This is a genomic window from Nocardia sp. bgisy134, assembly GCF_057708325.1.
Genome location: NZ_JBYIRW010000011.1, coordinates 228,576 through 286,246 on the forward strand (window position 1 = coordinate 228,576; position 57,671 = coordinate 286,246).

Sequence of the window (57,671 nt, forward strand, 5' to 3'; positions counted from 1 at the left end):
CGAGCCGGATCCGGACGGGCACGGTATTGACGAACAGCCCGATCATCGATTCGATGCCGGAGATCTGCGCCGGACGCCCGGAGACGGTGGTGCCGAAGACCACGTCCTCGCGGGCGGTCGAGGTAGCGAGCACGATCGCCCAGGCGGCTTCGATGAGGGTGTTGAGGGTGGCCTCGTGTCGATGGGCCACCGCGACGAGGGCCGCGGTGCGCTGCTGGCTCAGCTGCACCTGGACTTCGCGCGCGGCGATGGTGGGGCGGCGGCCGCGGTCCGCGGGCGCCAGCAGAGTCGGCTCGGTCGTGCCCTCGAATGTCCGCGCCCACGCGGCTTCCGCCGCGTCCCGGTCCTGGGTGTTCAGCCACCTCAGGTAGTCGCGGTAGGGACGCACCGGGGGCAACACCGTGGGGTCGCTGTCGCCGGCGTAGAGGGTCAGCAGTTCCCGGATCAGCAGTGGCGTGGACCAGCCGTCTATCAGGATGTGATGCATGCTCAACAGCAGCCGATACTGCCGGGGCCCGGTGTTGATCAGGGTGAGTCGCAGCAGCGGCGCCGCGGTCACGTCGAAGCATGCGCGGCGGTCGGTGTCCATGAGCTGTTCGAGCGCAGCTTCCGTGTCGTCGCGCCCGGCCAGGTCGATCTCGGTGAACGGCACGTCGATGTGCTGGTGTACCACCTGGACCGCTTCGCGTGCGCCGTCGCGCACGAACGCGGTCCGCAGGTTCGGGTGCCGTCCGATGAGAGCCTGCGCGGCGCGGCGCAGCCGGTCCGTGTCGACGCGCCCGCCGAGTTCCAGACAGAGTTGCACCATGTAGGCGTCGAGGGTGCCGTCGGCGAGCTGGGCGTGGAACATCAACCCTGACTGCAGCGGCGTGAGTGGCCAGATGTCGTCCAGTGTCGGACGTCCGGTCTCGAGCCGGTCGATCGCGCCTTGGTCGAGGTCGACGAGGTCGACGTCGGAGGGGGTGAGCCCGCCTGCGCCGGGGCGGGACGCGTGTGCGGCCAGAGCGGTCACCGCGTCGCGCCACAGTCCCGCGAGGTCGGTGACCTCGGAGGAGGTGAGCAGGCCGGTCGGATACTCCCAGGCGGCGGTCAGGGTAGGCCCGTCCGATGTATCGATGGTGACCGCGTTGATGCCCAGCAGGGCTGCGACTGGTGCGTCGGGATTCTGGACGCTGCCGCCCTCGGGGCCGTCGCCGACGGGCATCCACCCGATGTCGCGCACCACTGCGGGAGTGGTGTCGAGCCGACCGAGATAGTTGAAACTCACCTGGGGGGTGGGCAGTTCACGCAGGATGCGGGTGGTATCGGTGTTGAGGTGGCGCAGCAGCCCATAGCCGATCCCGTGGTTGGGGACCTGCCGGAGCTGTTCCTTGACCGACTTGACGACCGCTGCGGCGGCACCCCCGGCGGCGAAGGCGTCGTCGATGTCGATGTCCGACAGGTCGAGCCGGACGGGGTAGGTGGTGGTGAACCATCCGATGGTGCGGGTGAGGTCGGCGCCGGGGAGCACCGTGTCGTGGCGGCCGTGGCTTTCGAGGGTGAGCAGCGTCTCGGTGACGGTGTCGCCGTGGCGGCGCCGCCATCGAGTCAGCGCCAGCGCGAGCCCGGCCACCAGGGCGTCGTCCACGTTGCCGTGGAACGCCCGGGGCAGGGTGGTGAGTACGGCGCGGGTCACCGCGGTAGGGAGCGCCACCTCGACGGTGGCGACGGTAGCTTGCACGTCCACGACCGGGTCGATCGGGCGGGCGATCGGCGGATCGTCGGCGGCGAGAGTGGACCGCCACCAGTCGAGTTCGTCGAGGCTCCCGGCCGCGGTGTGCAGAGCATGCGCCCAGCGTCGCATCGAGGTGCCGACGGGCGCGAGCCGTGGCCGTTGCCCGGCACTCAGCTGGGCCCACGCCGCGGCGAAATCGGGGATGAGGATCCGCCACGACACGCCGTCGATCACCAGGTGGTGCGCGACGACGAGCAGCCGTCCCGGCTGTCCGGCCCAGTCGAACCAGACCAGCTGCAGCACGACTCCGGCTGCGGGGTCGAGGCGTTCGGCCGCCGCGTTCGCCTCGGCGTCGGCGAGCGCCGCGAAGGCGCTGCTGTCCGGTGCCACATCCACCGGCACGCGCCGGACCAGCCCGGCGGCGGGCATCGCGGTCGGTTGCACCCGTAGCGTCCACCCCGAGGTGTGCGCGGGTTCCGGCTGTAGTCGAGCTCGCAGCATGTCGTGGTGATCGATCACCGCCTGGACGGTGGCACCGATTCCGGTGGCGTCGATACCGGTTGGCAGAGTGAGCATCACCCACTGGCAGAAGCGGTCGAAGCCGCCGCGCTCGATCATCCACCACATGATCGGCGTCACCGGTACCGGTCCCACACCCCCGCCGGGCAGTTCCGCCGGAAGGGAAGTCGCCGCGGCGCTGTCGTCGAGAACGGCGATCTCGGCCAGCCCGGCAACCGTCTTACGCTCGAACACCTCGCGCGCGGAGAACACCACACCCGCCGACCTGGCTCGCGTCACCAACTGGATCGACATGATGCTGTCGCCGCCAAGGGCGAAGAACGAATCGTCGGCGCCGACCGTGTCGATACCCAATACCTCGGCGAACAGTTCCGCCAGCGTCGTCTCCACTTCGGTGGCCGGTGCCCGGAATTCGGCTCGGCCCGTGGTGAAGTCCGGCTCGGGCAGAGCGTCGCGGTCGAGCTTGCCGTTCGCCGTCGCAGGCAGCGCGTCGAGCACCATCACGGTCGCGGGCACCATGTGCGAGGCCAACCGCTCCGCGGCGAACGCGAGGACCGCGGGCGCGTCGAGATCGGAGCCGTGCTCGGGCACCACATACCCGATCAACCGGGCGCCAGTAGCGGGGTCCCGGTGCACGGTCGCCACTGCACGGGCCACACCCGGGCAGGCCACCAGAGCCGATTCGACCTCGCCGAGCTCGATGCGGAAACCACGAACCTTGACCTGGAAATCCGACCGGCCCACGTAGTCGAGCGCCAGAGTCCCGTCCGGCAGCCGCAGCCACCGCATCAGGTCACCGGTCCGATACATGCGCTGCCCCGGACCTGCGAACGGATCGGCGACGAACCGCGACGCCGTCAGACCCAACCCGTTGCGGTAACCGCGAGCCAGACCCGGGCCCGCCAGATACAACTCTCCCACGACCCCGACCGGCACCGGCCGCAACCATGCGTCGAGCACGACCTGACCGACCCCGCGGGTCGGGCCGCCGATCGTCACCGCCTCACCTGCCACCATCGGCGCACCCGCATCGGTCATGATCGTGGCCTCCGCTGGACCGTAGGCGTTGAAGAATCTCCGGCCCGGTGCCCACCGCGACACCAGTTTGGGTGAGGGCGCCTCGCCACCGACCACGACGGTCCCGAGGTCCTCGAGCCCGTCGGGATCGACCGTCCCCAAGGCCGTGGGCGTCAGCGCGGCATGGGTCACCTTCGTGCGCAACAGGATCTGCGCCAGCTCGCCCCCGCCGTAGACGGTCGGGGGCACAATCACCAGCCGCCCACCCGTCGCGAGCGCCCACATGTGTTCGAAGACCGCCGCATCGAAACTGGGAGACGCGAAATGCAGCACCCGCGCGCTCGGCCCGATGTTCAACCGCGAACATTGTTCGGCCACCAGATTCGCCAGCCCTCGATGCGACACCACCACACCCTTCGGCACACCTGTCGAGCCGGACGTGTAGATCACGTACGCCGCACTGTCGACCCGGACCGGCGATGTTCGCTCCGCATCGGTCACCGGCACCGCCGGCAACCCGGCGGCCTCCGCTTCGACAGCCGACTCGTCCAGGATCAACCACGGCACCGGCCCAGGCAGCCGGTCTCGCCACTCCGACCGTGTGATTCCTACCGCCACACCCGAATCGGTGAGCATGTGCTCGATCCGACTGGCTGGGTACTGCGGGTCCACCGGCACGAACGCTGCCCCCGACTTGGCCACCGCCCACACCGCCAGCACCGAATCGATCGACCGCGGCAATCCCACCGCGACACTCGCTTCCGGCCCCACACCCCGACCGATCAACAATCGGGCCAACCGATTCGACTCCGCATCCAGCTCGCCGTACGTCCACCACCGATCCCCGCATACCACCGCGACCGCCCCCGGATCCCTCTCCACCGCCGCCGCCAACAACTCTGGCAACACCTGCTCCGGCACCGCCGGGTCGCCCGAAACCGGCGTCAACTCCCGGTGTTCCGCCGGGGAGAGCAGATCCAGTCGCGCCAGCGGCAGATCCGGGTCGGCGGCAATGACGCCGATGACGCGCAGGACCCTCCGCAGGGTCGCATCCATCGTGTCCTGGTCGAAGAGTTCGGGCAGATACTTGATTTCGACGTGCAGTTGCGTGTCGACCCGCGCGACCACTCCCAGTGGATAGTGCGCGCCGTCGGTGCCGGTCACGTCGAGCAGCCGCATGCCGGCGATATCGGTGTCCGCGGTCAGCCCGCCGCGATCGATCGGGAAGGACTCGAACACCGTGATCGTGTCGAATACCGCCGCGGGCCCGGCCACCCGCTCGATGTCGGTCAGACCCACGTAGTGGTGATCGAGCAGCCCGGCCTGCTCCGCCTGGATTCGGTCGAGCAGCTGCCCCAAGCTCTCGGCGGGATCGAGACGGACGCGCACCGGCAGTGTGTTGATGAACAGCCCGATCATCGACTCGATGCCCGCGATCTGTGGAGGCCGTCCGGACACCGTGGCGCCGAACGTCACATCCTCCCGGGATGTGAACGCGCCCAACACGATCGCCCATGCCATCTGGATCACAGTGTTGAGGGTGACGCCACGGGCCCGCGCCATGCCTGCCAGCGACGCGGTCTGTTCCTCGGTCAGTTCGCCGTGTACCTCACGTGATTCGGTGTAGGGGCGGCCGGGATCGGCCGGAGCCACCAGGGTCGGCCCGTCGGCGCCGTCGAACGCGCGGGCCCAGGCGTCGAGCGACGCGGCCGGGTCCCGCTTGACGATCTCCGCCAGGAAGTCCCGGTAGGGACGTATGCGGGGCAGGATCGCGGCGTCGCCGTCGGTGGCATAGAGGATCAGGAACTCCTTCAGGAGCAGTGGCGTCGACCAGCCGTCGAGCAGCAGGTGATGATTGGTCAGCACCAGCCGGTAGTGCTCGGGCCCCGTGGTGACCAGCATCCAGCGGAGCAGCGGGGCGCGAGCCGGGTCGAACCGGGCCGCCCGGTCCGCGGCCATCAGTCGATCCCACTCGCGATTCCGTGCACCGTCCTCCAGCCCGGACAGGTCGAGCTCCGACCAGGGGACCTCGACGTTTTCGTTGACCACCTGCACCGGTCCGGCGGCGGTGTCGGTGACGAATGCGGTGCGCAGATTCGCATGCCGGTCGAGCAGCACCTGCCCGGCTCGGCGCAGCCGCTCCGGGTCGACCCGCCCACGCAGCTCGAGGACCAACTGCACCAGGTAGGCGTCCATCGACTCCTCGGACACCAGCGCATGGAACAGCAACCCCTCCTGCAACGGAGTCAATGGCCAGACGTCGCTCAACGCCGGATAGCTGTCTTCGAGTCGCTCGATCTCGGGCTGCCCGAGCCTGACCAGATCCAGATCCGATGGCGTCCGTCCCCCGGCACCGGCGCGATGGACATGTCTCGCCAACGTGGTCAAGACCCGGCGCCACGACTCCGCCACCTCGCGCACCTCGTCGACGGTGAGTACCCCGGCGGGATACGACCAGATCGCCCGCAACCGCGGCCTGCCCGCATCGTCGAGGGTGAAGGCCGTGATGTCGAGCACCGCCGACACCGGCATATCCGGATTCTGCACACCGGCGAGTTCGGCACCCGCGAGGTCGTCGCCCACCCGCATCCATCCGGCCGACTGCGTTCCTTCGGGAATCTTCGTGGAGACGTAGTCGAACGCGATCTGCGGCGTCGGCAGCGTCCCGAGTATCGGTCCGGTGTCCTCGTTGAGATACCGCAACAAGCCGTAGCCGATTCCGTGGTCCGGGACAGCGCGCAGCTGTTCCTTGACGGACTTGACCGCTGCCTCCACAGCCGGCCCACCGGTGCACGCGTCGTCGAGATCGATGCCCGACAGATCCAGGCGCATCGGAAAACTCGTGGAGAACCAGCCGACCGTCCGGGTGAGATCCGAGCCCGGGACGGTACCTTCCGCACGGCCGTGCCCTTCGAGACCGATCACCACGTCCGCGAGCGGGCCGCCGAAGGCTTCCGTTCGACGCTCGCGCCGCCACTTCGTCACCGCTACCGCCAGCGCGGCCAGCAGCCCGTCGCCCACATTGCCGTGGAATGCCGCGGGCACGTCTGTCAACAGCGCCTCGGTCACCTCGGGGGGCACGTCGACCTCGACCGTGCGGGCCGTGGCAGCAACATCGATCGCGGGGTCGAGGGGCCGGGACCCGATCACCGGATCGTCCCCGGTTGCCATCGCCTGCCACAAGTCGAGCTCGGCGGCCCGCTCCGGGCGCTGGGCTGCCTCGACCAACCCGTGCGCCCACCTGCGCATCGATGTCCCGACCGGGGCCGGATCGGGTGGCTCGCCGGACTCGATCCGCGCCCATGCGCCCGCGAAGTCCACAACCAGCACCCGCCAGGACGCGCTGTCGATCGCCGAATGATGCACCAGCACAAGCACTCTGCCCGGTTCTGCCGCGTCGACCGGATCGAACCAGACCACCTGCATCACGATCCCGGCGCCCGGATCGAGCCGGTCTGCGGCGGCATCCAATTCCGCCGCCGCCGACGCACGGAACTCGACGCTGCCCGGCTTCCCCTCCATCGCGACCCGGTGGACGACGTCGTCGGCGCGAATCTTCCCGACCGGCAGCACCTCCCACGTCCAGCTCCCCTCGGCGCCCCGGCGCAGCCGCGCGCGCAGCATGTCGTGCCGATCGAGTACCGCCTGCACCGTGGCCGCCAGCCTCTGCTGGTCGATCCCCGCAGGCGGAGCCAGCACCACTGCCTGCGAGAAGCGGCCGAACCCCGACTCCGCGCGTTCGATCAGCCGTCGCATGATCGGCGTCAGCGGTATCGGCCCGACACCCCCGCCGGGCAGTTCTTTCGGAAGGGAGGTCGCCGCGGTGCTGTCGCGGACGGCGATCTGGGCCAGCCCGGCAACCGTTTTGCGCTCGAACACGTCGCGCGCGGAGAACACCACACCCGCCGCCCTGGCCCGGGTGACCAGCTGGATCGACATGATGCTGTCGCCGCCGAGGGCGAAGAACGAATCATCGAGGCCGACCGTGTCGATACCCAGTACACCGGAGAACGATTCGGCGATCGTGCGTTCGAGCGGTGTCTCGGGTGCTCGGAACGCCTTGTTGCCGGTGAATACCGGATCCGGCAGCGCCTTGCGATCCAGCTTGCCCGCGGGTGTCAAGGGAATCCGCTCCAGCACCATGATCGAGGACGGGACCATATAGGACGGCAACCGGCCGGTGAGGTACTCGGTCATGATCGTGGTATCGATCGAGTTACCAGGCGCGGCAACAACATACGAAACCAGCGACTGGGTCCCGGAATCGCTGCGGTGACCGATCGTTGCGGCGAAATCGACGGTTTCATGGGCGGCGAGCGACGCATCGATCTCCCCGAGCTCGATGCGCAGACCACGAATCTTGACCTGGAAATCCGACCGGCCGAGATGTTCGATCGCTCCGTGGGCCGTCCATCGGACCAAGTCTCCGGTGCGGTACATGCGTTCGCCGGGCGCCCATGGGCATGCTATGAAACGCGCGGCGGTCAGCCCCGCCCGGCGGTGGTATCCGCGGGCCAGCAAGGCGCCCGCGATATACAATTCGCCTGTCACGCCGACTGCTACGGGTTGTAGTCGTTGATCGAGCACCCACGCGGAGGCACCGCGAATCGGGGTACCGATGGTGACCGGTTCGCCTGCCGTCAATGGGGAGGTCAGCGTCGCGGCGATAGTGGTCTCGGTAGGCCCGTATTCGTTGACCATGCTCCGGCCGTAGTCGCTCCATCGCTCGACCAACTTGCTGCCGCAGTCCTCGCCGCCGACCAGTAGGTTTCTCAAATCCGGTAGCGGCCAACGGGTGTGGTCGATAGTGGACAACGCCGAAGGTGTGATCAGGACGTGACTGACGTGCTCGCGCTCGAGTAGTTCGGCGAGTTCGTCGCCGCCGTAGACATCGCTGGGCGCGATGACCATGGTCGCGACCCAGTACACCGCGTCCAGTAATTCCAGTACCGCCACATCGAAGCTCGGCGAAGCCAGATGCAGAACGCGAGAACCCGATGCGATTCGCATGCCATGCCGGTGCACGGTGGCGCAGTTGCGGAGTCCGCGGTGGGTGACCGCGACGCCTTTGGGTAGTCCGGTCGATCCGGAGGTGTAGAGGACGTAGGCGATGTCGTCGATACGCAGCGGGCGTACCCGGTCGCTATCGGTGACGGGGCGGTTTTCGGCCTCGGGCAGGTCCTCCGGTGTCAACCAGTCGATGTCGTCGGGTAATTGCGTTCGCGCGGATGCCACCGTCAGACCGATCGCCGCCTTGGAATCGGTCACCATGTGGGTGATGCGTTCGACGGGATTGGTCGGGTCGATCGGCAGGAAAGCAGCGCCCGACTTTGCGACGGCCCATACCGCGAGTATGGAATCGGGGGAGCGTGGCATGCCGATCGCGACGACATCTTCCGGGCCGACACCTCGCTGAATCAGTGTCCGAGCCAACCGATTCGAACGCTCGTTCAGCTCTCGATAGCTCAGCTGCTGCCCCTCGAAAACGATCGCCGTGGCGTGGGGATCCCGTGCGGCTGCCGCGGTCAACAGGTCGGCCAGTGTGGCGGGCGTCGCTGCGGGCGCACCGGAGCGCGACAACAGATCAGCACGTTCGGCGGGCTCGAGCACCTCGATCATCCCGACCGGGACCGTGGGATCGGTGGCCACCGACTCCAGTACCCGGATCCACCGGTGTGCGAGAGAGTCGATCGTCGCGGCGTCGAACAGATCCGTGGCGTAGGTGACCGCTACCGCCATCTCGCCACCGTTGTGGTTGTCCGACAGTACGACCTGCAGGTCGAAACGAGACACTTCGTTGGGGAGGTCGACCACCGATACCTCGAGACCGGGCAGTTCGAGCTTCACCTGTTCCAGGTTCTGGAATGCCAGCATCACCTGGAACATCGGGTGCCGGGACTGGGACCGGTGGGGAGCGAGTTGGTCCACCAGTTGCTCGAACGGCACGTCGGCGTGTCCGAAGGCATCCAGATCGATCTGCCTGATTCGGCCGAGCAGGTCGGTGAACGACTCGTCGAGATCGACCTCGGTCCGCAACACCAGGGTGTTGACGAACATGCCAATCACATCGTCGAGTTCGGCCGCGCCTCGTCCGGCGATCGGTGTGCCGATCGGAATATCGGTGGTACCGCTCAGCCGGGCGAGCAGGACCGCCAGCGCGCCGTGGATCACCATGAACAGCGACGAACTACGTTGCCGCGCAAAGCTTTCCAACGCACGCACCAACTCGGCATCCAAGGTGTAGTCGATGGTGGCACCCCGATTGGACGCCACCACCGGCCGTGGCCTGTCGGTCGGCAAACGAAGTTCTTCGGCAACTCCGTCCAGGGCTTCGGTCCAGTACCGGATCTGCTGGGCGCCCAGCGATTCCGGATCGTCGGGCGAGCCGAGGGTAGCTCGTTGCCACAGTGCGTAATCCGCGTACTGGATCGGCAGCGGTGTCCACGAAGGGACTTCTCCGCGGACCCGCGTGGTGTACGCGGTCGTCACGTCGCGGGCCAGTGGTGTCATCGAGAAACCGTCCGCGGCGATGTGGTGCACCACGACGGCCAGCAGGTATTCGGGGTCCTCGCTACCGGCAGCGCGGAACAATCGGGCGCGGACCGGCGCCCGGGTGCTCACATCGAAGCCCTCGGTGACGAATTCGGTTACCGCTGCGTCCAATTGGCTCGGCGGAACCGATACCAGGGCCAGCTCGGGGTCTATCTGGTCGGCGGGTTCGATGAGCTGGATCAGCATTCCGTCGTGGTCCGGGTACCGCGTCCGCAAAGATTCGTGCCTGCGCAGCACGTCGACCATGGCCGATCGCAGGGCGTCGACATTCAACTCGCCACGCAACCGAATGGCGATCGGCACGTTGTATGTCCCCGAGCTGGTGTCGTACTGGTTGAAGAACCACATCCGTTGTTGGGCAGGTGCCAAGGGCACGAGATCCGGGCGCGGCCCGGCGATGAGCGGTGGGCGTTGTCGCCTCGTGCCGGAATGCTGTTCTATGCGGGTAGCGAGTGCCGCTACCGTGGGCGCCTCGAACAACAGCCGCACCGGAATTTCGGTATCCAGCGCGGCCCCGAGTCGCGCGGCAACCCGGATCGCGACCACGCTGTCCCCGCCGAGGGCGAAGAACGAATCGTCGAGGCCGACGGTATCGATTTTCAAAACCTCGGCGAATGATCTGGCGATCGTGCGTTCGAGTGCTGTCCGGGGTGCTCGGAACACCTGGTAGTCGGTGAATACCGGATCCGGTAGCGCCTTGCGGTCCACTTTGCCCACCGGCGTCAAGGGGATCCGCTCCAGCACCATGATCGCGGACGGGACCATATAGGACGGCAACCGGTCGGCCAGGTACTCGGTCAGGATCGTGGTATCGATCGAACCACCGGACGCGGCAACAACATACGAAGCCAGCGACTCGGTCCCGGAATCGTTGCGGTGGCCGATGGTCACGGCGAAACCGACGCTCTCATGGGTGGCGAGAGTCGCATCGATCTCGCCGAGTTCGATACGCAGCCCACGAATCTTCACCTGGAAATCCGACCGGCCGAGATGCTGGATCGCTCCATCGGCTGTCCACCGGACCACGTCCCCCGTGCGATACATCCGCTCGCCGGGCGCCCAAGGACACGCTACGAAACGCTCGGCCGTCAAAGCTGTCCGGCGATGATATCCGCGGGCCAGCAGACCACCCGCGACATACAACTCACCCGCCACGCCAACGGGCACCGGTTGCAGCCGCGGATCCAGCACCCATTGCGAGACACCGCGAATCGGGCCACCGATCGTGACCAACTCACCCGCCACCAATGGGGAAGTCAGCGTCACGGCAATGGTGGCCTCGGTAGGCCCGTATTCGTTGAATATGTTCCGGCCGTCGTCGCTCCATCGCTCGACCAACTCGGTGCCGTAGCCCTCGCCGCCGACCAGCAGGTATCTCAAATCCGGTAGCGGCCAACGGGTGCGGTCGATCGTGGACAACGTCGTCGGCGGGATCAGGACATGACTGACATGCTCGCGGTCGAGCAGTTCGCCGAGTTCGTCGCCGCCGTAGACATCGCTGGGCGCGATGACCATGATCGCACCCGCGCACAACGCCAACAGCAATTCCAGTACCGACACATCGAAGCTCGGCGAAGCCAAATGCACTATACGAGAATCGGATTCGATGCCCATGGCATCGCGGTGCACGATGGCGCAGTTGCCGAGGCCGCGGTGGGTGACCGCGACGCCTTTGGGTAGTCCGGTCGATCCGGAGGTGTAGATGACATAGGCGACGTCATCGACACGCAGCGGGCGTACCCGGTCACCGTCGGTGACGGGGCGGGTCTCGGCCTCGTCGAGGTCCTCGAGTATCAACCAGTCGATGTCATCGGGTAATTGCGTTCGCGCGGATGCCACCGTCAGACCGATCGCCGCCTTGGAATCGGTCACCATGTGGGTGATGCGTTCGGCGGGATAGGTCGGGTCGATCGGAAGGAACGCAGCACCCGACTTGGCGACCGCCCATACCGCGAGAACCGAATCCGGAGAGCGCGGGATGCCGATCGCGACGACATCTTCCGGGCCGACACCTCGCTGAATCAGCAGCCGGGCCAACCGATTCGAACGCTCGTCCATTTCCCGATAGCTCAGCTGCTGCCCCTCGAAAACGATCGCCGTGGCGTGGGGATCCCTTGCGGCTGCCGCGGTCAACAAGTCAGCCAAAGTAGTGGGCGCCGCCGTGGGTGCACCAGAGCGTGACAGCAGATCGGCTCGCTCAGCAGGCTCGAGCACCTCGATGCCCCCAGCCGCAACGGTGGGATCGGTAGCTATCGACTCGAGTATCCGGATCCACCGGTGTGCGAAAGAATCGATCGTCGCGGCATCGAACACATCGGTGGCATAGGTGACCGCTACCGCCATGCCGCCACTGTCATGATCGTCCGACATCACGATCTGTAGGTCGAAACGAGACACCTCGTCGGGCAGGTCGACCACCGACGCATCCAGAGCGGGCAACTCCGGCGCCACCCGGTCCGGATTCTGGAAAGCCAGCATCACCTGGAACATCGGGTGCCGGGACTGGGACCGGTGGGGAGCGAGTTGGTCCACCAATTGCTCGAACGGCACGTCGGCGTGTCCGAAGGCATCCAGATCGATCTGCCTGATTCGGCCGAGCAGGTCGGTGAACGACTCGTCGAGATCGACCTCGGTCCGCAACACCAGGGTGTTGACGAACATATCGACCACGTCGTCGAGTTCGGACGCACGGCGTACGGCGACCCGCGTGCCGATCGGAATGTCGGTCGAACCGCTCAAGCGGGCGAGCAGGACTGCCAACGCACCATGAATCACCATGAACAGTGGCGAACCACGTTGCCGTGCAAACCTTTCCAATGCCCGAACCAACTCGGCACCCACCGTGTAGCCGAGGGTGGCACCCCGATTCGACAGCACCGTCGGCCGCGGCCTGTCAACCGGCAGAGGGAGCTCCTCAGGAAGGTCCGCGAGCGTGGCTTGCCAGAACGCCAGGTTCTCGCGGCGGCGCCGTGCCTCCGCGCCGTGGCGGGCACTGTCGGGGTGGACCTGCCCGAGATCGGTGTCCGGTGCGGCGGCGGCGAACGCATCGAGGAACTGCACGAATCTGGTGTAATGCGCCGACAATTCGGGGCCGGTGTAGAGGTTGGGATTGGCCATGAAGTGGAGGATCGTTTGCGGCGGGTCTCCGGCCTGGTACAGGTCGACCAGCAAATCTTCGACCGGCCCGGAGCTGAGGATATGGAATTCCGCGGTCATCGACCCGAGCCGGAGCTCCTGGGGGAAGAACATGACATTCACCACCGGGCCCGCGAAACGCCGCTGCCCGTTGTGTCCCGCGGCGGCGCGAATGTCGGTGAGGCCGCACCGCTGGTGCCGCAACGCGCCGATCAGGTCGGACTGCACGCGTCGCACCAGCGTCGCGATCGTGTCGCCCGTACCGAGCGTAATCGGAAGCGGCACAACGTTGACGAAGACTCCAGCGGACCGTCGCAGCACCGCCGTGGTACGACCCGATACGGGGATATTGACCAGGACCTTGTCCCGGCCGGTCATACGGGCCAGATAGCTTCCGAATGCGGCGATCACCACCGCGGCCGGGCTCGCCTCCAACGCCTCCGCGGAATGATCGATCCGCCCTACCGTCTCGGTGGGCAGTTCGGCTTTTGCCACGACACTGTCCGCGCGTGCGGGTGCGTATCCGTCGGCCAGGCTGGACTCGTCCTCGACGTCGGCGAGCCTGTCCAGCCAATATGCTTGGTCGCTGGTGAATCGCTTGGACTCCCGGTAACTGCGATCGGCCTCGTAGAGGGTGCGCAGGTCTGCCGCCCGGTTCGGCTCCGCTGTCCGGCCCTGCACCGCCGCTGTGTACAGCGCCGCGACCCGGTTCATTACCGTCATCGCGGCGTAGCCGTCCCCTGCGACGTGGTGGCCCTTGAGGTACCACAGGAAATGCCGATCCCCGACCTGCAACATCACCCATGTCAGCAACCGGTCTCGGGTCATATCCATAGGCGAGGTGTACTGCCGGTGCATCCACTGCAAGGCCGCCGTCATGGGGTCCGGTTCACCACGCATATCGATGAGCGGCCCCGTCGAATCCAGCGACGGGTCGAACAACTGATACGGCTCACCGTCGATCTCTAGCAGCCGCATATACCCCGATTGGCATTCGTGGCCTGCTTGAATCGAAACCTTGCGAAGTAAGTCGAGATCCAGATCCCCATGGAACTCGAGATACTGTGCCTCACATATCGGCACATCCGGGCTCAATTGCTGCGCCAGCCACAGCCCCCGCTGCCCCGCGGACAGCGGCACCGGCTGAGTGACCGACACGTTTGGCTCGGCGTCCCCACCCGATCCCTGGTCGGGCAGGAACTGCGGTCGCGGAACGGTCATCACTTGCCTCCAGACCCGACCGCGCCCAGTATAAGCCGACTGATTGGTATGCGTATACCCCCTGACCCACGATCCGCGTCGCGTAATAACGTCAATATTTACGAAAGTGATAGACGGCGCTCCGTGATTCCTCCACGTAGATCGTCGAGGCGCATCGGGTGCGTATAGCGATCGGCTCGACTAATGAATCATTCGCGATGGCTCGACACCTCGATGCAATTACTTCGGTGCCCGATTGCGAATTGCCTCTGCTTGCTCGCGATCGAGCATCGGGCCCGGCGGGATCGATGACGCGGCCATATTTGGACATGTAATAAGTGCAGGTCCAACGCGCTTCGCCCGATCTTGCGTCTTTTTTGTCCGTTTTCGGAGAAAAGATGCCGAAGCGTGTGTCTCGGCCTACTCCCCAGAACTGATGATCTGTTCGATATTGCGCTCGGCCAGCGCGCTGATCGTCAACGCGGGGTTCACTGTTCCGGTGCTGCCGGGCACGGCCGCCCCGTCCATCACGTACAGGCCTCGATAACCGCGTACCCGACCGTACCCGTCTGTCGCGCGTCCGATCACAGCGCCGCCCAACGGGTGTGAGGTGAACGAGGCGTCCCCGCCTATGACCGGTAGGGCGATGGGCGGGCAGTGGCACGCCACCTTGTCGTTGACTTCCAGCGCTCGCGCGAGGTAGCCGGCCGCGCCGTCGTCAGGCCATTGCAGGTCCACCCTGCCATTGGCCGGGTTGTAGACGAACCGGCCGCGGGTGTCGTCGAGCACGATGCCCAGCGATCCGAGGGTGGTGATGTCGAAAGGCGTCGCGCCGGGGATGAACCAGTTCTCCAGCGACACAGGTCTGCCCGCCTCGTCCAGAATCCGGCTCGCGGACGGTGCGCCCTGCGTGCCCACGTCGAGTGAGGTGAGCGGTCGCGCCAAGCCGACATCGCCGTTGCTGCCCCAGCCTTCGCCGATGTGTTCGTTCAGGTTCGGCAGCGCGCCGGTCTCCCGCGCGCGCACCAACAGCTCGGAGGTGCCGATCGAGCCCGCACCGAGGAACAACATGTCGCAGGTCAGCGTCCGGGTTCGGAGCACCTCACCGGTGGGTGCGAGTTTGGTCAAGGCAACGATATAGCGACCCGACGGTCCGGGTTCCTTGGCGATGGCGTCCACACGGTGGCCCGGATAGATCCGGGCGCGGCCGGTGTCCTCGGCATAGCGCAGGTAGTTCTGGTTCAGATCGAACTTCGCGCCGTTGGAATTGCCGAGGTTCGAACAGCCGACCGTTGCCGACGGCTTCGATCGCCCGGCCAGCTCGTCGCGGATGATGTTCCAATTCCACATGCCGTCGATACGCTGCGGCATATAGCCGGCCGCGCGGACCTGATCGTCCCAGGCCCGCGCGTGCGCGAACGCGACGGAGTGATAGATGTCGTCCGGTATCGGGCTCGGCCGCAACATATCTCGGACTCTGGGGTAGTAGACGTCATGCATCTCGTGGTAGTCGACCACACCGCCGAACACATGATCGAAGAACCGCTGCTCGGGCTCGAGCATCACTCCGGTGAACACCACTGAGCCACCGCCCACGCACGCACCGCGCCACACGTCGATGCCCGGGTAGTTGGAAACGTCGAGGACCCCGCCGAACAGATCGAACGACATGGTGGCCCTGGTCACTCCGGTGAACGTGGTGCGATGCCAGAAGCCACGGCCATCCGGGATGGTGTCGACGGCGAAGATGTAGCGCCACGGATCATTCGGCCAGCGCGACCCGCGCTCGAGCACCGCGACCTCGGTCCCGGACTGTGCCAGGCGCAGTGCGGCGATGGATGCCCCGAACCCCGAGCCGATGACGATCGCAGGCACATGGTCGGCCGGATCCGGCAGCGGCGCGAAGATCTCCGGCACCAGTACGCGGTACATCAACGAATTCGGGCTGTCGGCCCACGCGGGAGAAGCGAGCGTGCTTCCACCCGCAAGACCCAGCAGCGCGGCGGCCAGGCCGACGCCTTTGACGAAGCCGCGCCGGTCCGTCGTGGCCCTCATGTGATCTGAAGGTCGCTCCATCACATCCCCGTACCTCTTGGTTTGTGTTGGGAAACTCGGTTACGCGCGGGCGGGCCGGGACATGGCGATGATCATTGCGATGTGTGTCCTCGGAGCTTGCTGATCAAGGCGTAGTCCGCTCTACCACGCTACCTGCGTGGCAGGACCGCAGCGCCGGAGTCGGTGCGATCGACCACCGTGACGACCATGAGCAATGCCTTCCGGCCCCGGTCGGCGACGTCGCCGACGGCGGCTAGCCGAGAATTTGCCAACCGTGTGTGCGGCGGCGCTTTACCATGGGGAGATCCAGCGTGGGAGGTGACAAATGTTAGCGCGCGCGTGGATACGGTGGCTGTTCCTCCATCGCCTGGCACGGACCTATCTTTTGGTGTCGGCACGTCGGGGCGATCCCTTCGCGCAGATCGTGGTCGGTCCGGATCGCGAGCGCGGCGCGCCGCGCTCCGTAGAGGAGATCCGGCAGCGGGGCCGGATGCCCACGATAGCGCAGCAGGTGCACGTGACCGCGGACCACGAACTGTGCAGGCTCATCCTGCGGGACCGTCGCTTCGGCACGTTCACACCCAACAATCGAGCCCTGCCGAAGCTGATGCGATGGGTACTGACCAAGACGGATCTGGGGCTTCCCAACCTCGCGGAACCGCCTTCGATGCTGGTGACCGATCCGCCGGAGCACACCAAGTACCGCCGCCTGGTCGGGCAGGCATTCGCTCCGAAGGCGATAGCCAAACTCGAGGAGCGGATTGTCGAAGTGACCGATGATCTGCTCGAACGCCTGAAATCGACGCCGCGACCTGATCTGATCAGCGACTTCTCCGAGCCGTTGCCGATCTCGATCATCGCCGAGATTCTCGGGTTGCCCGCCGACATGCACTCGACCCTGCTGAGGTGGGGAGACACCGGTGCGCCGCTGCTCGACCGAGGCCTGACCTGGGCCGCTTTCCGCCGCGCCATCGAAGACTTGGCCGAGGGGCAGCGGTATTTCGACCAGCACATCGCCGGGCTCGCCGCCGAACCGGGCGACGATGTGCTCAGCATGCTGGTGACAGGTGGCGAGCTCACCCGCCGCGAGCAGGTGGCCAACGCGGCCCTGCTGCTCGACGCCGGATTCTTGACGACGGTGAACATGCTCGGCAACGGAATCGCCCTGCTGACACGCCATCCGGACCAGCTGGAAATGCTGAAGGCGCAGCCGGAGCTGTGGCCGGGTGCGGTCGAGGAAATCCTGCGCTACGACGGACCCATACGGATAACGGGCCGCCTCGCGAGTTGCGACGTCGATATCGCCGATCAGCACGTCGAATCCGGTTCCCTGATCCTGCTTTTGCTGCAGGGCGCCAACAAGGACCCCACCGTCTTCCCCGATCCCGAACGATTCGATGTGACCAGGGCCAACGCCGCGGAACATCTCTCGTTCAGCAGCGGGGTGCACAGCTGCCTGGGAGCCCACCTCGCCCGATTGGAAGGCGCCATCGGGCTGCGAGCCCTCTTCGAGCGGTACCCGGATCTGCGTCTGGACGGTCCGCCGATCCCGCGTGGCCTGGTGAACCTGAACAGCTACCGCTCCATGCCCGCCACACTCTCCGCCAACTGACAGCCAGTTATCGGCTACTGGATCTGTCTCTCGATGCCAGTGGCGGTCATGCTGGGCCAATGCTTCTCCGGCGGTTGGTCGCGCTCTACAGCGGATTGTGGTTGTACGGGTTCTCCATGGCGGTCATGGTGCGCGCCGGGCTCGGACTCGACCCGTGGGATGTGTTCCACCAGGGCGTGGCCGAGCACGTGCCGCTCAGCTTCGGCGCCGTCACCGCGGTGACCGGCGCGGTGGTGCTGCTCGCGTGGATTCCGTTGCGGCAGCGGCCCGGCCTCGGCACGATCAGCAATATCGTGGTGATCGGGTTGTCGGTGGACACCGGACTGTGGCTGCTGCCGACGGGGGAGTCGCTGCCGGTGCGCGTCGCCGCGATGCTCGCGGCCGTGGCGCTCAATGCGGCGGCCACCGTGCTCTACATCGGCGCGGGCATGGGTCCGGGGCCGCGCGATGGACTGATGACTGGCCTGGTCCGGCGCACGGGCTGGTCCGTCCGGCTGATCCGCACCGCCATCGAGGTGACGGTGCTGGTCACCGGCTGGCTGCTGGGCGGCAGCGTCGGCATCGGCACCCTCGTCTACGCGTTCGGCATCGGTCCGCTGATTCAACTCATGATCCCCGCCGTCGACCGCCGGCTCCCGGGATTCCACGCCGTGCACCGATCCGTGCCGAAAACCGCCGCGGCCGAGCCTGTCTCAGCGGAATTGTCCAGGGAGCGCCTCTAGTATCGACGCATGATCCAGCTGACCGAGCCACGGCCAGTACCTTCTGCCCTTACCAGCCCGCGCCCACTGCGGCCGATCGCGGATTTCGGACCCGAAGATCGTCTTCGCGGATGGCTTGTCACCGCTTTTCTCACCGCACTCGCGGCGGTCACCCGCTTCACCAATCTGAATTATCCGACCGACGGCGGACATCCGGTATTCGACGAGAAGTACTACGCATCTCAGGGCTGGGAGATGCTGACCAACGGGATGTGGATCGATGACAATCCGGGGTTTTCCGTCATCGTCCATCCGCCGGTCGGGAAGATGGCGATCGCGCTCGGCGAATCGCTCTTCGGCTACAACGCCTGGGGTTGGCGGTTTTCCGCCGCAGTAGCCGGAACCGTGTTGGTGCTGATCGTGATTCGCATCGCGCGGAGGCTGACGCGTTCGACCGCGGTCGGCGCGATCGCGGGCATTCTGATGGTGGCCGAGGGCGTGACTTTCGTTCAATCCCGCATCGGAATGCTGGACATCTTCATGGCTTTGTTCGCCACCGCCGCATTCGGCTGTCTCGTCGTGGATCGCGATGAGATCCGCGCGAGAACGGCCTATGCCGATCTCGCCGGACGCACGCTGTCGACACCGTACGGGCCGAGGTTGGGCGTGCGATGGTGGCGGTTCGGCGCGGGCGTATTCCTGGGACTCGCCTGCGGGACGAAGTGGTCGGGAATCTACTTCTTGGCCGCCTTCTTTCTGATGTCGCTGGCGTTCACCGCGGTCGCTCGGCGCTCGTACGGTGTGGTCCGGCCGTGGGTCGGTACGCTCGTTCGCGATCTGGTCCCGTCGATGTACGCGCTGATCGTCATTCCGTTGGGTCTCTACCTCGCCTCGTACGGCGGCTGGTTCGCCAGCGAGACCGGTATCAACAGATATGCGGTCGGAAATCACGTCGGCGCCGGGGGATTCTTTTCCTTCGTGCCCGACGCGCTGCGGTCGCTGTGGTACAACAGCGGCGCAGTTCTCGAATTCCATACGCACCTGACGAATTCGGCGGGTAATCACCATCCGTGGGAGTCGAAGCCGTGGACTTGGCCGATGGGGCTGCGTCCGATGCTGTACTACTTTCCCGATCCCGGTACGGCGACCGGCTGTGGCGACGCGCCGTGCGTGAAAGCCATCATGCTGATCGGCACGCCCGCTGTCTGGTGGCTGGCATTCCCCGTACTACTGTGGGCCGCTTGGCGATCCGTCGCCCATCGGGACTGGCGGTACGCGACCGTGCTGATGTGCTATCTGGCGGCGTGGCTGCCCTGGTTCGCGTCCCTGGATCGTCAGATGTACTTCTTCTACGCCACGGCGATGGCGCCGTTCCTGGTGATGCTGCTCGCGATCGGACTCGGCGATATCCTGGGCCGCGTATCGGCCTCCTCCGAGCGCGGGCGTTTGCGATTGCTGATCGTCTGCCTGTACCTCGGAATCGTGATCGCCGACTTCGCCTGGATATGGCCGATTCTCACGGCGACGCCGATTTCGATGGATACCTGGAATCGGCAATTGTGGCTTCCGAGTTGGCGATAGGCGCCGCCCGGCCGTGCTGACGACGTGGCCGGATCCGAGGGTTGCGTGTCCTCGAGGACATGACCGCGCCCGCCCAGACTGGGCTCATGGAATCGGATCGTGGCGATGTGGTGGTGGCGATCGCGGAGGGCGTGCTGTTGCTCGACGTCGCCGGGCCGGTGCAGGTCCTGCACTGGGCGGGTCATCGCATCCGATTCGCCTCACCGGACGGCGCACCGGTTCGCACCGACGTCGGCGCGCCGCTCGGTGTGGAGGGCGCCATCGATGACCTCGCCGCCCGCGCCGACACCCTGCTCGTGCCGGGATACGCGGTGGGCGAATCGCTTCCGCCGGAGCTGGTGCGCGCCGTCGCCGCGGCGGCGGCGGACGCGCGTCGCGTCGCGTCGGTCTGCACCGGTGCTTTTGTGCTGACCGAGGCCGGCTTGTTGGACGGACGTAGGGCAACCACCCATTGGCTGGCGTGTACCGAACTGGCGCAACGATTTCCGCGCATCGCCGTGCAGCCGGACGCCATCTACGTGCGTGACGGGGAGATCATCACCTCGGCGGGCGTGAGCGCGGGCATCGACATGGCGCTCGCGCTGGTCGAGGAGGATCACGGGCCGGAGGCGGCGCGGTCGATCGCCAAACACCTGGTGGTGTTCCTGCGCCGCCCGGGCGGGCAGTCGCAGTTCAGCCTGCACACCGGCACCGCGACGCCGCGCGCAGGCGGACTGCGCGCGGCGATCGACTCGGTCGTCGCCGACCCGGCCGCCGACCACAGCCTGGCCGCGCTCGCGGCACGCGCCGCGGTGAGCGAACGCCACCTGACCAGGTTGTTCCGCAAGGAGATCGGGGTGACCCCGGCGCAGTACGTCGAGCGGGCACGGATCGAGGCGGCCCAGCGCCTGCTGGAGGCGGGCGACGAGGGCGTGGCGACCGTCGCACGGCGCAGCGGGCTCGGCTCCGAGGAAACCATGCGCCGCACCTTCCTGAAACGGCTCGGCGTCACGCCGACCGACTACCGCAACAGATTCCGCGCCGCGGCGCGCTGAATTCCCGTTCCGCGCGCCGTATCCCGCGGCGTCGCGGTGCTTTTCACCGAACGAGGGGAGACCCATGTCCATATCACGTCGCACCGCCCTCGGCGCCGGTCTGGCCGGTGCCGCGCTCGCCTGGTCCGCCGATCAGGTGGCCGCGCAGGCGGATTCGCTCGCCCTGCCGTCCACGCCGCTGGCGAGCCGCGCCACCGAACTGATCGACCGGGCGCTCGCGCCGCACCTGCGTAATCACAGCGTGCGCGGCTACCTGTTCAGCCGCGCGGTCGCGGCCGCGCAGGGCTTGGCGCCCGGGTCCGGCTACGACGAGGAGCTGATGTATCTGATCTGCGCGCTGCACGACATCGGCCTCGGCGACATCGCCAACGGCGACCAGCGTTTCGAGGTCGACGGCGCGGACTACGCCGCCCGCTTCCTGGAGGACAACGGCGTCACCGACGACCGGGTGGACATCGTCTGGGATGCGATCGCCGCGCACACCTCGGGTCTCAGCGATTCGCCCGTCTACCGCCGCAGGCGCAGGCCGGAGATCTGGATCGCGGTGCAGGGCATCGGCATCGACATCGGTGGCAGCCCGGCCGACCTGCCGCCCGGCTACGCCGACCTGGTGCACGCGCGCTACCCCAGGCTGGGCGGCAGCCGGGCCCTCGCCGACTCCGTCGAAACGCAGGCGCTGGCGAATCCGCTCAAGGCCCCGCCCGGCTCGCTGCCCGGCGACATCCTCCGGCAACGGCACCCCGACCTGCCCTACCTGACCTGGGACGCGATCCTGGCCACGAGCGGTTGGGGGGATTGATTTCCGATGTCGTGAAGGTTTTTCACCGTAGCGGTTGAGCGGGCGGCACCGAGGACGGTCGCTCAACGGTTCGGCCGCGACCTGGGTGGCCCGCCGGTGGGAGGTCCGCCGACGGGAGGCCCAGCCGGTCGGCCCCGTTTTCACCGCGCCGGCGCGGGCGGTGAAAACGGGCGTACGCGGGCCGACGCGCGTATCAATCGACGGTTACCGTCTCCTTGGCGGCCAGGTCTGCCTTCCACTCGCGGAAGCCCTCCTCGGTGCGCCCGCGGCGCCAATAGCCCGAGATCGAGGCGGCCCACTCCGCGGGCACCTGCCGTTCCCTGCGGATGTAGCGGCGCAGATCGTGCATCACGGACTGCGCCTCGCCGTGGATGAAGACCTGGACGTGGCCCTCACGCCACGGGGTGGCCCGCACGGTCTCGGCCAGCAGCTCGCCCGCGGGCCGCGCGCCGCGGTGCAGCCAGGTGAACTCGACGCCCTCGGGCTTGTCGAGCTTCAGTTCGTCCTCGGGGCCCGACACCTCGACGAAGGCATGGCCGACGGCGTCGGCGGGCATCGCCTCCAAGGCGGCCGCGATCGCGGGCAGCGCCGCCTCGTCACCCGCGAGCAGATGCCAGTCCGCGTCGGCGCGCGGGGCGTACGCGCCGCCCGGGCCGTACGCGTCGATGGTCTCGCCGGGCTGCACCGAGGCCGCCCAAGGGCCCGCGATGCCTTCCGAACCGTGGAAGACGAAGTCGGCGGCCAGCGTTCCGGCGTCCACATCCACCGAGCGGACGGTGTAGGTGCGCAGCACATCGACGCCGTCGCGCGGGAAGATGAATTTCACATAGGAGTCGGTGAATTCGCTGGGCCGGAACGCGGTGAAGCCCGGACCGCCGAAGTGGACTCGGATCAGGTGCGGGGTCAGCCATTCGGTGCGCAGCACGGTGAGAGTGGTGCGGGGGCGTGCCAAGGTAACCTCCGGACAGTCGGTGATTTAGGTATGCCTTACCAACCGTACCCGGACTAGGGGCGGTGCGGGGTGTGCCGTTCCGTTCACGGTGACGGTTAACGCAGACGGGCGCCTCGCCGGTCGTCAAGATGAGGGCATGACCCAGATCGCACCGACCCCGACCGATGCCCTGCGCCAGCGCTACCGCGACGCGACACCGGTCGAACCCGCCCACTGGAACCCGGTCCTGCGGGTGCTGCACGAGCACCGGTCGGTGCGACGCTACCTGCCGGATCCGGTGTCCGACGACATCCTGAAGCTGGTGATCTCCGCCGCCCAATCCGCGCCGACCTCGTCGAACTTGCAGGTGTGGAGCGTGATCGCGGTTCGCGACGAGGCGCGCAAGGCGCGGCTGGCTGCGCTGGCCGGCGGCCAAGCGCACATCGAGCAGGCGCCGGTGCTGCTGGTGTGGACCGCCGATTTCGCCAGGCTCCGGCAACTCGCCGACGACCGCGGCGCCCCGCTGGAGGGCGCCGACTACCTCGAATCCAGCTACGTGGGCTTCATCGACGCCGCACTCGCCGCGCAGAACGCCGTCGTCGCGGCGGAATCGCTCGGGCTCGGCACCGTCTACATCGGCGCGTTGCGCAACAAGCCGGAACAGGTCGCCACCGAATTGGGCCTTCCGCCTCAGGTTTTCGCGGTGTTCGGACTGGTGGTCGGTCATCCCGACCCGGCCGAGGAGACCACGGTGAAGCCGCGGCTGCCGCAGGAGGCGGTGCTGCATCACGAAACCTACGAGCTGGCGGCCCAGCGCGAGCATGTCGCGGAGTACGAGGGTCGGATCGCGGAGTTCTATGCCGAGCAGGGGCTCGCGCACTCCTGGACCGAGCGGGTCCTGGACCGGCTGGCCTCGGCGCGCAGCCTCAACGGCCGCGACCGGCTGCGCGAGGCATTGGCCGGGCACGGTTTCCCGCTGCACTAAGCGGTTCGCCGCGCCGCGTGCTCCGCTGAGACTCCGGATCGGCGGCGCACTAGGCGGCCGCCACCTTGGCGATGAGCTCGAAGGAGCGGGCGCGGTCCTCGATGTCGTAGACGAGGGTGTTGAGCATCAGCTCGTCGGCCTCGGTGCGGCGCAGCAGGTCGTCGAGCTGGCCGCGCACCGCCTCCGGCGAGCCCATCACCTGGCCCGCGCGGCGCTGCGCGATGAAGTGGCTCTCCCGCTCGGAGGGCTGGAAGGCCGCGGCCTCCTCCGGCGTCGGCAGCGCCCGCGGCCTCCCGGAGGTCAGATAGAGGAAGGCCAGGTCGCGCGGGCGGGCCAAGGCGTCGGCGCGCTCGTCGGTGTCGGCGCAGATCGCGGACGCGGCGACCATGGCGTGCGGCCGCTCGAGCTGGTCGGAAGGCCGGAAGTTGTCGCGATACAACGCGAGCGCGGCCTCGGTGTTCGTCGGGCTGATGTGGTGCGCGAAGGCGAAGCGCACCCCGAGCACCGCCGCCACCTGCGCGCTGTAGCCGCTGGACCCGAGCAACCAGATCTCGGGCGCGGCGCCCCGACCCGGTGTGGCGGAGATGCCGCCCGGCCCCACGCCGCGAAAGTACCGCAGCAGATCGGCCAGCTCGCTGGGGAACGATTCCGCCGACAGCCCTTCGGCGGTGCGCCGCAGCGCGAGCGCGGTGGCCTGGTCGGTGCCGGGGGCGCGTCCGATGCCGAGATCGATCCGGCCCGGATGCAAGGCGTCCAGAGTGCCGAACTGTTCGGCGACCACCAGCGGCGCGTGGTTGGGCAGCATGACCCCGCCCGAACCGACCCTGATGCGCGTGGTCGCCGCCGCCAGGTGCGCGATCACCACGCTCGGCGAGGAGCTGGCGATACCGGGCATGTTGTGGTGCTCGGCCACCCAGAATCGCCGATAGCCCAATTCTTCGGTCCGCCGTGCCAATTCGGTCGTCGCGGCGAGCGCCTCGCCGGGGCTCGCGCCGGTCTGCACGGGCGCGAGATCCAGAACGGACAGCGGGACGTCGAACATGCGGCTCCTCCAGGGCAGACGGCCACCGGTGCAACGTCCCGCGCTGCCGACATATTTCCGGCGCGTCAGCGGGCGGCGGCGAGGGCGCGGAAGACCGTGATGGTGTCCATCTCGTCCTGCATGGTGCCGTGGTCGCTGAGCTTGACGATGACAGTGCGGCTCGGCGGGTCGACGTAGACGTACTGTCCGTACACGCCGATGGCCATCAGATCGGGCTCGGCGCCCGTCGGGTGCCACCACTGCGCGCCGTATCCCCAGTCGGAGACGGGCAGCGGCGCGGGCGTGGAGATCCGTTCGATCCACGCGGGCGAGATCACCTGGGTCGCCCCGGCGCGTCCGCCGTCGAGCACCAGCCGGCCGATCTTGGCGAAATCGCGGGCGGTGGCGTTGAGGCAGCAGAACGCCTTCTCCTGGCCGCCCGCCCGGTCGAGATTCCACAGCGCGTCGTCCTCGGCGCCGATCGGAGCCCAGATCTGTTGGGCGAGTAGCTCACCCAGTGGCTTCCCGGTGGCCCTTGCCAGCGCCATGCCGAGCAGCTGGGTGTCCACGCTGCGGTAATCGCCCCTGCTGCCCGGCGCGAACCGCAGTCCGCGGTGGTCGCGAACGAAACCGTCGAGGTCCTCGGTGAGATACATGCGGGCCGTGCCGGTGAGCGGCCAGTACGGGTTGTAGTTCTCCGAGACGTCGACGCCGGAGGCCATGTCCAGCAGCTGGCGCAGGGTGACGGTGTCGTATTCCGTGCCGTTGGCGAGCTCGGGCAGGATGTCGACGAGCCGGTCGTCCTCGCGCAGCGTGCCCGCCTCGACGGCGCCGCCGATCAACAGCGACACCACGGATTTCGCGACCGACCACGAGGACTGCATGGTGGTGGGACCGACGCCGGAGCGGTACCACTCGTTGGTCAGCTTGCCGTCGCGTACCACCAGGAACGAGTTGGTTCCTGTAGCGGTCAGGAACTCCGCGAACGGAACGCGAGAACCCTTCCACGGCACCGTGTCCGGCAACGGCGCCGTCGCGACTGGAAAGGGGCGCGGGGACGGCGCGGCCGGTACGGTCCGGCTCTCGAACAAGCCGCCCTGTGTCGACGGCGCGTCGCTCAGCAGGTGCGCGAGCGTGGTCGGTCCCGGAATGCGCAACAGCGGTGCGGCGGCGAAGGCGGCGCCGACGACCACGGCCACGATCAGGCCGAGGGTGACGGCGATCCGCAGCGCGTAACGGCGCAGCCGGGAGCCGTGGGTGGGCTGGTCAGTCATGAGATTCGTTCCGCTCGTTGGTATTCGACTTCGTGCGCGCGTCGACCGCGGTCCAGAAGGCCTCGATCATGGTGTCCAGCACCATGTCCTGGTCGACCGCTGCCACTCGCGTGGCGTATTCGGCGATGCCCGGGTACTCCTCGGCGTCGACCGCGTAATACTCACGCGTCCACGACCTTTCGTCGGCGTCGCGGACCTTCTGCGGCAGCACCGCGTAGCTCGCGCTGACACCGGCGTAGGACAGCACGCTTACCGCGAGCATGCGCTGGTAGCGGGCCACGTCACCGGGGGAGAGGCCGAGCTCGGCCAGCGCCGTGAGCATCATGTCGACCACCGCGAACTCGCCGGGCCCGCGGGTGGTGCGCGAGGCGATCGCCGCGCCGACGTACGGGTGCCCGACGAAGACCGCGACGACCGCCCTGGCCAGCGCCTCCAGTCGCGGTTTCGGATCGAGCCCGCCGGGCACCTGTTCGTAGGCCAGGGTCAGCAGCCGGTCGCCGACGGCGCGCAGCAGCGTGTCCTTGTCCGCGAAGTGCCGCCACACGGCCGAGCGGTCGACGCCGAGTTCCTCGCCGAGCGCGCGTCCGGTCAACCCGTCGGGACGGCCGCGCGCGGCGATGTCCACCGCCGCTGCCACGATGCGATCCCTGGTCAGCCGGTGCGGGCGGGCTGTCTTGTCCGACATGACCTGCTCCTGTCACCGTTGTTGTCATCATTGATGACATCGATGGTGACAGAGCGAGGGAATAGGAGCAACAAGGTTGTCGCGCGGACCGTGCCCGCCGGCTTCCCGGCCGTCGCCGGTAGCGTGACGTGCTGATCTTTCGGATGAGGGGAAGGACTGTTAGGTATGACAGCCTCTGACCGCCGGCTACCAGCGGACGCGGCGCTGTCCGATTCGGCCGCGCCGGGCGAGGAGGGTTATGCGCGGGGTCTGAACCCGCGCACGATCCAGATGATCGCCATCGGCGGCGCCATCGGCACCGGTCTCTTCTACGGCGCGGGCGGAGCCATCGAACAGGCGGGGCCCGCGCTGATCCTGGCCTACCTGGCGGCCGGCTTGGCGATCTTCGTCATCATGCGCGCGCTCGGCGAACTGCTCACCTACCGGCCGGTCTCCGGCAGCTTCGCCGAATACGCGCACGAATTCCTCGGCCGCTTCGCCGGTTTCGTGACGGGCTGGACCTACTGGGCGGTGTGGGTCGCGACCTGCATGGCCGAGATCACCGTCGCGGGCAAGTACGTGCAGTACTGGTTCGACATCGAGCCGTGGATCACCGCGCTGGTGGTGCTCGGGGTGATGTTCGCGGCCAACATGATCTCGGTGCGGTTGTTCGGCGAGGGCGAGTTCTGGTTCTCCGCCATCAAGGTCACCGCCATCCTGGCCATGATCGGCATCGGTATCGCCGTGCTGGTCTTCGGCATCGGACACGCGACAGACCCGACCGTGACGAATCTGTGGAACGACGGCGGCGTGTTCCCGAACGGCTTCGGCCAGTCCCTGCTCGTGTTGCAGATCGTGCTGTTCGCCTACGTCGGCGTCGAGCTGGTCGGCGTGACCGCGGGCGAGGCGCGCGATCCGCGCACCACGCTGCGCAAGGCGATCAACACCCTGCCCTTCCGCATCGGCCTGTTCTACGTCGGCGCGCTGGTGGTCATCATGTCGGTGGCGGGGTGGCGCTCGTTCCACGCGGGCAAGAGCCCGTTCGTGGAGGTGTTCGAGCAGATCGGCATTCCGGCCGCGGCGGGCATCATCAACTTCGTGCTGCTGACGGCGGCCCTCTCCTCGTGCAACTCCGGCATCTACTCGACCGGCCGCATGCTGCGCAGCTTGTCGCTGCGGCAGGAGGCACCGGCCCGGTTCGGCGAGCTGAGCGGTCGCTCGGTGCCCTATGTCGGCATCACCGCCTCGGCCGCGGCGATGGTCATCGGCGTGGTGGTGAACGTGATCTCGCCGGACAAGGCGTTCGCCTACATCACCTCGGTCTCGACCATCGGCATCATCTTCGTCTGGGGCACGATCCTGGTCTGCCATCTGCGCTACCGCGCCAAGGTGAGCCGCGGCCTGCTGCCCGCCAGCGACTACCGCCTGCCCGGCGCGCCGGTGACCTCGGTGGCGGCGCTGGCCTTCCTCGGTCTCGTCGTGGTGCTGCTGTTCTGGACCGAGAGCGGACGCACCGCGATCGTCGTCGGCGCGGTGTGGACGGTGCTGGTGTGCGCAGGCTACGTGGTGATGGACAAGCTCGGCGGCGGAGCGCGCGAGCAGGAGGAAGTCTCGGTGCGGTGATGCGGCCGGGCCTCGAACCCGGTCCACCCCGCTCGGAACACATCGCCCCGCGCTCACCCGGCGCGGGGCGATCCGTCTTCCTACCACTTTCGCTACGGTTGGTCGAAGGAGTTCGAGAGCCCGATCCGTCCGACGCACGGAGGTAGCGATGGCGCAGAAAACGCTGGCCGAACTGATCCCCGGCGATCTACCCCCGGCCATCGCCGCGCTGCCGCCGGACCGCCGGGCCGAACTGGCCGAGACCGTGGAACGCGCGGAGGCCAAGCAGTTCGACGACCTGCACGAGGCCGCGATCTCCCTGCTGGATCTGCTGCCGCGGATGCTGCGCGGCCCGGTGAAGAAGGCGGTGGGGCGGTGACCGCGCCGAGCGTCGCCCCGCAGCTCGTCAAACTGGCGCGGACGCTGCGCGTCCCGGTGGACGACCTCGGATACCTGGGCGACGTGCCCGACGCGGAATTGCGCCAGTTCCGTATGCAGGTCGCCGACATGCTCTTCGACCACCAGGCACACGGGCTGCGCCGAATGGCGGGCGCCACCAAGGTCATTCCCATCCCGATCCTGGTCAAGCTGGTCGGCCGCCACCACAACGCGCTGCTGGCCGCCAAGATGTCGGCGGTGCTCGACCCGGGGCACGCGGTGCAGATGGCCAAACGCCTGCCCGTCGATTTCCTCGCCGACATCGCCGCCCAGCTCGACCCCCGCCACGCGGCGACCATCATCGCCGGGCTGCCCTCGGCCACGGTGCGAGCCGTCGCCGAGCAACTCGCCGCGCGAGGCGACTGGATCACCCTCGGCGATCTGATGTCGTCGGTCTCCGACGCCGCGGCGCGCGCCACCGTGGTGGTGCTCGACGGGCTCGCGCTGACCCGCACGGCGTTCCTCGTGGACGAGCCCGCGCAGCTCGAACGCTTCGTCGGACTCGTCCCCGAATCGAAGCTCGCGGACATGCTGTCCGCGACCGCCGACCACGATCTGTGGCCCGAGTTCCACAGCACCCTGTCCGCGCTCTCGCCGGACGCCGTGCGATCCGTGCGCACGGCGGCCGCCGGGCTGCCCGCAGTTCAGCGGGACCGCGCTCTCGCCGAAATCGAAGGCCGCCGCGCCGCGGAATGACCCGCGCCCGGATCAGGTCGTGCCGTCGGCGCTGCGGTTCGGCATCATGGCCGAGGCCACCAGCATGACCGCGGCCATCGCCGCGACGGTCACGAAGACCAGGTGCACCGCCGAGGCCAGGGTGTGCGGGGCGGGGTGGTCGGTCTCGCCGACCCTGGAGTTGACGATGGCGCCGAACACGGCGACGCCGATGGCGCTGCCGATCGAGCGGGCGAACATGTTGGCCGAGGTCACCACCCCGCGCTCGGACCATTCGGCGCTCGTCTGCGCGGCGATCAGGGTCGGCGTCGCGACCAGGCCCATGCCCGTGCCGATCACGAAGCAGGACGCGGAGATCTGCCACAGCGTGGAGTGCTCGTCGATGAGCAGAGTGGACGCGGCCCCGAGTGCGGCGAGTCCGCTGCCGATGAGGGCACTGCCGCGAAAGCCGATGCGCAGGTAGACCTTTCCGGCCTGGGAGGCGGCCAGCGGCCAGCCGAGGGTGAGCGCGCCGACGGTGAGCCCCGCGACCAGCGCGCTGGTGCCGAGCACGCCCTGGGTGAAGGTCGGCACGTAGGAGGTCAGGCCGATCAGCACCGCGCCGATCAGCACCGAGACCAGGCTGCTGGCCACCACCACCCGGCGGGTGAAGACCCACAGCGGCAGAATCGGATTCGCCGCCCGCCGTTCCACGAGCGCGAACAGCACGAGCACCAAGCCGCCCCCGGCGAAGATGCCGATGCTCGCGGGCGAGGACCACGCCCACGCCTGGCCGCCCTCGAGCAATCCGAGGATGATCGCGCCCGCGCCCAGCGTCAGCAGGCCCGCGCCGAGATAGTCGATGTCCTGGCTGCGCCGCACCGTGTGCTCGGTGAAACTGCGCAACAGCATCCAGGCGGCAACCGCCGAGAGCGGCAGGTTGACCAGGAAGATCCAGCGCCAGCTGACGAAGTCGGCGAACACGCCGCCCAGCAGCGGACCAGCCACCGAGGACATCGCCCACACGCTGGCCAGGTAGCCCTGCACCCTGGCGCGTTCGGTCAGTGTGTAGAGGTCGCCCGCGATCACCATGGTCATCGGCTGGATGGCGCCCGCGCCGATGCCCTGCACCGCGCGGAAGACGATCAGCGCGAGCATGCTGGGCGCGAGCCCGCACAGCAGCGAACCCAGCGCGAACACCGCGATGCCGAACAGGATCACCGGTTTGCGGCCGACCGTGTCGGCGAGCTTGCCGTAGATCGGCACCGTCACCGCCTGCGCGAGCAGATAGATCGAGAAGAGCCAGGGGAACTGGGCGAACCCGCCGAGGTTGTCCGTGATGGACAGCACCGCGGTGGCGATGATGGTCGAATCGAGGGCGACGAGCCCGGTCGACAGCATCAGCGAGCCGAGTATCGCCCCGCGTTCGGACCGGAGGCCGATGGACGACTGCGCGGTCTCGGTGGCCACCGGCGGCCCCCTTTCGTTCGTTCAACTAAGCATCACGAACGAACGTATCGCTGTCCCGACTATTCCCGCACGGAAATTTCCGGCGGCGCCGGGCACCGCCGCGTCCGATCGGGGCGGCGCGGTTTCGACGGCCTTCCTCCCTCCCCGGCCAGTAGGCTGGCGTGGTCGCGCGGGCTCATCGCGGCGCGATCCGATTTCGACAGCGAAGGGGGCCGGAATGTCGTTGCGAGGACAACTCGGTGGGGCGCAGACGGCGGGCGCGCTCGTCTTCGGGACGCCGCAGGAGACCGCCGACGGGTCGGTCATCGTCACCGCCGCGCGGGGCGGCTGGTTGGGTGGCGCGGCGCGGCCGCTCGGCGTCTTCGTCGTCAAGGACGGTCAGGCCAGCTGGACGCCCGCCGTCGACGCGGGCCGGATCGCCCTTCTCGGCGAGACGATCGGGCTGGTGGCCGTGGTGCTCGGCTTGCTCGCGATCGTCCGGCGCCCGCCGTGGCCGGACCTCTCCCGCTGAGATCTGTCGACCGAGCTGTTTCGGGAAAGCCCAGTTCGTCCGGCTCGGAAAGCGTTCCCGCCGTGCGGCATCGAGTCCGCTTCGTCCCGGATTGCAAGACAGACCGACGATCTCGGGGCGAGTCGTGCGACTATGGGACGCAGGTCGCGAACCGGACGGACGCACATCATCGGCGATGGGCACGTCCGCACGGCACGGCCAGGCGGTGCCGCCGGTGTTTCGTGGTGATCCGGCGCGATGTCGGACCGGACCGTTAAGCTCGGCTCAACCGTGATGCGACAGCGAGAGTTTGGTTTTCCGTGAAGGGGGAACGATGGACACGCTGAAGCTCGACCCGGCGGCGATGGCCGCCTACACCGCGATAGCGGAGACCGTGGCGCAACAATTGGCCCAGGCCTCGGCCGCCGCCTCCGGCGCGGTGAACTCGCAGAAGCTCGACGCCGATCTCGGCATGGTCGGGGCGGAGTTCGTCGCGCGGTTCACCACCGCGGTGTCCGAGCACACCCAGGCACTGTCCACCGCGGGTCAGCTGGTGGCCGCCTACGGTCAGGTGCTGCGCGACTACGGTGCGGCCATGCAGACCGGCGACGCGGACACCGCCGCAGCCCTGGCGAAGACCGGGGAGGAGCTGGCATGAGGCGGCTCAGCGCGCTGCGCCGACGGCGCCCCACCGAGCAGACCAGCACCGACACGCTGCCGGTCGTCAGCAACGATCCCACCTCGGACCCGCCGATCGTCGCGGCGCTGGTGCAGCCGATGCTCTCGCTGCGCGCCACGCTCGGCACCGGCGCCACCCTGCCCGATCGCGCCATCACCGGCGCCCTGTCGGCCGCGTCCACGCACGCCGCCGAGTCCGAGGGCCCGCACCGGGACGGTCTGTACGCGCTGGAATCCACCTGGACCTCGCGCGGCGCGGACGCCGCCGTGCCCGCGTTGCGCACCACTCAGACCGAGATCGGCGAGATCTCCGATCGCGGCCCCGCCTACCTCGCGGTGCTGGGCGACGCGCAGGCCACCAGCGCCCGCGCCGCGCGCCGGGTGGATCAGATCATCGCCGACTTCCGCCGCGACGCGAGGGTGATCCTCGGCAACGCGACCGCCGCGCCCGACACCGACGCCGTCATCGAGCGCGCGGCGCAGGCGCTGCGCGACGCGATCACCACCGTCGGCACCGCGCGCACCGAGATGAACGACCACACCCGTCGATTGGACGAGATGGGTCCGCTCACGGTCACCTCGCCGGGCGGTATCGGCGGCACGAGCCAGCCGTCCATCGGCGGCACCTCGACCGCCGCCGTTCCTGGCGTCACCGTGCAGGGCCAGCCCTTGGATCCGGCGCAGGTCGCCCAACTCCAGCTGCAACAGCAGCTCGTCTCGGCGGGCGTGCAGCTGGGCACCGCGGCCATTTCCGCGGGCGTCGACATCGGCACGCATCTGATCGACAAGATCGTCGAAGTCGGCACGCACGCCATGGACACCGTGGCGGCGTCCGCGGACAAGGTCATCGAGCAGGCGATCCCGGAACTCGTCAACCCGGGCAGCACCACGAACGGCGCCAACAACGGTGGCACGTCCGGCACGCCGTCGAAGGTGATCGACTTCGGCGGCGGCTCGTCGCCGTCGAACCCGTCGCAGAACGCGACGGGCCCGAGCGCGAAACCGGATGCCCCGAAGCCCGAGCACAGGCCCGCGCCGCCCGCGTCGATCATTCCGCCCACGCCCGCGCCGCAGGACACAGCGCCCAAACCGCCCGAGCCTGCCGGACAGCCGGGCACGCACGGTGGCGTCGCGATGCCGCCGCCGATGGGCGGCGACCAAGACCGCAGGCCGCGTGACGGCCAGCTCGGCGTGACTGTTCCCGCGGCCGCGATGATTCCGGAATCGGTCACCGTCCCGGCCGCCGTGATCGGCGACTTCGGCGATGACGCGCCCTGACCAGGGCCCCTCGAACAACCAGCAGGGCCAGCCGAATCCGTTCGACACCGGGCTGCCGATGCTGCGACTGCCCGCGCCGCCGACCGGTAAGCGTCGACGGCGACGGCCCGCGGCGCGTCGGTCCTCGGCGTCGTCCGGCGCACCCCTGCGTGCGCCGGAACCGCCGCGCACACCGCCACGCCAACCAGAGCCGCCGCGCGTCGCGCCGCCTGTGATGCCGGAGCCGTTCTACGGGACCGAGCCGCCGCGGACCGGATCGCCGTCGGAGCCGCCGCGCGTTGCGCCGCCTGTGATGCCGGAGCCGTTCTACGAGCCCGAATCGCCGCGCGCCGGATCGCCGCTCGCGGGCCCGGAGCCGTTCTACCAGCCCGAGCCGCTGCGCACCGGATCGCCGTCCGAGCCGCCCGTTGCGCCGCCTGTGATGCCGGAGCCGTTCTACGAGCCTGAATCACCGCGCACCACATCGCCGTTCGCCGGGCCGACGCCGTTCTACGAGCCCGAGCCGCCTCGGGCCGAGCCACCGGTGCGTCAGCCACCGCGACGGATGGGCGAGTGGGCCGAATGGCTCGACCCGCCGATCCGCTCCGAGGAACCCTCGGATTCGCCGACCGTCGAGATCCGGGTTCCGGTCGACGAAGAGCCCGAGCCGGAGCGCGGCGGCGACGAGGGTGTTCCGGTGGTCCCCGCGATCATCGACCGGACCGGCGGCAATCCCGGTCCGGCGCTGCGCCGTCCGCGTCCGCGCCAGCCGGAGCAGCAGCCCGAGCGCGGCAACAAGCTTCTCGCGGTGCTGATCGGTCTCGGCGTGCTCGTCGCGGTGGGTTCGATTCTGTGGGCGGTGCTGCCCAGCTCCGGAACTCGCGCCGCGCCGACGCCGACGCGCCCGGTGCCCGCGGCCGACGACGCCCGGCCGACCGTGTCGCCGACGCCGACCGGACCCGAATCCCCGGCGGCGGTGGCGACTCCGGGATGCGAACAGCGCCGCACCGGTGATGTCGTCTCGGGCACCGATATCGGTGGCACCCTCGACGGCCCCTCGGCGATCATGGCTTTCGAACGCGCCTATTACGTGCAACGCTCGGGCGTCGCCGCCCGCGCCGTGGTAGCCCAGGACGCGACGGTCCCGCCCGCCGAGCAGATCCAGCGCGGCATCGATCAGGTGCCGGTCGGCACCCGCTACTGCGTGCAGATCACCCGCACCGCCGCCGGGGCGGGGGATGGGCAGTCGCACTGGGAAGTCCGGCTCACCCAGCAGTACCCGGGTCAGCTGCCGAAGACCTTCACCCAGATCATCACCACGAAGACCCTCACCGGACGCACCTTGATCACCGGTATCTCGATGGCCTGACTCCGCGTCAGCCCCAGGTGAGCGGATCGAGATGCAGATAGAAGCGCTGCCGTTCCGCGTCCAGGTCGATGCCGTAGCGTTCGGCGAAGCGGCGGTCGGCGTCCAGCGCCCACCGTTCGTCGGGCCAGGTCTCGCGCGAATTGGCCAGCAGCAGAGCGATATCGACGTACGGATCGGCCACACCGAGGCGCCCCAGATCGAGGAATCCGGTGACCGACCGCGTGTCCGGATCCAGGACGATGTTCGGCAGGCATAGATCTCCGTGGCACACCACGGATTCCACGGACTCCCGCGCGACCCACCGGTCCACCTGGGCGGCCAGCCGAGCCAGCAGCACTGCCGGAGGCGTGTCAAGCTGCTCCTCCGGCAGGAACTCCGTGTTCACCGCGCCGCGGGCCACCACGTCCTGCGCCTTCGCGAACATCGTGGTGACGCCGCGTTCGAACGGGCAGGTATCGGTCGGTAGTTCGTGCAGACGGTGGACCGCGTCGCTGATCGATTCCCACGCGGCGGCCAGCGCCTCGGCGGACACGCGGTCGGCGGGCACGCCGGGCACCACCTTCGTCACCAGGCAGGCAGCGTCGGCGTTCTCGCGCCACTCGAGTGGTCGCGGCCCGGAAATTCCACGGGCGCACAGCCATTCGGAACGATCGCGCTCTTGCGTCAGCTCGGCCGCCGCGTTCTCCGTGACGCACTTCGCGTACCGCGAGCCGTCGCCGGCGCGGAATACGGCGGCCTCCGACTCCCCGCTGTCGACCGGCTCCCACTCGCCGTCGGCGGGGAGAACGGATCGGTATCGGGTCAGCGCGTCGGGCACGATTCGACGTTAGCAGCGCGTTCTCGATACGAACCGAGCTCGACCGTCGATTCCGGATCGCCCTCGGCGCGCAGCCTGCCGGTCTCCAGCAGCAGACAGTGGCCGCCCGCGCAGGTGTCGTGAGCGCGCCGAGGTCGACAGGAACTGGCGCGTCGGTGCTCTCAGCCCAGTAGCCGGCTGTTCAGGCGAGCGAGGTAGTCGCGGCCGTACGTCCCGTTCTCCAGGTTCTCCAGCAGCACAGACGGAAGGTCCTGTGTGATTTCGGATGAGCGCGCGGCGGCGGCGAGGGCGATCGTCGCGACAGTGTCCACGTCTCCGGTGAACGCGACGCAGGTGCGCAACAATTCGCTCATCGTGCCGCTGGTGGACAACGCGGTGAGGGCGGCGCCGACGCTCATGCGTCCTTTGGAACCGACCTTGCCGCGCCACGGCCGCGACCATCCGGACGGGACGTGACTGTCCACCCACTGCGGGAGGTTCGCGACCGGGCCGAGCTCGTAGTGGCAGTAGTGGACCGCCAGCGCCGCGGCCTGAGCGGAGGCGATCCCCGCCGGAGTGTCGTGGGTGACCGCCGCCTGCACCGCGGCATGGTGCAGCACCTCGTCGACAGTGGGGAGCAGGCCGATCGGCGTCGCCCGCATGGCGGCGCCGCTCTTGTCGCTGTCGGGCCGGATCCGGCGCAGGAATTCCGCGCCGTCGTGGACGGAGCGGAGGAAGTCGTAGAACCGTCCGGCGTAGCCCTCGCGCGGGTCACGGTGGAACGCCGAGACGAATTTGTCGGCCAGCCCCAGCGGCGTCCACGGATCCCCGGCGACCAGCAATTCGGCGATGGCCAAGGTCATTTGGGTGTCGTCGGTGTACGCGCCAGGGCGGATGCCGAGATGCTTCGGGTGCTGCACGTAGCCCCGCAGTGTGTTGTGCGCCGCCACGAACGCGGGATCCGCGTACTCGAATCCCGCACCGTACGCATCGCCGATCGCCGATTCGACCAGCACCCGCCGCCCCCTTCTGTCGGGATCACCGACCCGGACGGTCGGTGATCCAAGTAATCCTCTTACCCGGCAGCGTATTACGGATTCCAGTTACGACCACTCGTTCCGGTGATCGGCGACCCAGTCGGCGAACGAGCGCGTGGGCCGTCCCAGGATCGTCGCCAGCTCCTCCGTGACGACCGGTCGGCGCTCGAGTTCGCGAGCGTAGCGGTTCATCAGTGCGTGCACGAACCCCTCGTCCAGGCCGTGCGCGATCATCGCCGACGCGGCTGCTTCGGCCGGAACCTCTTGGTATCTCAGGGGTTTGCCGATCACCGTGCCGATGATCGTGACGAGCTGCTCCAGGCTGAGCGCCTCGGGGCCGGTGATCGAGAGCCGTCGTCCGTCGAGCGCGTCGTCGACCATGGCGCGAGCGATCACGTCGGCGACGTCCTTTTCGTGGATGACGGCCTCCGAGAACGCCGCATACGGACCGAACACCTTGTCGCCCATCGAGATGACACCGCGCCACATCGCCAGGGTGTTCATCGCGAACGAGCTGGGCCGCACGCTCACCCACGGCAGCCCGCAGGCGACCACCGCTCGCTCCACTTCGGTGTTGCGATCGCCATTGAACCGGGACGGCTGATGCGCCGGTTCGTCGTCGGCATTGATGGCCGACAGGACGACGACGCGCCGGACGTCGTGGGCGACAGCTCGGCGGAGCAGGTCGTCGACGGAGTCCTTCGTCGCTCGCGGGTGGACGAACAGGGATTCGACACCCGCGAGATCCAGATCCTCGGGCGACACCAGGTCGACGCCGTCGGGCAGCGCGACGTGGGGGTGCCGGGAAACCGCCCGGACCGGGAGTCCGCCGGAGGTCAGCGCGGTGACCAACGGTCGGCCGATGACGCCGGTGGCGCCGGTGACGAGATACATGAGGTTCCTCTCTCGGTCATAAGATATGAATCTCATATTATCTGGCGACCGTAAAGACTTCATATGGTTTTCGTAACAGTTTCCGGCGTCTCGCGTGGGCTCAGGCGAGCTCGTCGGCGGCTGCGCGGCCCGCCGTCGCGGTGCGGTGCAGGAACCCGGCGATCAGTTCCAGTTCGGCGGGCGTGTAGTCCTCGCAGAGCTCGTCCATCCGGCCGTTCATGCCGGCGAACAGGTCGAACAGCTCGTGATTGCGATCGCCGAGCGCGCGCACGGTCACCGCCCGCCGGTCGGCGGCCTCGGGGTCGCGCTCCCTGACGACCCAACCGCCGCGCTCCAGCCGGTCGAGAATGCCCGTCAGCGTCGCCGGGTGCAGATTCGCCGTGCGGGCCAGCGCTGTCGGCGTCAGCGGGCCGTGCAGGTCGATCAGATCCAGGCAGGTCCAGTCCACGTCCCTGAGCTCCACCTTGCCGCCGAAGCGCCGGTTCAACAGGGCGAGTTGCGTATTCAGCTCGCGCAGCCCGCGTTTGACCGTCTGCGTCTCGCGGCGGTGCTGACGTTTCGCGGCTTCCCGGCTCATCGTCTCGCCCTTCCTTCGTATGGTTTCCATATCATACGAAGAATTCCCTGGCGCCGTCGCGGAGGAGCAAGCAATTTATTGCTATCTCGAACTCCGTTGACCGGCAGCACCGGAACTCCTGCCGTGCTGCACAGTCGCGTGCGCCGAGCGGCTGGGAACCGTGACGAAGCGGACACGGAGGTGACCTCGGATGTCCGCTCGCCGAACGGCATCACGGCAGCGACCGGGCCGGAATACTTCGGGGCGTTACCGGAAAGGGAATCGCATGAACAGCTTTCACCGGCGCGCAATGGTCGGCGCGGCAATGGTCCTCGGCAGTGTGCTTCTGGCGCCGCCTCCCGCGCAGGCCGCTTCGGCGGGCGTCTACGGCATCGTGCCGAAGTGGGGTGGCTGGGACTGCACCGGGCCGCGGAACAAGGTCGCGTTCGTGACCTACCACAACCACACGTCGGGGAAGAACGGCGGCGACGCGGGCGACGACATCGTATGGATTCCCGTCACCTTGAATCGGAACAACAACATCACGATGAGCATCAGGTGCAGCTTCGGTACCCATATGGCCCAGAACTTCGTCATCAAGCCCACTCGCAACGCGCAGTCGTGGTGGTTCCGGCTGAACGGAACCGCCACGAGCAACTAGCGTCCGAAAGGCTCAGGGCATCCAGGTGATTCGACCGCCTTGGAAGTCCTGGGCCTTGCCGCCCTGGTAGTCGTATTCTTCGCCGGTGGGGTAGCCGTAGCGGCCGTTCTCGGCTCCCGCGCGGACCCAGTCGTCGCGAATGGCGCCCCAGACGACGTGGGCGCCGGTGGGTGCGGACCAGTAGATGGCGCCGCCTGCGAAGAGGTTGTAGCGGCCGTTGTCCGCGGCGGCGGTGGCTTCGTCGGTAATGGGGAAGCCGAGGGCACCACCTTCCCAGCCGTAGGCTCCCCACCTGTCGCGAATGGCCCCGCCGATCTGGTGTGCGTCGGTGCCGAGGGACCAGTAGATGGATCCGCCTTGGAAGTGGTTGAAGCTGCCCGGTCTGCCCGGTGTGGCGAGTTCTCCGGTGACGGGGTAACCGAGGACGCCGTTCTCCCAACCGAACGTGCCCCACTTGTCGCGGATCGAGCCGCCGATCAGGTGGGCGTCGGCCTCGGGATGCCAATAGACGGAGGCGTTGCGTTCGAAGGCTTGGAATCGTCCGCCGCGGCCCGCGTCGAGTTCGGGGGTGACGGGATCGCCGAGGGCGGCGGGCCCGCCCGCGCGGTCGTATTCGACCTCGATGGCCCCGCCGACATCGAAGGCGCCGACGGGGCGCGCGGCGGCGGCGCCGATGCCCGCGGCGAGCGCGAGCGCGAGCGCGGTGGTGGCGATGGCGCCGCGACGGGACGCGGACAGGCTGCTGGTGCGACGTTGCCGAGCCAAGTGAACTCCTTGACAGGTGTGAACCGGAGGGCGGACCGGGATCGCGAAGCGCCCGGTGTCGACGTGCGAGGTCAGCGTACTGGCGTCGGCGTGCGATGCCCGTCCCGACTCGCGCACGACCGGAGCGAAAGCGCAGCTCTGCGCCACGTGGCCGAGGGTGCCGGTGTCGTCGTCGACACGAGGTGCATCGGCGATCCGTGCGCGGTCGTTAGCAAACCTTGCGATTCGTTTCCTTGGTCCGGTTCGCTGTGGGCGCGATGATGTCCGTGCCGAACGGGCGCGTCCCGGCTATTCGGAGGTGATGGTGAGGATGTCCTCGATCGGTAGGCGGGGTGTCGGCGGCACGGGATCCGGTTCGGGTGCGCTGCCCACGCGGATGACGACCTGGGGGCGCAGGTGGCCGGGTATCAGTGTCTCGATCACGCGCCGGGCCGCGGGCAGCTCGGTGATGTGCGTGAGCGGACACGTCGAGAGCCCGGCGCCGGTGCACTCCAGCAGCACCGCCGACAGCGCCTCGCCGGTGCGCAACCACTGCGCGGGCGTGTCGCCCGAGGAGCTCAATGACAGCAGACGGGCTCGATCCTCGGCCGTCGTCCGGCGGGTGGTTCCCGGCGCGAGGGGGAAGTCGCGGCGAACGGGCACGCGCCCCGCCTCGGCCGTGGTCGCGAGCGCGGTCGGAGGAATGCCCTCGGATATATCGAAATGTCCAGTCCACCAGCGCAATTCGCTCTGATACGGCTTGTCGTAGCGACGCAGCGCGGCGGCCTGATCGGACACGGCGGCGAGTCGGTCGCGCACCGAGTCGGGCAGGTCGTCGAGCGTGATCTCGCACGCGCGCGCCACTTCCGTCACGCCGGGCAGGAGGGCGTCCCAGCCGTCGGGTGCGTCCATCGGCAGTCGGTCGGAGTACCTGCGCCCGATGATGCGGGCCTGATTGCGGATGCGTTCGGGCGGATCGGGCCAGGGCCGGAAGGCGAGGGCGGCCAGATAGCGCGGCCGCGCCGGATCGGGCAGCCGAACGACCTCGGTGTGCCAGCCATTTGCGGCGAACGCGGTCCTGGTGTGGTGCAACAGTGCGCCGCAGCTGATCACCTGCTGGCGCCCGTCCGGATCGGCCATCGGAAGCAGCCGATCGGGGTCGCTGTACAGGTGCAGCCGCTTGCCGTCGAAGATCAGGCGCCACGGCTGGGAGTTGTGCAGGGAGGGAGCGCGGCGGGCTACCTGCAGCGCGGCGGCGACGGCCGAGGCATCGGGAACTGCAGATCCGGCACGAGCGTTTTCTGCGGTCATGCCTATCGAGTATTGCACGAGGTGAGCGGGCATCGAGGAGCAGGCGGGTCCGTCGCATCGGTGGCGCCGGTCACCTTCCGCCACCGGCAACTTCGATCTCGCCTCCGATGCCAATGGTTTGCCAGGAATGTGCAAAGACACCGTCCTTAGAAAATGTTGTCACCTGAGTTGCAGGTCAAGATGTCTTTTTGTGGGAATTGCCAATATTGCGCCGCGCGCTGTGTTGTGCTCGACGCGTGAGCCAAGTCCACTTGGGGCACATCTTTCACGTCACTGGACAAGCGACCGTCCAGGAGGCGGCGGACGCGCTGGTTTCCATACCGGACGGCGCTCTGATCGTCGCCGGGGACGGGCGGATCGCCTATTGCGGCGCCCGAGACGAGATCCCGGCCGAATTCCGTGGCGTGCCCCCGATGGACCACCGCCCGGGCTTCCTGCTTCCCGGCTTTGTCGACACCCACATCCACTTCCCGCAGACCTTCGCGGGCGACGCCTACGGCGGCGGCCAGCTGCTCGAATGGCTCACGCGCTGCATCTACCCGTCCGAAGCCCAGCTGGCCGACCCCGTGTACGCGCATCGGGCGGCCGTCGAATTCTGCGCCCGCCGTCTCGCCGCGGGCACCACCGCCGCGATGGTCTTCGGGTCGGCGTTTCCGCACGCCCAGGACGCGCTGTTCGCCGAGACGCGCCGGCGCGGCCTGCGCATGGTCAGCGGCCGCGGTATCCAGACCACGGGCGAGGCGTCCGTCGCGCCGCTGATGACCTCCGAGGACGAGGCGATCCGGCTGACCAAATCGGAGATCGACACCTGGCATGCCATCGACACCGGCGACGTCGACACGGCCCTGCTGCATGTGGCGGTGGTTCCGCGCTTCGCGCTGGCGGTGACCCGCGAAACGCTGCGCAACCTCGGCGAGCTCTACGACTCCGTGCGCGATCAGGGCGTCTATTTCCACAGCCACCTGAACGAGAACAACCGTCCCGGCACCGGCGAGGTCGACAGCACCAAGCAGGCGTACCAGGTGGATTCCTACCTGGACACCTACGACGGGAAGTTCCTGCCCGGCTCGCAAGTGGGCGGCAAGAGCCTGCTCGGCAGGCGCAGCATCCTCGCGCACAGCGTGCACTGCCAGGATTCGGAACTGCGGCGCTTGGCGCAGACCGGCAGTTCGATCGCGCATTGCCCGGTGTCGCAGCAGTTCCTCGGGTCCGGCACGATGCCGTGGAAGCGGACGATCGCCTCGGGCGTCACGGTGGCCGCGGGCACCGACTACGGCGGCGGCGACGAATGGTCGATCCCGCGGGTGCTCTCCGCGGCGTTCAAGGTGCACATCTCCGAGCCGGGCGAGGACGGAGTGTCGATGCATCCGGCGGAGATGCTGTTCACCGGAACGCTGGCCGGCGCGCGCGCCCTCGACATGGAGAGCCGGTTCGGCAACTTCGATGTCGGCAAGGAGGCCGATTTCGTCGTCATCGATCCCACGGGCACACCGGCGCTGGAAGGCACTCTGGCGCAAGGGATTCGATCCGACGACTCCGTCCTCGCGCGCGATCAGACGCTGTTCGCGTTGCTGATGGGGATGGACGAATCGACGATCGCGCAGGTCTACGTCCGAGGTCGCCGCGTCGACGACCGCTAGCGGGCCGCCGATGAACGCCACCGCCGTCACCGTCTTCCATCGTCCCGCGGACAGCGCGGCCTTCGCCGCCTGGCTGGATCGGATGACCGAAATGGCCTCGGTCGCCGAGGGATTCGTGGAGAGTTGCCGCGCGGTGAGCGACGACCCGGCCCTGGAACCAGGGTTCAGCGCCACCTTCGGAACAGAGCGGCAGGTGAACGACTTCCTGGACTCGACCGCCAGGTCCCATGCGCTCGCCGAGGGAGATTCGCTCGGCTTTCACCGGAAGAGCTCGGATCTGGTCATCGTCGAGGGAGGGTTGCCGCCGCCCGGCGTCGGGGTGTTCCATCACAGCGTCACCCGGGGCAAAGCGGCGGAATTCGTTGCGGCGGAGGCGGAACTGGTCACCCTGAGCGCCACGTTCCCCGGATTCGAGGGTGTCGCGCTGTTCCCTCGCGGCGACACCGGCCGGTGGTTCACGGTGCTGCGATTTCGCACGGCCCAGCACCTGTCGGACTGGATGCGCTCGAAGGAGCGCGCCGCGGCCCTGCCCGCGCTGCGCGCCGAACTGACCGAGGATTTCTCGGTCGTCGCGCACACCACGCCGTTCGGTTCGACGCTGCGCACCGTCGACGGCCAGACTCGGGTGACGCCCACCTGGAAGATCGCGATGCTGGTGCTGCTCGTGCTGTATCCGACGGTGATGACGCTGTCCAGGTTCCTCGGCCCGGTGCTGGACGAGAACGGCGCGCCACCCTGGCTGGCGATGTGGCTCAGCCAGATCGTGAGCGTCGCGTTGATGAGCTGGATACTCTCGCCCGCCGTGGCCGCCTGTTTCCGGTGGTGGGTCGATCCGGTCGACGGCGCGGGCTGGCGCGTGAGTGCGCTCGGGGCCGCGATCGTCGTGGCCCTCTACGGTCTGACGCTGCTGCTGTTCGAGTCGGTCAAGTGGCTGCACTACTGGGACTACAACCGATGAACGGCCCCGGGCGCCCGGGTCGGTCAGCGGGCCATCGCGGTCCCGCCGATCGAGACGTAGACGAGCATCATGACGAACAGGAACCACCCGGCGCCCTGCCAGATCGGCCAGACCCGGCCGCGCCGCCAGCGCAGATAAGTGATGACGAAGGCGCCGATGCCGCCCGCCAGCAGGACGACGGCGGGCACGAGCAGCACCGCAATACTCGAGGCGGCGTCGCACAGCAGCGGACCGGACAGGCACGCCTCCCGGCCTGCGGCCCAGACCGTGGCCACCAGCGCGACGAGCGCCGCCGTGCCGAGAACCGCGAGGTCGTACCGGACGGCTTGGCGAAATCCCTCCGGATCGGACCAGCGCTTCTCGACGTCGTTCACCATCCGGCTCACCTCCGATCGCGGTCACGGGCGTCGAAAACGCCCGTGACCGGAGTTGCCGGACCGATCGCTCCCAAACTCGCGGTCGACCGCTCAGTGCGCGGCGGTCAGATCCGGCGGGTCGGCGCGGCGGTGGCGCATTTCGAACCAGTACGTGGCAATCACCGTGCCGTAGGCGGCAACGACGACGGAGACGGTGACGGCGAGCATGAGCAAGAGCAGTAGAAGCAGAAAAGCCATGTGCCCTCCCCGGAATCAGCGTGAGGTCGGCGTCGAAACAGGGACAGCGCCGCGTCGCGCCTGTTCCCTTGTCAATCCCCCTGCACCCCTCGAATCCTAGAACCGCGGGCCTGCCATGGCACGGGTGCGCCGGTGTGAGTCGAGTCATAACGAATTGGGTGTGTCCGGCCCATCACATGATCTTGGTGGGGTTGAATGGGAGAGTTCTCCGTTTTCGAAGTATCGCGCTCTCGTGAAAACGAATCCCCAGCATCACTCCAGCATCCGCGAAGGAGTATGACAGTGAGCACGATCCTCTGCGCGTTACACGACACTGTCCTCGCGCAGTACAGCAATCCGACCCCGGAAGAGCCGCCGCTGGCGGACAAGCTCATGCAAATGGGTCGGTACTTCACCTGGCTCGTTCAGCTGTCCGGGATCACCGCCATTACTTACGGCGGTGGCCGTTTCGCCTGGGAAAAGTGGAGCGGTGGCGGTCTACAGTCGCCGAAGATGATCGCCAGCGCGATGGCGGGAGGCGCCGTCGCGACCAGCGCGGGGACGATCATGAACGCGGTGATCTAGCCGCTCGGCGGGTCGCACACCGCGGGCGGAACCGACTCCGCCCGCGGTGTGCGGCCCGTTTCACATCCCATATTAGTTGTGTGCAACTGAGTTGCCCGCTACCGTTCATGGGGCACGGCACGTTCTTCGAGAAAGGCACCCCATGAGCACCCTCTACACCGCACAGGCCACCGCGACCGGCGCCGGACGCGGCGGGCACGTCCGTTCCTCCGACCAGGCGCTCGACCTGGAACTGAGCATCCCGAAGGAACTCGGCGGCGCGGGCGGTGCGGGCACCAACCCCGAACAGCTGTTCGCCGCGGGATACGCCGCCTGCTTCCACAGCGCGCTCCAGCTCGTCGCCCGCCGCGAGAAGGTGAAGGTCGCGGACTCCGCGGTGACCGGCGCGGTCGGCATCGGCCCCAACGGGGACGGTTTCGGTCTGGCCGTCACCCTCACCGTCGACCTGCCCGGCGTCGACCCCGCCCTGGCGCGCTCCCTGGTCGACGCGGCGCACCAGGTCTGCCCGTACTCGAACGCCACCCGCGGCAACATCGACGTCGATCTCGTGCTGGCCTGATCCGCGAGTCCGCGCACCCGGATCGGCTCGCCCATTCGCGCTCGCACGTTCATCAGATCCCTCCGACCCGTCTCGGTGCGGTCGACCGGCCATCCAGTAGCTTTGGCAACAGGGTGGCCGCGTCGCTCGCACGAGCCGACGGTGCCGCCGCGGAACCAGTTTTCGCACACCCACCGGACCTGACGAACGAAGAGAGCTGATCGATGCCGACCTCTACCGCGCGTGCACAAATCGGTGTTACCGGCCTGGCTGTCATGGGCAGCAACATCGCCCGCAACTTCGCCAGGCACGGTTATACCGTCGCGCTGCACAACCGTTCCGTGGCCAAGACCGACGCACTGCTCGCCGACCACGGCGGCGACGGCGATTTCGTTCGCACCGAGACCGTCGAGGAGTTCGTCGCGGCGCTGGAGAAGCCGCGCCGGGTGCTGATCATGGTCAAGGCCGGTGACGCGACCGACGCCGTCATCGAGGAGCTCGCCGCGGTGATGGAGCAGGGCGACATCATCATCGACGGCGGCAACGCCCTCTACACCGACACGATCCGCCGCGAGGCCGCCATGCGCGAGCGCGGACTGAACTTCGTCGGCGCGGGCATCTCGGGCGGCGAGGAGGGCGCGCTCAACGGTCCGGCGATCATGCCGGGCGGACCGAAGGAGTCCTACGAGTCGCTCGGTCCGCTGCTGGAATCGATCGCGGCGCAGGTCGACGGCACCCCGTGCTGCACCCACATCGGCCCCGACGGTTCCGGGCACTTCGTCAAGATGGTGCACAACGGCATCGAGTACGCCGACATGCAGCTGATCGGCGAGGCCTACCACCTGTTCCGCGACGCGCTCGGTCTGGACGCCAAGCAGATCGCGGATGTGTTCACCCAGTGGAACTCCGGCGACCTGGAGAGCTACCTGGTCGAGATCACCGCCGAGGTGCTCGCGCAGGTCGACGCGAAGACCGGCCGCCCGCTGGTCGACATCATCGTCGACGCCGCCGAGCAGAAGGGCACCGGCCGCTGGACCGTCAAGTCCGCGCTCGATCTCGGCGTCCCGGTGACCGGCATCGCCGAGGCGGTCTTCGCCAGGGCGCTGTCCGGTTCCCGCGCGCAGCGCAAGGCCGCGGTCGGCCTCGCCTCCGGCACGCTGGCCGAAAAGCCCACCGACGTAGAGCAATTCACCGAGGACATCCGCCAGGCGCTGTACGCGTCGAAGGTCGTCGCGTACGCGCAGGGCTTCGACCAGATCGCCGCGGGCAGCGCCGAATACAACTGGGATCTGCGTCCGGGCGACCTGGCGACGATCTGGCGCGGCGGCTGCATCATCCGGGCCCGGTTCCTGAACCGGATCAAGGAGGCCTACGACCAGGATCCCGCTCTGCCGAGCCTGATCCTCGCGCCGTACTTCCGCGAAGCGATCGAGACGGCCATCGACAGCTGGCGGCGCGTGGTGTCCACCGCGACCCTGCTCGGCATCCCGGTCCCGGCCTTCGCGTCCTCGCTGTCGTACTACGACGCGCTGCGCGCCGAGCGGCTGCCCGCCGCGCTCACCCAGGGACAGCGCGATTTCTTCGGCGCGCACACCTACGAGCGCATCGACGCCGAGGGCAAGTTCCACACGCTGTGGAGCGGCGACCGCAGCGAGGTCGCCGCGGGCTGAGCGGCGCGGGTCACGCCGTGACCCCGTCGTAAGCGGCCGCGACGATGTCGAACGACCGGTCGTCGGTGAGCGATCGGTCGTCGTCGAGCATCCGGTTCATGACGTAGGACACCGTCATCCGCGTGTCCATGTCGACCCAGACGAGCGAGCCACCCCAGCCGCCCCAGAAACACGTACGGGCGCTGGGGGATTCGCCGCCGCCGAGACCGTATCCGAGGCCGTAACGCATCGGTGTGCCCAGCACGGTGTCCATGCCGCGGAACTGCTCGTGGACGGCGCGTTCGCAGCCTTCTCGCGACAGCAACCGCACGCCGCGCCAGGCGCCGCCGTTCGCTAGCACCGACTGGACGGCGGTCACCGAGCGGGCGTTGCCGAATCCGCCGACGGCCGGAATCTCCGAACGCCGCCAGGCAGCGGTGTTGGCCGCGGCGGCGGGCACCGACGGATTGCCGGGGCCGCGCGGCGCGGAATCGTCGCGCCCCGGGCTCGCGGGCGGCGCGATGATCGGTGCTACGCGGTGGTCGTGCTCGGCGGGCAACCCGATGTGGAAGTCGGCCTCCAGGGGCCCGGCGATCTCCTCGGCGAAGAAGGCACCCAGACTGCGACCGGTGATCCGCCGGACGATCTCGCCCACCAGATAACCCTGGGTGAGCCCGTGGTAGCCGGCCGCCGTCCCCGGCGACCAGCGGAGAGGTTGCGCCGCAAGCCGTGCCGTAGCGGTCGGCCACTCGTAGAGATCTTCCACCGTCATCGGCTCGTCCCAGGTCGGCAAGCCCGCGGTATGCGAGAGCACGTGCCGCACCAGCACGCTTTCCTTGCCCGCGGCGCCGAATTCGGGCCAGTACTCGGCCACCGGCGCCGCCGGATCGAGGTCGCCGCGGTCCGCGAGGACCAGCGCGCACAGCGCCGTCATGGTTTTGGTCGTCGACCAGACGTTGGTGATGGTGTCGCGCTGCCACCGCGCGGTGCGCGACTCGTCGGTATATCCGCCCCAGATGTCGACCACGAGTTCGTCGCCCACCGACACCGCCACCGAGGCCCCCACGTCGTCGCGATCCAACGACGCCGCCAAAGTATCTGCCACCGTGCCGAATTCGCTCGCGCACCGCCCGTGTATCTCAGCCATACGGGGCAAGCTAATCCGGGACGTCCGCTCGAGCCACCGATTTTCGACGGTTCACGAAGCACCCGCACTCTCGTACAGTGCAGATATGCCCGAAGAAGCGCATACAGGCGCGGTCGAGGCCGCCGCCGCGGGCACCGATGACGTGCTCTCGCTCGCGGCCCAGCTGTGCTTTGCCCTGTACTCGACCTCGCGCTCGATGACCGCGGCCTACCGGCCGTATCTCGACGCCATGCGGGTGACCTACCCGCAGTACCTCACGCTGCTCGCGCTCTGGGAGAACCCGGGAATGACGATGAAGCAGCTCGCCGATCGGCTACGGCTCGACTACGGCACCGTCTCTCCGCTCGTGCAGCGGCTCCAGGCGCGCGGCCTGGTCGAGAGCGTGCGCAGCTCGCACGACCGGCGGGCCGTGCATCTGCACGCCACCGATGCGGGGCTCGCACTGAAACAGCAAGCCAGGCAGATGATCGCCGAGGTGCTGGCGGACGTCGACTGTTCCATCGAGACGGTGACGGAGCTGCGCGACCAGGTCAACGCACTCGGCGCCCGCCTCGACACCATCGTCGCCGACCGCGCCGCGCGCTGACCGTCGCTCGGATCGCCGGGCTCGGCTACGCGTCCGCGTCTTGGAACTCGCGCCGGGTGATGAGGATGCCGGATGTTTGACGCGTGGGTCGCAGGGCGATGGCCAGTACGGCCGCTCCGGAGAGTGCGATGAGCATGGTCCAGACCGCGCCGACGTGCATGGCGTGCACGAACGCGTCGTCGGCGGCGCGCGCCAGGTCGGGCAGCCCGACGGCGTCGGCGACATGCCGGGCCTGTTCCGCGGAGATGCGCGCTCGGTCCTGCACGTCAGGGGGCAGGCCGGGCAGCGCCGATTCGATGCCCCGGCTGTACACGATGGACATGATCGTCCCGCCCACTGCGATACCGAGCACGCTGCCGGTCTGACGCACCGTGTTGGTGACGGCCGATCCGGCGCCTGCCTGTTCCATCGGCAGGGTGGCCATGAGGGCCGCCGTCACCGAGCCGATGACCAGACCGATGGCAAGGCCCTGGATGAGGACGAGGATCTCGTACCAGACCATCGAAGTGTCCAGTCCGAAGAAACCGAAGGTGCCCATGGCCAGTCCCGCGACGGTCAGTGCGGTCACGGTGACGGGACGCAGCCCCCAGCGGCGGACCAAGCGGATGCCGAGCGGGCCGCCGACGATCGCGCCGAGTGCGCCCGGGGAGCTGGCCAGTCCGGCTTGCAATGCCGAGAAGCCACGTGCGCCTTGGAGATAGAAAGCGCCGTAGAAACCGACGGCGGTCATGGCGAACAGCAGCAAGCCGATGGCGGCGTTACCGCCACCGAAGGTGCGTTGCGCGAGCAGTCGTGGGTTGAAACTGGGCTGGGCACTGCGCAATTCGACGATCACGAAGGCGGCCAGCAGCAGAATACCCGTGGTGACCGGCAGCCAGACATCCACGCGGCCCCAGGTCGCGACCTGACCCGCGCGAATCAGGCCGTAGGCCAGGAGCGCAAGTCCAGTGATGGACAGCGCCAATCCAGGAAGATCCAGCGGACGCCGGGTGGGACTGCGGAAGTCCGGGATGAGCGTCGCGATCCCCACCAACCCGAGCGCAACGGCCGGGACGTTGACGAGAAACACCGAGCCCCACCAGAAACGGTCGAGCAGCACACCCGCGATCAAGGGTCCCGCCGCGATACCCACACCGGCCGACGCCGAGGTGATACCGATGGCGGTCGCCCGCGCGGGCCCGGTGAAGGTCCAGGTGAGGATGGCCATCGTCGCGGGCATGATGAGCGCGCTGCCGACCCCCATGGCGGCGCGGGCGGCAATGAGCTGCCCGGCGTCGGCGGAGTAGGCGGCCCACATGGACGAGGCGGCGAAGACGGTCATCCCGGTGGCGAGCACGGCCCGGTGCCCGAAGCGATCGCCGAGGGCGCCTGCGGTGAACATCAGCGCGGCGAAGACCAATGTGTAAGAGCCGGTTGTCCATTGCAGTTGTGCGGGGCTGGCATTCAAACCGCGGACCGGATCGGAGAGAGTTTCGAGAGCGGTGCTGAGGATCGTGTTGTCCATCCAGATGAGCAAGGAGGACAGCAGGAGTACGGCGAGGATCAACCGCTGCCTGACGTTCGGCAGTGTCGCGGGCGTGGTCATGGAAACCTTCGATACGATTGGTAGGAACCTGACGTTATCGAGAGTGCATTATCGTCAGGAACCTGTCAATCTCGGAAAGGGTTGCGCGTGCATGCGGAAGGCGGATCGCTGACCTTCATCGTTCGCAAGGTCTGGCTGAATATGCGGGCGGCGATCGGCGAGGAGCTCAAGGAGTTCGGACTGTCGACCTCGCAGTACGCCACGCTGATGATGACCGCCGCACAGCCGGGGATGTCGGTGGCCGATATCGCACGAGAGGTGGCGAGTACCCGGCAGGCCGCGAACGAGATGATCGGCGGACTGGAGAAGGAGGGCCTGATCGAACGCCGCCCGCATCCGACCGATCGTCGTACGCACCAGATCCAGGTGACCGAGGCGGGAATGCAGCGATACGCGGCGGCGCGGGTGGCCGTCGCGCGGCGCGAGGCGGAGCTGGAAGCCGGCCTTACTCCCGCGCAGCGCAAGGCGATTCGCGAGTGGATGTCAGGTATCGCCGACGCCTGTCACTGACGGGATCGGGCGCCATCGTGAGAGCCGCCTGCCCGGCCGACTGAAGCCGCATCCCGGGCCGAAATGACTCGACCCGACGGAGTCGCGAATGTACTTTGCCCGCATGTGCATCTACCCCAGCCGGACACATCTGGTGTGCCTGCGCTGCCGGGGCTCTTACAAGTACTCGATCGGACAGGGGCCGGCCCGCTGCCCGCAATGCCGTGGGGACCTCCTCGACGCCGGTCCGCACCTGGAGGTGCCCAGGAAAGTCGACAAGGCGAGTTGGCGAGCGCTCGAAGCCGTGCTCGAATCCGGGCTGAACTTCTCCGGCGGCTGCTGTGGCACTGGTCCTGGCTATCGGCCCCGCACGCCGCGCGAAGTTCGGGAGCGACTGATTTTCGCTGAACGCACCGGTACGCCGATCGCCGAGGCGCTGGCCACGGCCGATCCCGCAATCGGCGACCGTCCGCCGGGTGTGGCGCGAACCGAGCGCCGTGTCGGGTGAATGCAGCTTCGGGGAACACGTTGCGACGAATCTCCTTGGTCGGCACCATGCTTGGATTGCCGCTGAACGCCGCTATGCAGGGACCGCGTCGGGTTCGAACATCTGCCACAGCACCGGCGACCCGACTCACGGAATTCGATACTACGGTTCAGACACCGTGGGTGGTCAGGCAGAACGGGTGCCCCGCGGGATCGAGCATCACCCGGCGGTGGCTGATGTCGGGTTGGAAGGCGGTCAGTACCGCGCCCAGCTCGCCCATCCACGCTTGCGCAGAATCCAGATCATCGACCCCGAACTCCAGATGGGCCTGCTTGGCCACCACCGATTCCGGCCAACTCGGGCGTCGATAGTCCAGGATGCGGATGAAACCCAACCCCGGCCCGCCGGCTCCGGTCCCGAGCAGGACGAAGTCATCGCTGGTGTAGAGCACCGGCAGGCCGAGTCCACGGCTGTAGAACTGTGCCAACTCGACAGGATCTGAGCAGTCGAAATCTATTGAGAGCCAACGGATTATCGGCCGAGGTTCGGCGACGGCACGGTTCTGTGTTGTCTGTTCAGCAGTCATGGTCCACACCGTAGGGTCCGACCAGGACAGGTCCGGTCCTGGATCCGGACGAGAATACCGACTGTGATCGGATCTACCGCGCGGTTGCTGCATGTATTGGCTCTGCTGGACTCCCGCCCGGCATGGACCTGTCAGGAATTGAGCAGGCGGCTGGGAGTGACCGACCGGACGGTACGCCGCGATATCGCACGCCTGCGAGAACTGGGGTACGGCATCGATTCCGATCCCGGCCCGTGGGGAGGCTATCGCCTGGCTCGTCGACCACGGGTTCCAGCGCTCGCCCTCGACGAAGAAGAGGGTTTCGCAGTGGCCGTGGCGTTGCGGGAAGCCGCGGCGGGCGGCGTGCTCGGCAGCAGCGTCTCGGCATTGTCGGCGCTGTTCAAACTGCAAACCCTGCTACCCGAACGGTTCGCGCGCCACCTCGACGCGGTGAACCGCACCCTCGCCCACACCGCCGACGGGGCCGAGGTATCCCCGCAAGCCGACGCGTCCGTGCTGTGGGCTCTGGCCACGGCATGCCGACAGAGCGAACGCCTCGCGCTGACCTACCGCGATCATCACCAGCGCATCACCCGCCGCTACGTCGACCCCTATCGTCTGGTGCGCGCCAACCGCCGCTGGTACTTCCTCGCCGAAGACGTCGACAAACAGCAATGGCGTACATTCCGAGTGGACCGGGTACTGCACACCGAACTCACCGGACATCGCATCGAACACGACAACCCGCCCGACCCCGCCACGCTGGTCACCGAAGCGATCGCCGCGGTCACCTACCCGCTCTACGCCACGATCAGGCTCGCCGTGCCACTCCAGCAAGCCTTGCGAATCGTGCCGGCCACCATCGGAACCCACCGCCCCGACGGCCCCGACGCCACCCTCATCGATATCGGCGCCAACGACATCGACTCTCTCGTCACCTATCTGATGGGTCTGGGCGCCACACTGCGCGTACTGAGCCCCGACACCGTCCGCCGAGCCCTCCTGGACAGGGTGGCCGCTCTGCGGGTCGACAACCTGTAACAAGGCTGTGCATCGCGCGCGGCGTCGCCGCAGGGATGTTGTTCGCGCCTACGTTTTCCTAGGGTTGCCCAGTTCGTCGTCCGGCCGTATTTCGAGCGTTTCCACGAGGGCAGAGGCGAGGAGGGCCACGGCCCGATCATCGTCGCGGGCCAGTTGCCGCAGGGTATCCAGCGCGATGGTCCCAGGCATCTCGGCGAGTGCCTGGGTCAGTCGTATCCGCACTGCCGAGTCCGCTGTATGTGCGGTCAGCTCGTCGATCAGCGCAGTCATGATCCGGTCTGCCCACGTCTCGTCGCACGCCAACGTTCCCAGAAGCTCGGCCGCCTCGATATCATTCGGGCCCTCGACCACCGTGCCGACAAGTTCCGGCACAGCCTGGGTCACGCCACGCGCACCCAGTGCGAGAGCAGCGTGTCTGCGGACCGTCGCGTCCGCGTCCCCGAGCGCGTCCGTGAGCACCGCGGTCGCCTCGTCGCCCGGTATCTCGGCCAGCGCCAAGACCGCGCGCCTCCGGACGTCGACGTCGTCTGACCTCATTCCGGATGCCACTCGCGCTGCACCGTCACCGCCGGCCCGTGCGAGGGCCCACCGCAGGGCCCCGGCAACGTTTGGATCGGATTCGGTGAGGAGCGCCTCGGCCAGCAGCTCGGCAGGCATCGAGACATCCTCGGCCGGGGCCAGGACGGCCTGCTGCCGCCGGGCGGCGCTTTGCGAACCGAGTCCGTGCAGGAGCTCGATGATACGCAGGACGTGTTGCCAGTCGAAGGGCTCGGCCGCATCGACCGTCCGGAGCCGCTCGAGGAGCTCTTGCTCCCGGTGCAGTCGTTCCTCGGTCTTTCGGATGAGGTCGCCGACCAGTGCGGCCGGGGTGAATTCGGCATCATCGAGAGCGCGCCCGATCTGGCTCAGGGACAGCCCCAGGGAACGCAACCCCTCCACGTGGAAGATCCGCCGGATGTCCTCGGGGGCGTATTCCCGGTAGCCACCCACGGTTCGTCCGGTCGGCCGTACCAGCCCGAGGGAGTCGTAGTGCCTGAGCATCCTGGCGCTCACCCCCGAGCGGCGCGCCACCTCACCGATCAGCACGCGCTTGTCTCCTCCCGGTCCGGACCGAGCGCGACGACCCGTCTCGCCTGATCGACGGCGAGGTCGAATCCGGCATCCGGGTCGCGCAGGAGCCGCTCCGTGGCGCGCGCATGCGCCCGCACCATCGGGTCGTGACTTGCCATCGCCGTCCGAAGGAGCGGCTCGCTCACATCGCCGAGCGCGACGAGCGCACGGCTCAAACTCAGCCGTACCTCCCGGTCGCCGCGCCCGAATTGCCTGGCCAGTTCGGCGGCCAGCCCTTCCTTCGCTCCGTCGGGCACGAGAACCGCGGCAGCGCGCCATGCACTCCGCGCGACGTCGTCGTCGGCATCGCGCAGCAACGAACGCGTGATCGCCGGCCACACACTCGGGTCCCCGATCTTGGACAGCGTGTGCAACGCTTGGCTGCGAGCCTGAGCGTGCTCGGAACGGAGCTCCGCGCGCAGCTTCGGAACCGTGATCTCCGAAGGAAGACGGGTAAGCGCCCATGTGAGCATGTCGCGCACGAAGAAGTCCGGCTCGATCGCGCACCGTTCTATCAGCGCATCGACGAAACCGGGCTCGGGATTCGTGCCGGCCGCCAGAGCCGCCTCGAGCCGAGTCGACGAGTTACCGGCCGCCAACGCGTCGAGCAGTCGCCTGTCCTGTGTATTCCTGTGTGTCGAGTTGATGGAAACCACCTCCGACAGCCAGTCAAGGCCTTCACACAGTGACAAGGTCAAGTCCACGGGCGTGACCGCCGTGGGCATCGTCCACCATCGCATTCGTGGCCCGGCCCGAGCACCGGGTTCGGCTACGCGTCCAGTACGCGCGCGGCCCGCTGCACCACGGGCGGCTCGGTGGACCACGGGAAGTTGATCCACCTGTCGGTGTGTCGCCAGACGTACTCGCACGCCACCTCGGAGCGCGGCTTCTGGTAGATCACCGCGCAGCGCACCTCGGCGACGTGCGCGGAACAGAAGTCGCGGACCAGCTTCAGCGTTGCGCCGGTATCGGCGACATCGTCGGCGACGAGCACCGTCGCGCCCTCGAGGTCGACGGACTTGGGGACCGGAGGCAGCATGGCCGGCATGTCGAGGCGCTGATCGACGCCGGTATAGAACTCGACGTTCATCACGTGCAGGTTCTTCACATCCAGCGCGTAGCCGAGGGCGCCCGCGACGAACAGGCCGCCGCGGGCGATGGACAGAATCAGGTCGGGATGGAAGCCGTCGGCCGCGATCTCGGTCGCCAGCTCCCGTCCCACGACGCCGAACTGCTCCCAGGACAGCACTTCCCGATCCGCCATCGGACCTTTCCTCTCGCTCGAATGTGGTTTCCGAGCATACGGATGGTTATCCGGCGCGGCGGCGGAACGGGCGCGGCCGGAGCCCGCGCCCGCCCTGCGGTTCCGCGCTGGACGCCGCAGGGCCGAGTGCGGAGCGGAGGGCGGGCTGCGTTCGCCGCGCCCAGGCGAGGCGAGGCGACCCCCGACCAATGGGTACAGTGCGCGATCACGCGTCGACCGCCCGCCGGGCGTAGGCGCGCACGTCCGCGTCGGTGTCGTCGATCGCGCGCTTCAGCGCCTCGCGAGCCGATGCGTCCGTGCGCCAGGTGCTGAGCGAGAGCACCGCGGCCTTGCGGACGTCCAGGTGCGGGTCGAGCAACGCCTCGGCGAGCACGGGGATCGCCGGCTCGGGCGCGGCCCCCGCGAGGCCGCGGGCTGCGCCGACCCGCACCTGCCAGGCCGAATCACGCAGTGCACCGGACAGATTCGCGCCGTCGTCCGGTCCGGCGCCGAGCGCGGCGAACGCGGTGAGTGCGGCCGCGCGGACCAGCGGGTCGCGGTCGGCGGACAGGGTCCGCACGACCTCCACCCCGCCCTCGCCGATGGCCGCGAGACCGTTGGAGACCGCGATCCGCACCTCTCGGTTCGGATCGTCCGCCAACGCGGCGACCCCGGCGCGGTCGTCGAGCGAGACCAGCGCGCGCACCGCTTCGATGCGCACCCGGTGGTCCGGATCGGCCAGCGCCGCACCGAATTGCGCCGCGCTGCCCGCGCGCAGGGCACGCAGCACATCGATGACGGTGGCGCGGACGAGCGGGTCGGCGGAGTCGAGGTGTTCGGGCAGCCCTGTCGCGTCCGGCAGCACTTCCACCAGCTCCCGCAGGCTTTCGGCGGCCACCCGCCGCACCGACGCGGCGGCGTCGCCCAGCGCGTTCGCGAGCGCGGACGCGAAACCGTCCGGCGTGTGCTCGGTGAGCACCGAGATCGCCGCGCCACGCACACCGGCGTCGGCATCCACGAGATAGCTCGAAAGATCCCGCACCGTAGGCGAATCCAAGGCGAGCAGGGTGACGAGTCGCGGTGACGGGGGAGCGGCGGGCGCCGCGGCTTCGGTGACGACCACCGTGTCGTCGCGCTGCGGAGGTCGGCCCGAGCGCAGCCGCGGCTGTTCGACCGCCACGATGGTGGGGTCCGTCGACGGCACGTCGTCCAGTCCGGGCACCGGCACGAGATACGGCGCGACCGGACGCTTGAGGAACTCCATCGCCCCGTCCGCGTCCTTGCGCAGATTCAGGTGATAGCGCCAGGCATTGTCGTCGCGTTCGGGCAGATCGGCGCGCTCGTGGTAGAGGCCCCACCGGGATTCGGTGCGGGTCAGCGAGCTGCGCGCCGCCATCTCGGCGCAATCGCGGATGAACGAGACCTCCACCGCGCGCATCAGCTCGTGCGGGGTGCGCGCGCCGATGCCGTCGACCTCGGTGCGCATCCGCTCGAACGTCTCCACCGCGATGGACAGCTTGGTGGCCGTCTTCGGCGGCGCCACATAGTCGTTCACGAAGCGGCGCAGCTTGTATTCGACCTGGGGCTGCGGCGGCCCGTCCGATTGGCGCAGCGGCCGGTAGACGAGTTCGTGCGCTTCGGACAGCTGGTCCTCGGGAAGGTCCTGCGGCGCTTCGAGATCGGCGAGGGTGGAGGCGGCGTGCGCGCCCGCGAGATCGCCGTAGACGAACGCGCCGATCATGTAGTTGTGCGGCACGCAGGCCAGATCGCCCGCGGCGTACAGGCCGGGCACGGTGGTGCGCGCGTGTTCGTCCACCCACACGCCCGAGGCGGAATGGCCACTGCACAAACCGATCTCGGAGATGTGCATCTCGATGTCGTGGGTGCGGTAGTCGTGGCCGCGGTTGGCGTGGAAGGTGCCGCGGGTCGGGCGTTCGGTGGTGTGCAGGATGCCTTCGAGCGTGGACAGCGTCTCGTCGGGCAGGTGCGACACCTTCAGATAGATGGGGCCGCGCGCGGATTCGATCTCGCGCTTGACCTCCGCCATCATCTGGCCCGACCAGTAGTCGGAGTCGACGAACCGCTCGCCTTCGGCGTTGACCTGATAGCCGCCGAACGGATTGGCGACGTAGGCGCAGGCGGGACCGTTGTAATCCTTGATGAGCGGGTTGATCTGGAAGCACTCGATGCCGGAGAGTTCCGCACCGGCGTGATAGGCCATCGCGTAGCCGTCGCCCGCGTTGGTCGGGTTCTCGTAGGTGCCGTACAGGTAGCCGCTGGCGGGTAGCCCGAGTCGTCCGCAAGGTCCGGTGGCTAGGATCACCGCTTTCGCGCCGACCGCCACGAATTCGCCGGTACGCGTGTGCAACGCGGCGGCGCCGACCGCGCGACCGTTCTCGGTGAGCACCCGAACGGGCATGAGCCGGTTCTCGATCCGGATCTTCTCCCGCATCGAGCGCTGGCGCAGCACGCGATACAGCGCCTTCTTGACGTCCTTGCCCTCCGGCATCGGCAGCACGTACGACCCGGAGCGGTGCACCCGGCGCACCGCGTACTCGCCGTACTCGTCCTTCTCGAACTTCACGCCGTAGCGCTCCAGCCGCTGCACCATCGCGAAGCCGCGCGTCGCGGTCTGATAGACGGTGCGCTGGTCGACGATTCCGTCGTTGGCCCTGGTGATTTCGGCGACGTAGTCCTCCGGTGT

Annotated in this window: 45 protein-coding genes (2 of these 45 cut by a window edge); 23 read left to right on the forward strand and 22 right to left on the reverse strand. The window is 68.3% G+C overall.

The genetic code is table 11. The annotated features are described in order from the left end of the window. Together AC3ERS_RS21005 and AC3ERS_RS21010 are read right to left on the reverse strand one after the other, a co-directional pair. Positions 1-14,158, reverse strand: the 5' portion of a protein-coding gene (locus AC3ERS_RS21005) for an amino acid adenylation domain-containing protein (RefSeq protein ID WP_431969748.1). The gene continues 3,113 nt to the left of window position 1, outside the view; only the first 14,158 of its 17,271 coding nucleotides appear in the window; its start codon is at positions 14,156-14,158; the stop codon falls past the left edge of the window. A gap of 399 nt (positions 14,159-14,557) precedes the next feature. After that, positions 14,558-16,192, reverse strand: coding sequence for a GMC oxidoreductase (locus AC3ERS_RS21010; protein WP_431969749.1), 1,635 nt, complete (start codon positions 16,190-16,192; stop codon positions 14,558-14,560). A gap of 388 nt (positions 16,193-16,580) precedes the next feature. On the opposite strand from AC3ERS_RS21010, the gene AC3ERS_RS21015 reads away from it, so the two are divergent. The 5 genes from AC3ERS_RS21015 (at position 16,581) to AC3ERS_RS21035 (ending at position 21,919) form a co-directional block, all read left to right on the forward strand. Then, positions 16,581-17,804: a cytochrome P450 gene (locus AC3ERS_RS21015; RefSeq protein WP_431969750.1), complete on the forward strand. Its 1,224-nt coding sequence runs from the start codon at positions 16,581-16,583 to the stop codon at positions 17,802-17,804. 59 nt (positions 17,805-17,863) lie between these two features. Continuing rightward, positions 17,864-18,526, forward strand: a complete 663-nt coding sequence (gene yczE, locus AC3ERS_RS21020) for a membrane protein YczE (protein ID WP_431969751.1) — start codon at positions 17,864-17,866, stop codon at positions 18,524-18,526. Between the two features lie 9 nt (positions 18,527-18,535). Continuing rightward, positions 18,536-20,086: a dolichyl-phosphate-mannose--protein mannosyltransferase gene (locus AC3ERS_RS21025; RefSeq protein ID WP_431969752.1), complete on the forward strand. Its 1,551-nt coding sequence runs from the start codon at positions 18,536-18,538 to the stop codon at positions 20,084-20,086. 86 nt (positions 20,087-20,172) lie between these two features. Beyond that, complete coding sequence (locus AC3ERS_RS21030; RefSeq protein ID WP_431969753.1) at positions 20,173-21,120, forward strand: GlxA family transcriptional regulator; 948 nt, start codon at positions 20,173-20,175, stop codon at positions 21,118-21,120. Between the two features lie 64 nt (positions 21,121-21,184). Further along, positions 21,185-21,919 (forward strand): HD domain-containing protein, encoded by a 735-nt coding sequence (locus AC3ERS_RS21035; protein ID WP_431969754.1) that lies wholly within the window; start codon positions 21,185-21,187, stop codon positions 21,917-21,919. A 193-nt stretch (positions 21,920-22,112) separates the two neighbouring features. Here AC3ERS_RS21035 and AC3ERS_RS21040 read toward each other — a convergent pair whose 3' ends face one another. Next, the gene (locus tag AC3ERS_RS21040) at positions 22,113-22,871 is read right to left on the reverse strand and encodes a siderophore-interacting protein (protein WP_431969755.1); all 759 of its coding nucleotides are present in this window, start codon (positions 22,869-22,871) and stop codon (positions 22,113-22,115) included. Positions 22,872-23,007: 136 nt separating this feature from the next. On the opposite strand from AC3ERS_RS21040, the gene AC3ERS_RS21045 reads away from it, so the two are divergent. Continuing rightward, entirely contained in the window at positions 23,008-23,835 is an 828-nt protein-coding gene (locus tag AC3ERS_RS21045) for an NADPH-dependent oxidoreductase (RefSeq protein WP_431969756.1), read from the forward strand. Between the two features lie 49 nt (positions 23,836-23,884). On the opposite strand, the gene AC3ERS_RS21050 is transcribed toward AC3ERS_RS21045, so the two are convergent. The 3 genes from AC3ERS_RS21050 to AC3ERS_RS21060 all read right to left on the reverse strand — a co-directional run bounded on the left by AC3ERS_RS21050 (position 23,885) and on the right by AC3ERS_RS21060 (position 26,815). Further along, positions 23,885-24,877 carry an LLM class flavin-dependent oxidoreductase gene (locus AC3ERS_RS21050; protein ID WP_431969757.1) on the reverse strand — a complete coding sequence of 331 codons (993 nt, stop codon included), beginning with the start codon at positions 24,875-24,877 and terminating at the stop codon, positions 23,885-23,887. Between the two features lie 65 nt (positions 24,878-24,942). Then, positions 24,943-26,130, reverse strand: a complete 1,188-nt coding sequence (locus AC3ERS_RS21055; RefSeq protein WP_431969758.1) for a serine hydrolase domain-containing protein — start codon at positions 26,128-26,130, stop codon at positions 24,943-24,945. Then, positions 26,123-26,815 (reverse strand): TetR/AcrR family transcriptional regulator, encoded by a 693-nt coding sequence (locus tag AC3ERS_RS21060; RefSeq protein WP_431969759.1) that lies wholly within the window; start codon positions 26,813-26,815, stop codon positions 26,123-26,125. Before AC3ERS_RS21060 ends, AC3ERS_RS21055 begins: the two co-directional genes overlap by 8 nt. Positions 26,816-26,980: 165 nt before the next feature. On the opposite strand from AC3ERS_RS21060, the gene AC3ERS_RS21065 reads away from it, so the two are divergent. From AC3ERS_RS21065 to AC3ERS_RS21075, 3 genes are all read left to right on the forward strand, one after another. Then, positions 26,981-28,417, forward strand: a complete 1,437-nt coding sequence (locus AC3ERS_RS21065; RefSeq protein ID WP_431969760.1) for an amino acid permease — start codon at positions 26,981-26,983, stop codon at positions 28,415-28,417. Positions 28,418-28,565: 148 nt separating this feature from the next. Further along, the gene (locus tag AC3ERS_RS21070) at positions 28,566-28,775 is read left to right on the forward strand and encodes a hypothetical protein (RefSeq protein WP_431969761.1); all 210 of its coding nucleotides are present in this window, start codon (positions 28,566-28,568) and stop codon (positions 28,773-28,775) included. Continuing rightward, positions 28,772-29,530, forward strand: a complete 759-nt coding sequence (locus AC3ERS_RS21075) for a hypothetical protein (RefSeq protein ID WP_431969762.1) — start codon at positions 28,772-28,774, stop codon at positions 29,528-29,530. The genes AC3ERS_RS21070 and AC3ERS_RS21075 overlap by 4 nt, the downstream gene beginning before the upstream one ends. Positions 29,531-29,542: 12 nt before the next feature. Here AC3ERS_RS21075 and AC3ERS_RS21080 read toward each other — a convergent pair whose 3' ends face one another. Then, complete coding sequence (locus tag AC3ERS_RS21080) at positions 29,543-30,958, reverse strand: MDR family MFS transporter (RefSeq protein WP_431969763.1); 1,416 nt, start codon at positions 30,956-30,958, stop codon at positions 29,543-29,545. Positions 30,959-31,175: 217 nt separating this feature from the next. Here AC3ERS_RS21080 and AC3ERS_RS21085 point away from each other — a divergent pair, with 217 nt between their 5' ends. From AC3ERS_RS21085 to AC3ERS_RS21100, 4 genes are all read left to right on the forward strand, one after another. Next, positions 31,176-31,469 carry a hypothetical protein gene (locus AC3ERS_RS21085; protein WP_431969764.1) on the forward strand — a complete coding sequence of 98 codons (294 nt, stop codon included), beginning with the start codon at positions 31,176-31,178 and terminating at the stop codon, positions 31,467-31,469. Positions 31,470-31,782: 313 nt separating this feature from the next. Continuing rightward, the gene (locus tag AC3ERS_RS21090) at positions 31,783-32,106 is read left to right on the forward strand and encodes a hypothetical protein (RefSeq protein WP_431969765.1); all 324 of its coding nucleotides are present in this window, start codon (positions 31,783-31,785) and stop codon (positions 32,104-32,106) included. Beyond that, the gene (locus tag AC3ERS_RS21095) at positions 32,103-33,404 is read left to right on the forward strand and encodes a hypothetical protein (protein WP_431969766.1); all 1,302 of its coding nucleotides are present in this window, start codon (positions 32,103-32,105) and stop codon (positions 33,402-33,404) included. The genes AC3ERS_RS21090 and AC3ERS_RS21095 overlap by 4 nt, the downstream gene beginning before the upstream one ends. Then, positions 33,391-34,752, forward strand: coding sequence for a DUF8176 domain-containing protein (locus AC3ERS_RS21100; protein ID WP_431969767.1), 1,362 nt, complete (start codon positions 33,391-33,393; stop codon positions 34,750-34,752). Before AC3ERS_RS21095 ends, AC3ERS_RS21100 begins: the two co-directional genes overlap by 14 nt. 7 nt (positions 34,753-34,759) lie before the next feature. Here AC3ERS_RS21100 and AC3ERS_RS21105 read toward each other — a convergent pair whose 3' ends face one another. The 4 genes from AC3ERS_RS21105 to AC3ERS_RS21120 all read right to left on the reverse strand — a co-directional run bounded on the left by AC3ERS_RS21105 (position 34,760) and on the right by AC3ERS_RS21120 (position 38,056). Further along, the gene (locus tag AC3ERS_RS21105) at positions 34,760-35,569 is read right to left on the reverse strand and encodes an APH(3'') family aminoglycoside O-phosphotransferase (protein WP_431969768.1); all 810 of its coding nucleotides are present in this window, start codon (positions 35,567-35,569) and stop codon (positions 34,760-34,762) included. 161 nt (positions 35,570-35,730) lie between these two features. Continuing rightward, positions 35,731-36,651 carry an ADP-ribosylglycohydrolase family protein gene (locus AC3ERS_RS21110; protein ID WP_488186849.1) on the reverse strand — a complete coding sequence of 307 codons (921 nt, stop codon included), beginning with the start codon at positions 36,649-36,651 and terminating at the stop codon, positions 35,731-35,733. Then, positions 36,652-37,479: an NmrA family NAD(P)-binding protein gene (locus tag AC3ERS_RS21115; protein WP_431969770.1), complete on the reverse strand. Its 828-nt coding sequence runs from the start codon at positions 37,477-37,479 to the stop codon at positions 36,652-36,654. A gap of 100 nt (positions 37,480-37,579) precedes the next feature. Beyond that, positions 37,580-38,056, reverse strand: a complete 477-nt coding sequence (locus AC3ERS_RS21120; protein WP_431969771.1) for a MarR family transcriptional regulator — start codon at positions 38,054-38,056, stop codon at positions 37,580-37,582. Positions 38,057-38,321: 265 nt separating this feature from the next. Between AC3ERS_RS21120 and AC3ERS_RS21125 the strand changes: the two genes are divergently transcribed. Continuing rightward, a complete protein-coding gene (locus AC3ERS_RS21125; protein ID WP_431969772.1) occupies positions 38,322-38,696 on the forward strand; it encodes a hypothetical protein in 375 nt (124 codons plus the stop codon). A gap of 12 nt (positions 38,697-38,708) precedes the next feature. Here the strand turns inward: AC3ERS_RS21125 and AC3ERS_RS21130 are convergent, their stop codons facing one another. Together AC3ERS_RS21130 and AC3ERS_RS21135 are read right to left on the reverse strand one after the other, a co-directional pair. Beyond that, the gene (locus AC3ERS_RS21130) at positions 38,709-39,461 is read right to left on the reverse strand and encodes an LGFP repeat-containing protein (RefSeq protein ID WP_431969773.1); all 753 of its coding nucleotides are present in this window, start codon (positions 39,459-39,461) and stop codon (positions 38,709-38,711) included. Between the two features lie 288 nt (positions 39,462-39,749). Next, positions 39,750-40,751 (reverse strand): Acg family FMN-binding oxidoreductase, encoded by a 1,002-nt coding sequence (locus AC3ERS_RS21135; protein ID WP_431969774.1) that lies wholly within the window; start codon positions 40,749-40,751, stop codon positions 39,750-39,752. 236 nt (positions 40,752-40,987) lie between these two features. On the opposite strand from AC3ERS_RS21135, the gene AC3ERS_RS21140 reads away from it, so the two are divergent. Both AC3ERS_RS21140 and AC3ERS_RS21145 read left to right on the forward strand, forming a co-directional pair. Further along, a complete protein-coding gene (locus AC3ERS_RS21140) occupies positions 40,988-42,391 on the forward strand; it encodes an amidohydrolase family protein (protein ID WP_431969775.1) in 1,404 nt (467 codons plus the stop codon). 10 nt (positions 42,392-42,401) lie between these two features. Then, positions 42,402-43,349: an antibiotic biosynthesis monooxygenase gene (locus AC3ERS_RS21145; protein WP_431969776.1), complete on the forward strand. Its 948-nt coding sequence runs from the start codon at positions 42,402-42,404 to the stop codon at positions 43,347-43,349. A gap of 23 nt (positions 43,350-43,372) precedes the next feature. Here AC3ERS_RS21145 and AC3ERS_RS21150 read toward each other — a convergent pair whose 3' ends face one another. Further along, positions 43,373-43,726 carry a hypothetical protein gene (locus AC3ERS_RS21150; protein ID WP_431969777.1) on the reverse strand — a complete coding sequence of 118 codons (354 nt, stop codon included), beginning with the start codon at positions 43,724-43,726 and terminating at the stop codon, positions 43,373-43,375. A 90-nt stretch (positions 43,727-43,816) separates the two neighbouring features. Further along, positions 43,817-43,963, reverse strand: a complete 147-nt coding sequence (locus AC3ERS_RS21155; RefSeq protein WP_431969778.1) for a hypothetical protein — start codon at positions 43,961-43,963, stop codon at positions 43,817-43,819. Positions 43,964-44,245: 282 nt separating this feature from the next. Here AC3ERS_RS21155 and AC3ERS_RS21160 point away from each other — a divergent pair, with 282 nt between their 5' ends. The 3 genes from AC3ERS_RS21160 (at position 44,246) to gndA (ending at position 46,735) form a co-directional block, all read left to right on the forward strand. Further along, positions 44,246-44,527 carry a hypothetical protein gene (locus tag AC3ERS_RS21160; protein ID WP_431969779.1) on the forward strand — a complete coding sequence of 94 codons (282 nt, stop codon included), beginning with the start codon at positions 44,246-44,248 and terminating at the stop codon, positions 44,525-44,527. 142 nt (positions 44,528-44,669) lie between these two features. Beyond that, the gene (locus tag AC3ERS_RS21165; protein WP_431969780.1) at positions 44,670-45,086 is read left to right on the forward strand and encodes an organic hydroperoxide resistance protein; all 417 of its coding nucleotides are present in this window, start codon (positions 44,670-44,672) and stop codon (positions 45,084-45,086) included. Between the two features lie 203 nt (positions 45,087-45,289). Continuing rightward, positions 45,290-46,735 carry an NADP-dependent phosphogluconate dehydrogenase gene (gene gndA, locus AC3ERS_RS21170; protein ID WP_431969781.1) on the forward strand — a complete coding sequence of 482 codons (1,446 nt, stop codon included), beginning with the start codon at positions 45,290-45,292 and terminating at the stop codon, positions 46,733-46,735. Positions 46,736-46,745: 10 nt separating this feature from the next. Here the strand turns inward: gndA and AC3ERS_RS21175 are convergent, their stop codons facing one another. Then, the gene (locus AC3ERS_RS21175) at positions 46,746-47,861 is read right to left on the reverse strand and encodes a serine hydrolase domain-containing protein (RefSeq protein WP_431969782.1); all 1,116 of its coding nucleotides are present in this window, start codon (positions 47,859-47,861) and stop codon (positions 46,746-46,748) included. 85 nt (positions 47,862-47,946) lie between these two features. Between AC3ERS_RS21175 and AC3ERS_RS21180 the strand changes: the two genes are divergently transcribed. After that, positions 47,947-48,447 (forward strand): MarR family winged helix-turn-helix transcriptional regulator, encoded by a 501-nt coding sequence (locus AC3ERS_RS21180; RefSeq protein ID WP_431969783.1) that lies wholly within the window; start codon positions 47,947-47,949, stop codon positions 48,445-48,447. Between the two features lie 25 nt (positions 48,448-48,472). Here AC3ERS_RS21180 and AC3ERS_RS21185 read toward each other — a convergent pair whose 3' ends face one another. Beyond that, positions 48,473-50,032 (reverse strand): MFS transporter, encoded by a 1,560-nt coding sequence (locus AC3ERS_RS21185; RefSeq protein WP_431969784.1) that lies wholly within the window; start codon positions 50,030-50,032, stop codon positions 48,473-48,475. Between the two features lie 87 nt (positions 50,033-50,119). On the opposite strand from AC3ERS_RS21185, the gene AC3ERS_RS21190 reads away from it, so the two are divergent. Both AC3ERS_RS21190 and AC3ERS_RS21195 read left to right on the forward strand, forming a co-directional pair. Continuing rightward, the gene (locus AC3ERS_RS21190) at positions 50,120-50,542 is read left to right on the forward strand and encodes a MarR family winged helix-turn-helix transcriptional regulator (RefSeq protein ID WP_431969785.1); all 423 of its coding nucleotides are present in this window, start codon (positions 50,120-50,122) and stop codon (positions 50,540-50,542) included. 88 nt (positions 50,543-50,630) lie between these two features. Then, complete coding sequence (locus AC3ERS_RS21195) at positions 50,631-51,029, forward strand: hypothetical protein (RefSeq protein WP_431969786.1); 399 nt, start codon at positions 50,631-50,633, stop codon at positions 51,027-51,029. A 148-nt stretch (positions 51,030-51,177) separates the two neighbouring features. Here the strand turns inward: AC3ERS_RS21195 and AC3ERS_RS21200 are convergent, their stop codons facing one another. Continuing rightward, positions 51,178-51,687 (reverse strand): VOC family protein, encoded by a 510-nt coding sequence (locus tag AC3ERS_RS21200; protein ID WP_431969787.1) that lies wholly within the window; start codon positions 51,685-51,687, stop codon positions 51,178-51,180. On the opposite strand from AC3ERS_RS21200, the gene AC3ERS_RS21205 reads away from it, so the two are divergent. Beyond that, positions 51,658-52,614: a helix-turn-helix transcriptional regulator gene (locus tag AC3ERS_RS21205; RefSeq protein WP_431969788.1), complete on the forward strand. Its 957-nt coding sequence runs from the start codon at positions 51,658-51,660 to the stop codon at positions 52,612-52,614. The two genes, AC3ERS_RS21200 and AC3ERS_RS21205, sit on opposite strands and share 30 nt — an antisense overlap. Positions 52,615-52,662: 48 nt before the next feature. On the opposite strand, the gene AC3ERS_RS21210 is transcribed toward AC3ERS_RS21205, so the two are convergent. The 4 genes from AC3ERS_RS21210 to AC3ERS_RS21225 form a co-directional block, all read right to left on the reverse strand. Then, positions 52,663-53,700 (reverse strand): HEAT repeat domain-containing protein, encoded by a 1,038-nt coding sequence (locus tag AC3ERS_RS21210; protein ID WP_431969789.1) that lies wholly within the window; start codon positions 53,698-53,700, stop codon positions 52,663-52,665. Continuing rightward, positions 53,694-54,380: a HEAT repeat domain-containing protein gene (locus tag AC3ERS_RS21215; protein WP_431969803.1), complete on the reverse strand. Its 687-nt coding sequence runs from the start codon at positions 54,378-54,380 to the stop codon at positions 53,694-53,696. The genes AC3ERS_RS21210 and AC3ERS_RS21215 overlap by 7 nt, the downstream gene beginning before the upstream one ends. 113 nt (positions 54,381-54,493) lie before the next feature. Next, the gene (locus AC3ERS_RS21220) at positions 54,494-54,988 is read right to left on the reverse strand and encodes a phosphoribosyltransferase (RefSeq protein WP_431969790.1); all 495 of its coding nucleotides are present in this window, start codon (positions 54,986-54,988) and stop codon (positions 54,494-54,496) included. A gap of 205 nt (positions 54,989-55,193) precedes the next feature. Beyond that, a protein-coding gene (locus tag AC3ERS_RS21225) for a fumarate reductase/succinate dehydrogenase flavoprotein subunit (RefSeq protein WP_431969791.1) crosses the window boundary here: on the reverse strand, positions 55,194-57,671 show its 3' portion. It continues 207 nt past the right edge of the window; only the last 2,478 of its 2,685 coding nucleotides appear in the window; the start codon falls outside the window, past its right edge — the gene reads right to left on this strand; its stop codon occupies positions 55,194-55,196.

Coding starts and splice junctions, on each gene's coding strand:
- AC3ERS_RS21090 (WP_431969765.1), top strand. CDS start 31,783: ATGGACACGCTGAAGCTCGACCCGGCGGCGATGGCCGCCTACACCGCG.
- AC3ERS_RS21200 (WP_431969787.1), bottom strand. CDS start 51,687: ATGCAGCAACCGCGCGGTAGATCCGATCACAGTCGGTATTCTCGTCCG.
- AC3ERS_RS21085 (WP_431969764.1), top strand. CDS start 31,176: ATGTCGTTGCGAGGACAACTCGGTGGGGCGCAGACGGCGGGCGCGCTC.
- AC3ERS_RS21115 (WP_431969770.1), bottom strand. CDS start 37,479: ATGTATCTCGTCACCGGCGCCACCGGCGTCATCGGCCGACCGTTGGTC.
- AC3ERS_RS21045 (WP_431969756.1), top strand. CDS start 23,008: ATGACCCAGATCGCACCGACCCCGACCGATGCCCTGCGCCAGCGCTAC.
- AC3ERS_RS21070 (WP_431969761.1), top strand. CDS start 28,566: ATGGCGCAGAAAACGCTGGCCGAACTGATCCCCGGCGATCTACCCCCG.
- AC3ERS_RS21125 (WP_431969772.1), top strand. CDS start 38,322: ATGAACAGCTTTCACCGGCGCGCAATGGTCGGCGCGGCAATGGTCCTC.
- yczE (WP_431969751.1), top strand. CDS start 17,864: ATGCTTCTCCGGCGGTTGGTCGCGCTCTACAGCGGATTGTGGTTGTAC.
- AC3ERS_RS21185 (WP_431969784.1), bottom strand. CDS start 50,032: ATGACCACGCCCGCGACACTGCCGAACGTCAGGCAGCGGTTGATCCTC.
- AC3ERS_RS21095 (WP_431969766.1), top strand. CDS start 32,103: ATGAGGCGGCTCAGCGCGCTGCGCCGACGGCGCCCCACCGAGCAGACC.
- AC3ERS_RS21055 (WP_431969758.1), bottom strand. CDS start 26,130: ATGACTGACCAGCCCACCCACGGCTCCCGGCTGCGCCGTTACGCGCTG.
- gndA (WP_431969781.1), top strand. CDS start 45,290: ATGCCGACCTCTACCGCGCGTGCACAAATCGGTGTTACCGGCCTGGCT.
- AC3ERS_RS21155 (WP_431969778.1), bottom strand. CDS start 43,963: ATGGCTTTTCTGCTTCTACTGCTCTTGCTCATGCTCGCCGTCACCGTC.
- AC3ERS_RS21030 (WP_431969753.1), top strand. CDS start 20,173: ATGGAATCGGATCGTGGCGATGTGGTGGTGGCGATCGCGGAGGGCGTG.
- AC3ERS_RS21035 (WP_431969754.1), top strand. CDS start 21,185: ATGTCCATATCACGTCGCACCGCCCTCGGCGCCGGTCTGGCCGGTGCC.
- AC3ERS_RS21120 (WP_431969771.1), bottom strand. CDS start 38,056: ATGAGCCGGGAAGCCGCGAAACGTCAGCACCGCCGCGAGACGCAGACG.
- AC3ERS_RS21065 (WP_431969760.1), top strand. CDS start 26,981: ATGACAGCCTCTGACCGCCGGCTACCAGCGGACGCGGCGCTGTCCGAT.
- AC3ERS_RS21135 (WP_431969774.1), bottom strand. CDS start 40,751: ATGACCGCAGAAAACGCTCGTGCCGGATCTGCAGTTCCCGATGCCTCG.
- AC3ERS_RS21220 (WP_431969790.1), bottom strand. CDS start 54,988: ATGGCGGATCGGGAAGTGCTGTCCTGGGAGCAGTTCGGCGTCGTGGGA.
- AC3ERS_RS21145 (WP_431969776.1), top strand. CDS start 42,402: ATGAACGCCACCGCCGTCACCGTCTTCCATCGTCCCGCGGACAGCGCG.
- AC3ERS_RS21100 (WP_431969767.1), top strand. CDS start 33,391: ATGACGCGCCCTGACCAGGGCCCCTCGAACAACCAGCAGGGCCAGCCG.
- AC3ERS_RS21010 (WP_431969749.1), bottom strand. CDS start 16,192: ATGAGGGCCACGACGGACCGGCGCGGCTTCGTCAAAGGCGTCGGCCTG.
- AC3ERS_RS21175 (WP_431969782.1), bottom strand. CDS start 47,861: ATGGCTGAGATACACGGGCGGTGCGCGAGCGAATTCGGCACGGTGGCA.
- AC3ERS_RS21050 (WP_431969757.1), bottom strand. CDS start 24,877: ATGTTCGACGTCCCGCTGTCCGTTCTGGATCTCGCGCCCGTGCAGACC.
- AC3ERS_RS21195 (WP_431969786.1), top strand. CDS start 50,631: ATGTACTTTGCCCGCATGTGCATCTACCCCAGCCGGACACATCTGGTG.
- AC3ERS_RS21025 (WP_431969752.1), top strand. CDS start 18,536: ATGATCCAGCTGACCGAGCCACGGCCAGTACCTTCTGCCCTTACCAGC.
- AC3ERS_RS21150 (WP_431969777.1), bottom strand. CDS start 43,726: ATGGTGAACGACGTCGAGAAGCGCTGGTCCGATCCGGAGGGATTTCGC.
- AC3ERS_RS21060 (WP_431969759.1), bottom strand. CDS start 26,815: ATGTCGGACAAGACAGCCCGCCCGCACCGGCTGACCAGGGATCGCATC.
- AC3ERS_RS21180 (WP_431969783.1), top strand. CDS start 47,947: ATGCCCGAAGAAGCGCATACAGGCGCGGTCGAGGCCGCCGCCGCGGGC.
- AC3ERS_RS21165 (WP_431969780.1), top strand. CDS start 44,670: ATGAGCACCCTCTACACCGCACAGGCCACCGCGACCGGCGCCGGACGC.